Genomic DNA, 57,671 nt, shown 5'->3' with positions numbered 1-57,671 from the left:
TTGAGAAAGGCCTGCCGAGCGTTACGTACATTGCTGAAAACCTCAACATTTCACCAGGTTACCTGAGCAGTTTACTTAAATCGCTGACCGGCCAGAATACGCAACAGCATCTTCACAACAAACTGATCGAACTGGCGAAGCAGAAGCTTTCCACTACTAATCTGTCTGTCAGTGAGATCGCTTACGAGTTGGGGTTTGAACATCTTCAATCTTTCAGCAAACTCTTCAAAACAAAAACCAATTTTTCTCCAATGGAATTCCGGCAGTCTTTTAACTGACACGTTATCAGGAATTGAATGTCGGTGATGAGTGTCCTTGGTCTATAATGTGCAAAGTAGCCGCTGGCGAACAGGGCTTTTGTCGCGATTTGCCCTTTTATTTGTCGTGATTAGCCCTTCGTGGTCATACATGGATAGGTAAATTTGTAGGGTAAACAAACGATAGAAACCATCATGCTTTCAGAACCTACCATTCAGCGCCGTGGTGAACTGCATTACCTGGCCATTGCAGAAACCATTCAAATGCAGCAGATCCCGGATGTGCTGCCGCCGTTGATTCCCGTGGTCAAGCAATACATGGAGGATCGCGGCATTAAAGCCGCCGGGCCGGATTTTTTTCTTTATAAATCAATGGCCCGATCCGGCGAGATGGATTGTGAGGCTGGTTTTCCTGTAAACGAGGCTGTAGAGGGCGATGGTTACGTTCGCGCCGGTGTTTTTCCAGCGGGAAATTATGCAAGCATCATTTATACGGGAGACTTTAAAGATATGATGCAGGCGCATGTCGCGCTGGAAAATTACATTAAGGAGCAGGGACTTGTCGAAAAGTCGGCAACAGAGGGCGGCAGAACGGAGTGGGGTGGACGCACGGAATCTTATTTGGTCGATCCGGAGTTGGAACCGAATCCTGAAAAATGGCAGACAGAAATTGTTTTCCTGCTGGAAGACTAAATCATAGAATAGATTTTTCCTATTAATTTATAGAATTAATCGATTGTGATTATCCTTTCCAAAAGCATAACTTGCCAATCACAAGTTAAGATGCGTGAGATTTTTTCAACTATAACCTCATAAAATGGATAAGGACCTGAATAACATTGACAAATGCCCGTTTCTGAACGGCTCTATGGACAGTCATGCGGCCGGCGGTGGCACCAGAAACCGCGACTGGTGGCCTAACCAATTGAAGCTGAGTATACTGCGCCAGCATTCATCCAAGACTAACCCGCTAGAGTCGGACTTTGACTATGCAGAAGCATTCAAAAGTCTTGATCTGCAAGCTGTAAAGGCGGACCTGACAGCGCTTATGACGGATTCACAGGACTGGTGGCCAGCGGATTTCGGACATTACGGGCCGCTTTTTATCCGGATGGCCTGGCACAGTGCAGGAACTTACCGCGTGTTTGATGGCCGCGGAGGCGGTGGTTCTGGACAGCAACGTTTTGCGCCGCTGAACAGCTGGCCGGACAATGTCAGTCTGGATAAAGCGCGTCGTTTGCTTTGGCCTATCAAACAAAAATACGGACAGAAGCTTTCCTGGGCGGATTTGCTCATTCTTACGGGTAATGTTGCCCTGGAATCCATGGGCTTTAAAACATTTGGCTTTGCAGGCGGTCGTGCAGACGTTTGGGAGCCCGATGAAGACGTTTACTGGGGAGCGGAAACAACCTGGCTGGGCAATGATCACCGTTATGCAAAAGGTGTAGCAGGCGTTGCAGGACATGGTGTTGTGTCATCCGACGAGAATCCAGGAGAAGGAATCCACTCGCGTACGCTCGAAAAACCGCTTGGCGCCGCGCATATGGGCCTTATTTATGTAAACCCGGAAGGGCCGGATGGAAATCCTGACCCTATTGCAGCAGCAAAAGATATTCGCGACACATTCGGCCGCATGGCAATGAACGACGAGGAAACGGTTGCACTGATCGCTGGTGGACACAGTTTTGGTAAAACCCACGGCGCCGCGCCCTCGGATCACGTGGGCAACGAGCCTGAGGCGGCGGATGTAGATGCACAGGGATTGGGATGGAGCAACAGCTTCCGTTCGGGCCGTGGCGCGGATACGATTACCAGCGGATTGGAAGTAACCTGGACAACCACACCGACGCAGTGGAGCAACAATTTCTTTGAAAACCTGTTTGCATTCGAATGGGAACTAACAAAAAGCCCCGGAGGTGCGCACCAGTGGGTTGCCAAAAATGCCGGTGATATTATCCCCGATGCTTATGACAGCAGCAAAAAGCACGCTCCGACGATGCTGACCACTGACCTGGCATTAAAGCTGGATCCCGAGTACGAAAAAATATCAAGACATTTCCTGGAAAATCCGGACGCATTTGCAGATGCATTTGCCCGTGCGTGGTTCAAGCTTACGCACCGTGATATGGGTCCGCGTGCGCGTTACCTGGGACCGGAAGTGCCCGAGGAAGTGCTGATCTGGCAAGATCCTATACCGGCGGTGGACCATACATTGGTTGATGCCGGCGACATTTCTGCTCTGAAATCGTATATCCTTGCATCAGGTCTGACGGTTTCTGAGCTTGTTTCCACGACCTGGGCCTCGGCTTCTACATTCCGCGGTTCCGACAAGCGCGGCGGTGCCAATGGTGCACGCGTTCGTTTGGCCCCGCAAAAAGACTGGAGAGTGAACAATCCCGTACAATTGCAGAAAGTGCTTAGCGTTTTGGAAAGCATTCAAGGCGAGTTTAACAGCACGCAGACGGGCGGCAAGAAAGTGTCTTTGGCGGACCTGATCGTTTTGGCCGGATCCGCAGCCGTGGAAAAGGCGGCTCAGGAAGCGGGTCATGCCGTAACGGTTCCTTTCACACCCGGCCGCATGGATGCTTCTCAGGAGCAAACAGACATTGAATCAGTAAGTTATCTTGAACCTGCTGCGGATGGTTTCCGTAATTACCGGGGCACAACTTATGCGGTTTCAACAGAAGAATTGCTGATTGACAAAGCACAATTGCTGACATTGACAGCACCAGAGCTGACCGTTCTGGTGGGTGGATTGCGCGCATTGAGCATCAACTTCGACGGTTCCAAAAATGGTGTGTTTACAGAACGTCCGGGTAAGTTAACCAACGACTTTTTTGCCAACCTCTTGGATATGAACACTTCCTGGAAAGCCATGGGAGAGGATAAGGAAGTGTATCTCGGAAGCGATCGCTCCACAGGGCAGCCTAAATGGACGGCAACCCGCGCGGATCTTGTTTTCGGTTCCAATTCTGAGTTAAGGGCTGTTGCAGAAGTATATGCAAGTGCCGACGCAGGTGCCAAATTCGCAAAGGATTTTGTGGCGGCATGGGCAAAAGTGATGAATCTGGACAGATTTGATCTGGCCAAGTAAGCCAGTCTGGTTATTATCCAGCTAGCTTTTTATAAAGGTAGGGTCGTGCCGGTTAGCCGGGACGACCCTTTTTATTTATTTTATGTTTTGTAAATCAAATTGGCAATTCCACAAAAAACGTAGTTCCCCGCTCTTTCCCGGATTCAAACCAGATCCGGCCATCGTGCGCTTCTACAATTTGCTTGCATATGGAAAGTCCGATTCCATACGATTGCTCACCAGCCGTCCCGGATCTGTTAGCACTGCCCAAAGGCAAAAATACTTCGTCTTTCAGGCTTTCCGGTATGCCTATCCCATTGTCTTCGATGGTTAACAGGACCTTTTCATCCTGTTTTTTAAGATTAATACGGATCGTCCCACCTTTTTGTGAAAATTTGATGGCATTACTAAGAAGATTGCAGAATACGCGCCAGATCTTTTCCCTGTCAACCGGCACCATAACCTGCTCATAATGATAATCCAGCCTTTGCTGTTTTTCAATGGCTTTGTGGCTGAGCATATCAATACAGGACTGGACGATCTCCTGTAATGCAACCTCACTTTTCGCAACCCGTTTGCGATCAGAGCTGGATTGGAGAATCTGACTGATCAGCGTATTGGCCTTACCGGCCGATTGTTGAATGCTAGTGATGAGTTCTGTTTGTTCTTCTGTTGGCTTTTCATCCCAAAACACAAGTTGAGAAGCGGAAGTAATGGCCGCGATCGGGTTGCGCAAATCGTGTGCGACGATCTTCAAAACGTGTTCATTCTCAATTTCAGCTTGTTCCAGGGCATTTACGGTGTCTTGCAATACAATATTGCTTTGCGTGATTACTTTATTTAAATCAGTAACAGCGCGCAAATTATTTAAACTTTTCCGGGCAATGCGCCATATCAGGTAGGCGATCACCGCCAGGGTGACAGATAGCAAAATGCTGAATACGAGCAGCAAAGCCTTACGCGTATCCTGTTCCTCGACGAGCTCTTCTTCGTGTTGATTCTGGATTTGTTGCAGCAGCTGCCCTACATCGCTTCTGTTTTCCACATTCTTCTTCAATTTCATCACCCGGTCGGCTTCCATACCGGCGATGAGCATCTTTCCTGCATCTTCAAATTTTCCTTGTCCAAATAAGATAGAGGCTTCCATTTTTTGATAAAGAATCACATTAGCAGGATGATTCAATGCGCCCGGCAACTTTTTCAGTATTGTAAGCTCCTCTGCGGCTTTGTCAAATTTTTTGGTCTTAATAAAAATTCTGGTAAGCAACTGCCGCGATTCCTGTTCTACTTCTAATGACCAGTCAATTTCCGGGTCATGCATCAGGCATTTTTTGATGAGCTTTTCAGCAGTCTGCATATCGCCTTTTAAGAAATAGGCCTCCGCCTCGTTCCTTACCATCACAATCCGCGCGAACCGGATGTAGTTCTGTTCTTTTGGAAAATCTGACGAGTGTTTATTAATAAAATCACTGGCTTGCTGAAAATATTGCAAGGCAATATCCGGCTCATTAAGGTAAAGATGTGCTATCCCAATATTCCTCAGGCTGCCTTGCATCTCAATAAATTCAAGCTGAAAATTGCCCGACTGCTTACATTCAGCGAGCTCTTTCAGTTCATGTTTCCAATATTCTATGGCTTGGTAATAGTTTTCTTCTTTGAAGGAAATGCTGGCGATCCGGCTGCTGTATCGGGCGCATTCACACGTTTCGCCCAGACTGGTCAAAAAGGATTTGCCGTGATAATAGTTGCGGTAGGCCTGGTAAAATCTTTTCTGTTTTAACAAATCATCCCCTTTCAAAAGTAATGCTTTGGAGTATTCAGCAGGAAATTGCTGGCGGATCTGCGCAGTAGGAAACAGTTGTAGTAAGCTATCCGTGTAACTCAGCGCATTGTCCGTCAATGTTGAATCCCTGTGGCTGAGGACCTTCATGAATTTGTAGTAGCGCATGCGGTCACTTAACGTCTGATCGTCAATTGTGGCCATTAGCGAGTCAAATGTCACGATGCATTTTTTAATCCCAATCTTGCGAGAATCGCGGTCCAGGCTATCAATCCATGTGTCCATAACTTGTTCATGATCCCCTTTTGTTGATGTTTTGCACCCTGTAAAACCAAGAATTAGCAGAAGCCCGGCAAGAATAATGTTGTATTTGTTCAAAAAAGTAAGCTGATAGAAGTAATCCATCATTAATAGAGTGATAGTTTGAGCGACGGAAGCTAACAACAAAGCAGGCTTAAAAAAAATTTAATGAAAAATTTGCGTAGCTAAATGACTACACTTAAATTCGTAGCCAAATAGCTACACAATGAATTTAAGACGAGATGTTTTCCAGGCCATAGCAGATCCGACGAGAAGGGCCATCCTTCTTTTGGTTGCGACGCAGACCATGACAGCTGGCGCCATTGCTGCCAATTTCGATACGGCCAGACCTACGGTTTCCAAACATTTGGCAATTCTTACCGAATGTGAGTTGCTCGAACAGCACCAGAACGGGCGGGAGATTTACTATCAAATTAATGCAAGGAAGATGAAAGAAGTGGCCGATTTCATCGAACCGTTCCGCAATATGTGGGACGACCGGTTTAACAAGCTGGAAGCAATTATGAAAAATTATCAATCAAATAAATGATATGGAACGCAAAACCAAGGTTCACGCCGAAGACGGCAAGCAGGAAATTTTCATCACCAGGGAGTTTGATCTGCCGCTGGATTTACTTTTCAAAGCTTACACGGAGCCGGAGATCGTAGCGCAATGGATGGGAACAAAAGTGGTGAAAATGGAGAACAGGAAACATGGCGCCTACGAGTTCGAGACATCCGATGCGCAGGGCAATGTTGTATTCAGGGCCAATGGTGTGTTTCCGGAATATATTCCCAACCAAAGAATTACCCGGACATTTGAAATGGAAAATACGCCGGGCTCTCCGTTCCAGTTTGCCGTTCAGCTCGAATTCCTGGAATTCGAAAAGATCACACACGAAACCAGCAAGCTGACCATGCATCTGGTCTATAAAACAGTAGCGCTGCGCGACCAAACCTTGAAAATGCCATTCGCACAAGGCATTAATATGGCGCACAACAGATTGCAGGAAGTTGTATATCAGTTAAAATAAGCCTATCATGACAAAGAGAAACAAGATCATTTACTGGATTGCAACTGTATGGCTCTCATTAGGCATGGTATCAAGCGGTGCCGTGCAGATCATCAAACTCAAAGAGGAAGTGGACATGATGACGCATCTGGGTTATCCGCTTTATTTTTTGACGGTCATTGGTGTGTGGAAAATGCTTGGTGTGGTTGTAGTGCTGCTTCCCAGGCTGCCATTGGTCAAAGAATGGGCATATGCAGGCTTCTTCTTCACCATGTCCGGTGCTGTCTTTTCTCACCTGGCGGCTGGCGACGGTGCCAAGGAATTTTTCGGACCCATATTATTGATCGTCCTGACAGTTGTTTCCTGGTATTTCAGGCCAGCGTCGCGGAAGCTGCCGGCAATAAATTAAGACGTATCATCAGCTAAGTTATTTCTCCCAACCGAAATTAGAATACAAATTATTATCACTTTAATATTCAAAATTCGTGTGCATCCGTGGCATTTAAAACTACTATGAAAGATAAAAAACAGTTATCCGAGCAACAGACCAGCGAATTACTGGACACATTAAAAGTCCGTTTTGAAAAGAATAAAAGCCGCCACGAAGGTCTGGACTGGAATAAAATCAAGGCAAAACTGGAAGCTGATCCTGAAAAGCTCTGGGTGCTGGACGAAATGGAAGTGACTGGCGGTGAGCCGGATGTAGTGGGTTACGATAAAAAGTCAGACGAATTCATTTTCTTTGATTGTTCGCCTGAAACCCCCAAAGACCGGAGAAGCCTGTGTTACGACCGGGCAGCCTGGGAGTCCAGAAAAGCCAACAAACCGGAAAACACCGCGATGGATATGGCTTCCGAAATGGGTGTGGAACTGCTGACAGAAGAAGAATATCAGCAATTGCAGGCATTAGGCAAGTTCGATCTGAAAACATCCAGCTGGTTGAAAACGCCTGCTAACGTCAGAAAATTGGGAGGCGCAATCTTCGGTGACCGACGTTTCGACCGCGTTTTTATTTACCATAACGGCGCCGATTCTTATTATGCAGCAAGGGGTTTCCGCGGTTCGCTCAGGGTTTAGAATATTATCCCTGGCTATTCGAGTAATTTCTCCTTAATCATAAAAGCGGCAAGTTCCTGCGCGAAGCGCGTCGCACCAGCTTCGCTCAAATGACAGACATCGCAAAATAACGAAGAGTCAGCGGGCAGGCGCTTTTCCATGTCCATGAGTGTTACAGAGTAAGTTTGGGCTAATTTCCGGAGTATCTGATTGTGCCTGTCCACTCCCTTTCTAACATTTTCAGGACTTCCCCACATGGTAACAGGGGTCGCGAAGTTGCATTTGGCAAAGTGCTTCACATCGCTTGTATCGCCTTTAAGCGGATAGTTGGCGGGAAAATGAGAGGCATAACTCAGGAGAACCAATTTCTCGCCTTTGCTGCGTGCTTTCCCGATAATCCTGTTCAGGTTACGCTCATACACCCGCCCGCTCCGGACCCGGGCCCCAAACTTTGCAAACGCCGGATCCACACCATATTGACTCAGATATATCTTATGGCTGACCTTATCATTTATATAATGTATCACCTTATCACACAAGTAGGGAATAACGGTTACATTGATCTCAGGGTGGGCTAAAAGCAGGTAAATGTCGTCATACCATTTAATGTGCGCGTAATCGTCTTTGAAATTTACAGGCGGAATGTTGTTCGCGTGGGTGTCGTTAATGGCTTCGTAATAAATGACGAGATCAAACTTTTGCTTGTCCAGCAAATCGTACTTGATCCGATTATCCAGTGCGGTGTGGGCAGGAGCTGCTATGTTGTAAAATGCGAATTTTGCATGGCTTCCATATTTTTGTTTCAAAAGTGAGTCAAGCCTGGGTTCCAGATTAAGATATCCCGTGCTTATCACGGATCCCCCGAGAATCAGCACATCTTTGATTGCATCATCATTTCTGATCTTCATGGAATTCAGGACATCCATATTTGTATAGAACTTTTTGTAGAGAAAATCAGAAGGCCTTACAAAAGGATAGCCTAAAAACGCCAGAGCGGATCTCAATATAAGCTCTGTGAAAATGAACAGGATCAGAAAGTAAACAATGTAAAAGGAAGCGCGCCTCATTGACCTTAGCATTTATGATGCCACAACAAGGAATTTAGGCTATCAAAAAGCAAAACGAATGTGTCACCGGCTGGTTTCAATTATTTACCGTGTTACCATAAAACGAACATCCTCCGTCCGAAAGCGTACAGTTTAGCATAGCAAAATATAGCATTAGAAGCTGAAAAAGGCACCTGCTGGCAATGGAACAAATGTTTTGCAAACAAATAACATCCTTGACCTAAACCGATCATATGTTACAGAACTACTTCAAAATTGCGGTAAGAAACATTTGGAAACACCGGCTTTTTTCTTTCATCAATATATTCGGCCTGGCTTCGGGACTGATGGTCTGTTTTCTTGCCATTGCCCATATCAAAGGAGCGCTGGACTACGATCATTTTCATCCGAAAGGCGAACGCATTTACCGGATTATCGCAGATGTGATCAGCAATGAAAACGACAAGACCGCCTTCGCAACAACACCATTGCCGCTGGCAGAAACACTAAAAAAGGATTACGGTTTTGTAGAGAACGCCGCACGCGTTGTCAGGACTTATGCCGAAGTGAAAGGCAACGATAAGCGGCTGGATTTTCTCACTTTCGCTGTTGATGTATCGTTTTTTCAAATGTTTGGCTATCCTGTTTTGAAAGGACAATTCCCAGCTGCGCCGGGTACGGCTGTGATCAGTCAGGCGACGGCGGAAAAGATTTTTGGCACACAGGATCCGGTTGGGCAGGTTTTGGAGCAGGAGGGGATCGCACCATCCGTGATTACGGCCGTAGTTCCCGACACCGCTTTTCGCAGCCATCTCAAATTTGATATCCTCTTTGCGCTGCCGGCAGACAAAATGAGCCTTTTCGATGAGGGAAAAGGCTGGAATGATTTCGGCAAAAGTTACACCTATATCTTGTTAAAAGAGGGCATTGCAGAAGGCCAGCTGGAAGAAACGCTGCCGTCCGTCGGCAAGCGGGAAAGTGCTAAACTGGCCCCCGGTGGCATAAAGTCTCTTGATTTTCGTGCACAACCACTCACCGATATTTCTCCGGCTATGGAGGAGTTAATGAACAGCACTTATGAGCCTCAGATCAGCGGACTGATGCTCGAAATGGCCGTCGGGTTGGTAACATTGCTGATGGCTGCATTCAACTATATTAACCTTACATTAGCCCGGTCCATGAGTCGCGCCCGTGAGGTTGGGATCCGGAAAACTTCCGGCGCGCTTCGCTGGCAGCTTTTGGGCCAGTTCATGGCGGAGTCGGTGATCCTTTCCTTGCTCGCGCTCATGCTTGCTTATATGATGCTCGAACTCGTGAAGCCGATGGCATTTGTACAGCAATGGCTGATCGGAGGCGTGGTCTGGGACTGGAAACTTTGGGCTGCCTTTGTCACTTTCAGCATTGCAGCCGGGTTACTGGCAGGCATGATCCCCGCCAAAGTCCTTTCCAATTTCCAGCCTGCCGAAGTGCTCCGCAGCCGTAACGGCCTGAAAGTGATTCGTGGAATTTCACTCCGTAAGACTTTGATCGTCTTGCAATTCAGTATTTCGTTACTCGCGATGATCGCGCTCGTGACCATGATGCGACAGCAATATTACATGGCAACCGGCGATTACGGATTCCGGACAAGAAACGTGCTGAACATTCCGTTGAACAGCATTTCATATGAAAGATTATCCAACGAAGTAAGCAAGCTGGCCGGCGTGGAACACGTTTCGGGCATATCTGAACCATTCGGCCATCACGGCGCCACGGAGCGTATTAGAATGAAACGTGGAGATGAGCAGACGATCCCGTCGTTTATCTGCGACGTGGCACCCGATTTTATCAAAACACTGCAATTAACATTGGTTGCAGGACAGGATTTATCGAAAAAATCAGCATCCGGCAGGCACATACTGATCAATGAAGAAGCGGTCAGAAAGTTTAATCTTTTAGATAACAGATCGGCCATTGGCAAATCGATCTGGCTCAATGACAGCACAGAAGTTCAGATTGCCGGTGTGGTTAAAGATTTCCGGTCTACAAGCTTCAATTGGCAGATCCGGCCGCTGATCATTCGTCCGCAAATGTCCGGCTTGCGTTACATGCACGTGGCAGTGACACCTGGTTCGAAGGATAGGGTTTTGGAAGAAACAAAACGCATTTTTAAGCAACTGAAACCCTACGAAACTTTCGAGGGAAAATGGTTTGACGACTTCCTGTACGAGCGTCACGCGCACATGGACGACATCAGCTTCATGGCTTTACTGCTCGGCATTTCTTTCTCGATCGCCTGCCTCGGACTTCTCGGAATGGTTACCTATAACACCCAAACCCGCATTAAGGAGGTGGGCATCCGAAAAGTGATGGGCGCAGAAGTCGCACAGATCATCTGGCTTTTGTCCCGCGATTTTATAAAATTGCTCACCATTGCTGGCGCCATTGCATTGCCATTCGGATATCTGGCTGGGTATGCATTTTTATTCAACTTTGCCTACCATGTCAGCATTGGCTTCGAAACATTAGGCCTTTGCTTCGGCGTGCTTTTGTTGCTTGGCGGGCTGATCATCAGCACCAGAACCTACAAGGCGGCAACTGGCAATCCGGTGGAGGCGCTCGGTAATGAGTAAATGTTCACAGGCTCAAAGCAATGTCAGGAGGGATTTGATAGAACGTTTCAAAAGCAGCATTTTGTAAGGTGAGTTCATGGAAGAAGACACATCCAGCAAAAGCACCATGTTATTTGCCGCATAGCCATCCAGAGAGCGGGTAACAACAGGATCCGGTGCTATCGTTTTCGCCGGATTTGTTTTGCAAATGCCGGGCTGAACGCGGGATAGTAAAGCAGCCTGCGTTTGGTTTGGCTGTAAGTGACGAAAGATTTGTGAAATGCCAGCAGGTCCTGATTAAACTGGTTCATCAGCAGCACATAATAGCGATTTCCATGCTCGGCGGATTGCTTTGCCGCAAACGTGTAGTCATCAACTGCCCTGCCTTTTAATGATTGCATCGAAAGGATGGCCGCTTTGAATGCGATTAACATATCATCAGCCGGATACTCGAGCATGTGCAAGGTGCTATAAATGGTTTCGAGAAATTCTTCGTCGGCCAGCATGCTTTGCCGGATCGTTTCTACCGGCCAGTCGGCAGGTGTTTCTTCTTTTAAATGGTAGGGTAATGAATCGAGTAATGCACGTTGACTGAGGATCACTTGCTCCATTGCTTTTTCGGTAACCAAATACGGGTCCGTCGCGGAGGAGGATTGGTGATTTTGATAAATGTGCTGCACTTGCTGGTAAAGGGCATCTTTCTCCTGGGCGAACCGTTCAAACAAAGGCTGGATTTTAGCTACATATTCAGCGGATTGTTTGAGATTATCTTTTTGATAGGCTTTCAGGCGCACATGCGTTTCCAGCTCCTTGAAAGCAACGTCTACCTCATTAACCAAATCCCAGATCTCCTTTGCTTTTTTGTTCAAATCATCCATTTCCGCGGCCGGCAAGCCATTTACGGCCACTGCTTTTTTGAAATAATAATCTTCCAATGGTCCCGAAGAGGATAATCTCAGCTCCGAAACGGGCCTTTTGCTATACCGGTTTACCGCGTCCTGGTAACCGGCCAGCATTTTAAAACGTGCGATGAGCGATTCGGACGATTTGTCCAGGAAGGTCACATAATGGTTCAGCGATTGGATGGGCGCTTCCGTTTGGGCGTGTGCGGCAGTGGATTTCATAACGAGAATGATCAGGAAAACATAGCAGTATCTCATGCTGTATAATGTATGCAGTGTATGGGTTGACAAGGGACGAATGTCGGAAAATTCATGTAAAAATGGCGTCCCGGCTTTTGGATACAACCTTCCCTGATTTGGATACAGCCCGATTTTTAGTTTACGGTAGTTTTGTATTGTACTAAAAGCAAAAAAAGATGAACATTAAAACAGTAAATTTAGGAAGCCAGGGCCTGGTAGTGCCCAATATAGGACTGGGTTGCATGGGCATGACGCAGATTGCGGGCGCTGATATTTACGGAAAAGCAGACGAAGGCGAAGTGATCAGAAGCATTCACCGCTCGCTGGAACTAGGCGGGAATTTCCTGGACACCGCCGATCTTTATGGCCCGCTACTGAACGAAAGGCTCATTGCAAAAGCGATTCATGGCAACCGGGATAGTTACATTATCGCTACGAAATTTGGTTTTGAAATTGATGATAATGAGCAGCTTACCTGGAAATTCAATGGGAAGCCGGATTATGTAAGGAAAGCCGTTGAGCGTTCGTTGAAAAATCTGGGAACGGATTACATTGACCTGTATTACCTGCACCGCCTGGATCCCGAAGTGCCTATCGAAGACACAGTTGGCGCTATGGCAGAGCTGGTTAAGGAAGGAAAAGTAGGTTATCTGGGCCTTTCTGAGGTCTCTTCTCAAACGCTTCGGAAAGCAAATGCTACGCATCCGATCACAGCATTGCAAACAGAATATTCTTTGTTTGAAAGAACGGTGGAAGAAGCCGGAATTTTGGATACTTTGCAGGAGTTAGGCATTGGTTTCGTCGCTTATTCGCCACTGGGACGTGGATTTATTTCTGGTGAAAGGATCAAAAGCCCGGACGATTTCCCTGCCAATGATTTCAGACGTTCGATCCCGCGTTTTCAGGGAGAGCAATTTTACAAAAACCTCGAACTCGCCGATGCGATCGAAAAAATGGCTTTGGAAAAAGGCGTTACCGCGTCGCAGCTTGCCATTGCATGGGTCATTGCAAAAGGGCATCTGCCGATTCCGGGAACGAAGCGCGTGAAATACATTGAAGAGAACATTGCGGCCTCAAACATTGTATTAACACAAGCGGAAGTGACAAACCTGGAAAGCATTGTGCCGCTGGGTGTTACCGGCGCACGTTACGACGAAGCCGGAATGGGCTGGATTGACGAATAATATATGAAAAAGCAAAGGAATAGTCCGCTGGTAATCAGCTCGATTGGTGAAATCCATCGCATGTATGGCATCAAGGAAATAGAGCACCCGATGGTGAGCGTTGTGCGCTTTGACGAGATCTACAATTCTCCCATCGACCTCAGCGACGGTTGTGTGCTCGATTTTTACATGATCGCGGTGAAGAAGGATTTTCAGGGCAAGGTCCGTTACGGGCAGAGTTATTACGATTTTGATGAGGGCGTCTTGTCCTTTATTTCGCCCGGCCAGCTTTGCTGGGAGGAACGGAACGACAGGCCTTGCTCGGGGTTTATGCTGATGTTCCATGCGGATTTCCTCCTGGGTTACCCGCTTGCTAAGGAGATCAAAAATTACAAATACTTCTCCTATGCCGTCAATGAGGCGCTTTATTTATCCAAAAAAGAGGAGAATGTGATTTATAACATTCTGGAAAATATTGAACAGGAATATAAAGCTAACATTGATAATTTTAGCCAGCGCGTTATCATTTCGCAAATAGAAGTGCTGCTTAACTATGCGGATCGTTTCTATCACAGGCAGTTCATCACGCGTAAAGCCGCGCATAACGACATGCTCGTAAAGCTGGAAGAATTGCTGGACGAACATTTCAGCAACAACGCAAACCTGGCATTGCCGACTGTGAAAGATGTAGCCTTAAAACTGAATGTCTCGCCCGATTATCTGAGCGATATGCTGCGCACTTACACAGGACTTAATACGCAGCAACACATTCATAATAAGCTTATTGAGAAGGCAAAAGGCATTTTGAGCACCACCAATCTTTCTATTGCCGAGATCGCCTATCAGCTGGGTTTCGAGCATCCGCAGTCTTTTAACAAAATCTTCAAACGTAAAACGGCGCTTTCCCCGCTGGAATTCAGGCAGTCATTCAACTGATCCTCAATGCAATGCCCGCACAGCCAGACTTTCGCCGGTCGTTGTAAAGCTGTGCGGGCATATATTTATGCCCCTCAACGGTTAACTTATCTCCGCATTCTACTTTATAGATTATAAAATAATAATCCTAAACCCAGAATGCATGAGAAAGACCCGGATAGCCGCTGTATTTGGCTATATTTTATTCCTGTTCAGTACATTACCAATCCCTTCCCTTTACGCCCAGACAAAACCTGCAACAGCCTTTACATTGAAAGACGGCGACCGGGTCGTATTCCTGGGCAGTTCCATTTTTGAAAACGATTTTCAGTATGGTTATCTGGAACTCGCCCTGACCACACGTTTTGCAGATAAGGGCGTGACATTCAGGAACCTGGGCTGGACGGGCGACAATGTTTGGGGAGAGGGAAGAAGCACTTACACCAACCCGCCCACGCCTTACGAACATTTGATGGAGGACATTACCAAGGCCCAGCCAACGGTTGTTTTTCTGGGTTACGGCGGCGTGGAAGCGCAGGACGGACAGGCAGGCTTGCCGCATTTCAAGGAAGGTTTGAACAAGCTTCTGGACAAGATCGAAGCGCTTGGCGCGCAGGCCATTTTGCTATCCACGATCCCGGTCGTTTCCAGCGACACGGCACAACGCATCGGCCAGCGCAATGCAGATCTGGAATTGTATTCCAAAGCCATTTCGGAAGTAGCAGCGCAGCGCAAAAAGCAGTTCATCGACATTTACAACCCGATCCTGAACGCCAGTAAAAAGGATTCTATCATTGAAAATACCGTGCATCTGAATGAGCTGGGTTATTACCATCTGGCCACAACGCTTGAAAAAGCGCTGGGCCTGGATGCTGCAAAAGCCTCAACAGCCGTCAGTATCGCCGATAATAAAGCGGACGTTTCGAATGGTCGATCATTAACCCCAGATAAGGAGGGTGTCTTAGCCAGATTTGCGGTTGACAACAAATATCTGCCATTGCCTTCACCCAAATCCGCTGACTGGATCACAGATAATGCCCGGACAGTCAGGATATCAGGTTTGAAAAAGGGCTATTACGCATTGTTTTCAGAAAACGATCAGGTAGCGTCGGCGTCAGCGAAGGATTGGGAAAAAGGTGTTGAAATAAAGCAAGGCCCTCAATTTGCCAAGGTTGCTGAAATTCGCAATATGATATTGAAAAAGAACGAATTACACTTCTTTCAATATCGTCCTTTGAACCAAACTTACATCATTGGTTTCCGCCGTTACGAGCAGGGCCGTCATGTGAAAGGTCTCGAAGAGCAAAACATCCTGATCAAATGGCTCGAAGGCCAGATCATCCTCAACAGCGAGCCGAAGGAAGTGGTGTATGAGTTGAGAAAAATGGATTAGCCCCCGGCTCCGCTCGGGCTGACAAACTATTAGATATACTTACAAAGATATAGGGTGGTGCTAGCTGCCTACAAAAATATGAAAGCAACCAAGTTACTATACGGAGCGACGCTTATGGCGACGATCCTGTTGACGACCTCTTCCAATAAGGTTCAGAACATTAAAGAAGATCCCGATCCGGATGTTCAGAAAGAACTCGCTTCCTTCAAGGTTGCGGATGGCTTTGAGGTCACATTGTTTGCCTCCGACCCGATGGTGGCCAAGCCTATTCAGATGAACTGGGACGCGGAAGGGCGCCTATGGGTGGTGAGCAGCACAGTTTACCCGCATTTGAAAACGGGCGAGTCTGCTAATGACAAGATTTTTGTGTTGGAAGATACGGACGGCGATGGCAAGGCCGACAAGTCAACCGTTTTTGCCGAAGGACTTATCCAGCCCACTGGAATTTTGCCGGGTGACGGCGGTGTATATGTGGCCAATTCAACCGAGATCCTGCATTTCTCGGATACGGACGGCGATGGCAAAGCAGACAAAAAGCGCCGCGTGCTGAACGGTTTCGGAACGGGTGATACGCACCATTTGATCCACACATTCCGCTGGGGACCGGAAGGAAGAATGTATTTCAACCAGTCGATCTACATTTATAGCCACGTAGAAACGCCTTTTGGCATAAAACGTCTGGAAGGCGGCGGTGTATGGGCACTTAACACACGTAACCTGGACATGGAAGTGTATGCGAGAGGGCTGGTTAACCCCTGGGGACTGCAATTTGACCGTTGGGGACAATCGTTTCTTACGGATGGAGCAGGCGGCGAGGGCATTAACTACGGATTTCCGGGAGCAACATTTGTGACAGCACCGGGCGCAGCACGCATTATGCGGGGCCTTAATCCCGGTCAGCCTAAACACAGTGGTCTGGATGTGGTTTCAGGAAAACATTTGCCCGACGCATGGCAAGGCAGAATGATCACCAACGACTTCCGCGCCAACCGGATCAATAGCTTCAAACTCGAAGAACAAGGCGCAGGTTACGCTTCAAAACAGGCAGACGACCTGATGTGGACAGACAATGTGGCGTTCCGTCCGGTGGATATCAATGTGGGTCCCGATGGCGCGATATACGTGGCCGACTGGTATAACCCGATCATTCAGCATGGAGAAGTAGATTTCCACGACCCGCGCCGCGATCAGCAGCATGGCCGCATCTGGCGGATCGTCGCAAAAAACCGTCCGCTGGTTACCAAGCCGCAATTAACAAAAGCAAGCACCACGGAGCTGCTGGAATCATTAAAATTACCCGAAGAATGGACACGCTTGCAGGCTAAGCAGGTTTTGAAGGCAAAAGGCGCCAAAGAAGTGGTGCCCGCTTTGGAAAAATGGGTGCAAGGTTTGGATAAAAATGATGCGAATTACGAGCACAATCTGCTTGAAGCGCTTTGGGTTTATCAGACGCTCGAAACATTTAACCAGCCGATTTTACTTGAATTGCTGAATGCAAAAAGTCATAACGCGCGTGCAGCAGCATTGCGTGCGTTGGAATTATGGTTTCCGAAGGTGCAGAATGCGCCTGCATTGCTTGCTAAGGCAGTAAAAGATGAACATGCACAGGTGAGAATGGAAGCGGTGATTGCGTTGCGTAAGACCAAAACGGCTGATGCCGCAAAAAATGCATTATCTGTTCTGGACGGGCAAATGGATGAATTCCTGGATTTTGCATTATGGCAAACGGTGAGAGAATTGGAGCCGATGTGGCTTGCTAAAATGAAGACGGAACCGAATTTGTTGGGCGATGCCAGGAAAACGGCTTATGCATTGAAGTCGGCAACAAGTCCTGAGGCAGCGTCGCTGCTTGTGCAGCTTTATCAAAAAGGCCAGGTTCCGGAAGAATATCAGAAAGATGTGCTCACCAGCATTGCAAGGCTGGGGCAGCCATCTGACCTTAATATGCTGCTGGATCTGGCACTGACCAGCAAGGATAAAAACGCTGCTGCCCAGCTGGCCGCATTGGAAGATGCTGCTGGCCAGCGGAATGTGAAACCTGACAAATCACCCGAGCGAATCGCGGATTTTATTGGTAACGACGACGAAGCCGTAAGCCTGAGCGCGATCCGATTGATAGGTCTTTGGAAATTGACGCAACTGAACGAGCGCCTGACGGGCTTGATACAGTCAGGCACGCCAAGTACGAAAAAAGCAGCATTGGCCTCATTAACAGCCATTGATAAGGAAAAGGCGACTAAACTAACGGTGGATATGACTGGTGCAAAGAATGCGCCGGAAGTGCGTATGATCGCCGCGGCGCAATTGGCCAAACTAGATCCCAAAGAGGCAGCACGCATCGGATCAGAACTGATGCGGACATTGCCAGCCGACACCGATATGAGCGATCTTTTCATGGCATTTATCTCAACCAACCCCGGCGCTGCCGCATTAGCTGACGCCATCGCTGCCAAGAAAATCCCGGAAGCCACGGCCAAAGCCGGTCGCCGCCTTGTACAAACGCGCGCCGGATGGACGCGTCAGAACATTGATGAGATGCTTGCACTCAAAAAAGCACTGGAAGCCTCAGGCGGCTCAATGCCGACACAGAAAATGCCGCAGGACCTGAATGATGACCAAATCGCCGGCCTCGCCAAACTTGTAAGGGAAAAGGCAGATCCTGCAAAAGGGGAACAAATTTTCCGCAGGGCTGAGGCAAGCTGCACAACTTGCCACGCCATTGGCGGCGCAGGTGGTCTGATCGGGCCGGATTTGAGCAGCTTGGGAACCAGCTCACCTCCTGAAACCATTATCCGCTCCATTCTTTATCCAAATTTATCGATTAAAGAAGGTTATGACCTGAAACGTGTTGTGAAGAAAGATGGCTCCGAAATGTTGGGTTACCTGGCCAGTGACGGCGCATCGGAGGTGATTATACGTGACGTGACGGGCAAGGAGGTTTCCATTGCAAAGAGCCAGCTGCAAGTGATGGAAAAAGTCCCGGGGTCCCTCATGCCTCCCGGCCTCACTGCCAGCCTCGACCAGACTGAGTTTATCAATTTAGTCGGCTTCTTAACAAAAATGGGAGAATCCGGAGACTTCCGCGTGCCCAACACCAGGTTTGTAAGACGCTGGGAAACTGTTACCGCTGATAAACAAACGGCAAACAGAATGAGCGAAGGCGCATTTACCGTAACAAAGAGCTCAAAAGTCATTTACGCTCCCGTTTACAGCAAAGTCTCAGGTGAGCTGCCCCTCGACGAAGTGCCCGTTGTGGAAACCACGGCCGGCAAATCATTCAGCGTTGTCCGTTTTGAAATTGAGGTCTTAACAAAAGGCAGCGTAACATTAACCTCAAACATTTCAAACGGAATCACCGCCTATATCGCCGGCAAACCCGTAAAAATGTCGGGCGACAACATTACCACCAACCTAACCCCGGGCATCCAGCAAGTTACGCTGGTCATCGACCGGAGCGCGGTAAAAGATGTAGGTTTGAAAATAGCATTAAAGGACGCAGATGCCGGAGCACAGACGCGGTTGCGGATGGGGAAATGATAGGAAAGTGATATTTAGTGTAAAAGTCAAAAGCGACCCTGGATATTCAGGGTCGCTTTTTATGTTACTGCTTCCAGAATTTCAGGCGCTTTTTTAACATTTACTAAGCTCCTGCATACGCCCCGGCAAACTCCTTAGCAAAGTCTTCCAGTTTATAGCTGCCCAGCTGCTCGGGGCGGTTTTTCCAGTATTCTTCCTGCATTTGCCCGCTTCTTAGAGCCTGGCCCATTTCCTTGTAAAGTTTTGCGAAGCTTTCGTTCAGCCCCGCACCGAGCATTCCGTTGTAGGCGTCTTCGTCTGAGAATGTGATCCAGGGTGTGTTTTCTTTACCGACTGCGTTGCCCAGGATTGCAGCAATTTCGCTTGGATGGCGCTCGTCATTGGCGATGTTGGTGACGGTTTTCCCTTCGGCGGGGTTTAGTAGTGCTGCCGTTGCAACCTCAGCAATGTGGTCGGTATGGGTCAGAACCAGCTTTTCATCCGTGTCTCCGAAATTATTTCCTGCAATGCCCGCGTGCTTGATCATGCCTGCGAGGCTGAACAGGTTGGAGAAGAAGTAGGAGGGGCGGAGGAAATTTACATGCAGGCCGGGCAGTGCCAGCAATTTCTCTTCAAGATAACCCAATGCATCGATCGGACCTGCACCTTTCCGCATTTGTGCACCCAGGCTGCTGAGGAGTACGATGTGCTTAATGTTGCTGCCTTTTAGTGCTTCTACATATTTGTCAGCCACTTCTAGCTGGAATTTGGCATAATCAGTAAGGGCGAAATCGCTTGGGATCATCAGGTAAGCCATTTCCGCGTTTTGAAATGTGTCTTTCAAAAATGCTGAGTCGGTTAAAGAACTAATGGCGGCTGTTGCACCGAGGGATTCGATTTCTGATTTTTTGTCTGCGCTGCTGCTGATAACCGTTACGTCGTGTCCGGCTGCAACCAGGTTTTTTGTAACGGGTTTGCTGATATTTCCGAGTGATCCTGTGATGATATATTTCATGTTGTTTTTTTGTTTAATGATGTTGCAAAGCTATATTTGTACTTACTTTTCTACAAGTACTTACCCCAAAGTATGTATCCATGACAAAGGTCAAAGAAAGCTCGACATACAATGCCAACCGGGAGATCGTGATGCAGGAATGCCCGGTCACTTATGTGATGAACAAGATTGGCGGACATTGGAAACCCATTATATTGTATCACTTACTGGCGGGCAGCAAGCGCTATTCGGAGATCAAGAAAGAGATGCCGCACATTACAGAGAAAATGCTTATCCAGCATCTCAAACAGCTCGAAAATGACAAATTACTCATCCGCGAAGCGCGGCCGGTTGTGCCTCCTTTTGTAACTTACACGCTCACGGATTCTGGCCGGGACCTCCAACCCGTGATCCAGGCCATGGCAGAATGGGCTTTTAAGGATATGAAGAGACAAGCGTTTGTTTAAGTTGTTTATTAAAAATAAAAGATGAAAATCCGCCTCCTATTACTGGCATTTGTGTGCTTGTCGGTCAAGCTCAATGCGCAGAACGTGTCCATATTGACCGAAGACGGTGCCTGGTGCTGGTTCAGCGATCCGCGGGCCATTTATACAAATGATAAAAACGGCCAGATTGTCACAGGCTGGGTCACGAAGTCGGGAGATATTGTTGCGGCGTCACTGGATCTGAAATCCGGAAAAACCGCTCAAAAAACGCTTTACACCAAACTGGAAGTAGACGATCACGACAATCCAGCATTCCTGCAACTCCCCGACAACCGCATTTTGACCCAGTACACCTGGCACGGCGGAAGCAAAGACGGCATGGGTGTGATTCAGAACACGACATTGGAGCCGCTGGATATCAGAACATTCTCTGATTCAGTTATTTTCAAACCGCAAACGCCCGAATTACTCGCCAAATTCAAGCGCGAGACTTACACATATGCCAATCCGTTCCTCTTAAGTGCAGAAAACAATAAGATTTATAGTTTTGGCCGTTGGATAGGCTTTAAGCCCAATTTTATCACATCAACTGACTATGGTAAAACCTGGTCTGACCCCAAGGTGGTGATCACTTCCAAGGCTTTGGACACCAACAACCGGCCTTACGTCAAATATTATTCCGATGGCAAATCAAAAATCCATCTGCTTTTCACAGACGGTCATCCTAATGCTGAGCCGCTGAATTCGGTTTACTATTGTTATTACGAAAAAGACGCATTCTGGCGCGCAGACGGCACGAAGATTGCGAACATTGATCAGCTGCCCTTTCATCCGTCTGATGCCACAGTTGTTTACAAAGCCACACCCGAAACGGGTAAAGCCTGGATATTCGACATCGTGATTGATCCAAAAGGAAGGCCCGTAGTCGCTTACACGCGCTATCCTACCAATGAAAATCATCAATATTACTACACCGTTTTTGATGGTAAAAAATGGAACGACCATCATCTGATCGCCTCCGGAAAGTGGTTTCCACAAACGCCCGAAGGCAAAAAGGAGCGCGAAGAAAACTACTCCGGCGGCCTGACAATTGATCCGCTGGATCCTTCAATTGTTTATTTTTCGCACGAGGTCGGTAATGTGTTTGAGATCTCAAAAGGCGAAACACGCGATCTTGGTAAAACCTGGAAAATAACGCCCGTTACCCGAAATTCGGAGCTGGACAATGTTCGTCCTGTTATCCCGCGCTATAAAAAGAAAGGCGACAAAAATGTGCTTTTATGGATGCAAAACCGGAAATATGTGCACTATACGGATTACGACACGCGCATTGTCTGGAAAGATTTGACCGCTCGCTGAAAGTATATTCTGTGCGCTTTTTGTTTTAATAGTAATTACAAATTCCCCGTTTAAACAACGAATCTCAAAACATTATGTTCAAAAAATTACTGCCACTGCTTCTTGTCATCGTGAGCGCGGCATACGCCCAGGCGCAGCAGTTTAAAGTTTTATTATTTACCAAAACCGCTGGTTTTCACCACGTTTCCATCCACGAAGGCGTATCCGGAATCCGCAATCTGGCTTCCCGCCACAATTTTTCTGTCGACTGGCAGGAAAACGCAGATGTTTTCAACGACAAAAGCCTGGCCAACTACGCAGCCGTTATCTTCCTGAACACCACCGGCGACGTGCTTAATGACGCGCAGCAAGCGGCATTTGAAAAATACATTAAAAGCGGAAAAGGCTATGTAGGGATCCACTCCGCAGCTGATACAGAGTATGATTGGGCCTGGTACGGCAAGTTGGTAGGGATGTATTTCAAAACCCACCCTGCACAGCAAACGGCATTTCTGGACGTAAAGGACAGCAATTTCCCAGGCCTGGAACGCTTCCCGAAACGCCTGCTTTGGACCGACGAATGGTATGAATACAAAAAACCATACAACGCCGACGACCTTAAAATCCTGATCACCCTGGACGAAAAATCTTACGATCCAAAAACCAACCAAGGCACCGGCATGGGCGCCGAACACCCTATGTCCTGGTATCACAACTACGACGGCGGCCGCGCCTTCTACACCGGCCTGGGCCACATTGGTTTGGTTTACTCAGATCAATCGTTTCTGGACCACCTATATGGCGGGATTTACTGGGCCGCTACTGGGAAGGGCTTGAAATAGCAATCAGACATTGAAATAAGAAAAGAGCTGGCCAATTCCTACATTAGAATGGTCAGCTCTTTTTTTGTTAATATTGAGAATAAAAAGTCATAAATCTAACCCTATCCTTCATGGAAATCCTCGGCAAAATCCTCGTCGGCCTCGTGGCGCTCGAACATCTTTACATTCTCTACATTGAAATGTTCGCCTGGGAAACCAAAGGCAAGGAAATATTCAAAGGCTCCCTCGCCCCGGAATTGTTTAAACCTACAAAAACATTAGCAGCCAATCAGGGACTGTACAATGGATTCCTCGCAGCGGGCCTGATTTGGACATTCTTCATAGAGGACCGCCAATGGGCCTTTTACATTGCCGTTTTCTTTTTGACTTGTGTAATAGTGGCGGGAATTTATGGAGCTGTAACCGCTAGCAAGAAGATCTTTTTCGTGCAGGCCTTGCCGGCGATTGTGGCTTTGGTGGTGTTGCACATGTGATTGAACGCAGGGAGCGATCATCGGCTGAGGATTTTTTTTATTCTATTCGAAAACCTAATTTTGTTCAAGCAAACACATTATCTTATGAAATTGGCAGGTATAAAAACTGAATACACACCAAAAGGAAAAGTTAAGCGGATTACAATCAATGCCAACGTCAAAACTGACCTTGTTGAAGATTTGATTGACACAATACTTTACGAAGAGCGTAAGGATGGAGAATTTGTGTCACGAACCGAGGCAATGGAGTTTTTACGGAAAAATGGTAAGATTAAATAACTTACACGGTTCAGTATGAGAAACGTGCACTGAAAGAACTTTCCAAATTACCTGCAACTGCAGTTCGGCAAATTCTCGCAAAAATCGATTCCTTAATAAACGATCCCTATCAAGCAGGAATTAAAAAGCTAAAAGGGTCCGAAAACGTTTTTCGTGCGAGAGCAGGAAACTATCGGATTCTTACGAAGTAAATGATGGGAAATTACTAATTATGGTTGTTGCGGTGGGTGACAGAAAAGAGGTCTATGACCAATAAGAATGGGCGTATTGTTACGCCCATTCTTATTATCAGATTGTTATGCAAAAAAGCTAGGCTTCTGCAAGTAACCAGGCTCCCAGCTTGAATCTCTTCTGCGGAGTGAACGTGAAACCGTCATGACTTCTTGCAAACGTTTTTCGGGATCGCTCATCAAATCCTGGCTATGCAAATACTGGCCAATGATCTCCCATTCAAAAGAATCCTCGTGAGCATCATAAATCCCAACCGGAATACGGTTCCCATCCGTCATCAACATCCCCAGCACCTGCTGCGCCTCTTCCTCTGAAGAACATCCAACATGCTGATACCGGCCTTTTAGTGTGTAAAGAACTGAGTAACGGTTTTTTGTCAATCCATTTCCTTTCGCTTGCTTCTTAATGTCTCTGAGGGAATTTTTTAATCTTATCATGATTGCTGTGTTTATATCTCCGTTCGGGTAATTTTAAATGTGTTTGTTGTAAATGTTATATTTGAACGGAGATGTTTCAAGTTTTGAAGCGGCTGTATTGGCCGCTCAAACTTATAAACGCAGGTTGTGTGTCAATAGTTTAGTGAAACTGGTGTGGAGGTGGAAGTTCTTCTGATGTTGAAGGTGTTTGGTGGAATAGTGCAATTAATGAAGGTTGATTGATGTTGTGCGCTCGCGAAGTGGCAATCCACATTTACAAGTGTACCTTGATGGCATTTTGTATTTCATTCCAAACATTTTGATGTGTTTTTGTCTATTTTCATAGAAATTATCCCTTTTCTACAAAAAGACTAAATTCTTATGATGCCAGACCTTAATCAAAAGTCAAAGCCCTCTTTTAAAGACAAAATCTTACGCGAGTTTATACGAATGTCTTGGATGGAAATTGCCGCGTGGATAATAATTGTTATAGGTAATATTGTAATAGTTGGCTATCTAATAGATATGTATGCAGACGGATTCTGGCTTTTTGCCAAAACGGATGTAGAGTATGAAATAACAGGTCAATTCGGAGATTTTATTGGCGGTGTAGTTGGGACGGTTTTTGCGTTGGGAGGAACATTAATGATCATAATGTCTTTTAAAGAACAGACTGAACAAAATAGAACTGACAGATTCGAAGCAACTTTCTTTGAAATGATAAAACTACACAAAGAGAATGTTTCAGAAATGAACTACACAAAGTTTGATCCGAATACTATTTATAAAGATTCTTGTGGAAGACCAAAGCGTGGAGATATGTGGCAGTCAAATCATAAGAAGGTATTCCGAATCCTAATTGATGAATTTAAATTGTGCTACAACGAATGCAAATTGTTTATCGGATCAGATTTAATGAATGAATTTGTAAACCAGACTCATAGAGATTTTTTAATGGGATTGGTAAAGGAAAGAAATGTCAATATTGACGTCAATGAACTTGTTATGATTGATGTTGCCTATTCAATATTTTTTTACGGATTAAATAGCGAGGGTAAAGACTTGTTAGAGTACTCATTTTCAATGAAATATAACGAGCCAAGTTATAAAAAATTGATTGCATTTTTAAGTCAAAAACCAAAGCGTGAGGATGAAGACAATTGGAAAATTTGGATGGAGATTATTGGCAATCAGGGCGAATCTGATGATGATACGTCAAAGACTGAGCTTATCATTAATGTCGCAGTACTGTCATCACGTATCGAAACTAAGACGAAGTTTGCAAAGTATTATGGTGGACAACAACATCGACTGGGGCACTATTTTAGGCACTTATATCAATCATTTTCCTATTTATATGATCAGAATTGGATGGATTGGGATCGTAGATATTTCTACGGTAAAATGTTGCGAGCGCAAATGTCAACATATGAGCAATCGCTTCTATTCTTAAATAGTCTTGCCAGTATTGGAAGAAAATGGGAAATTAATTCGGACTTAATAAGTGGTCAGCAGAAAAGAAGGAATCTGATAACCTCATTCCATTTAATTAAGAATTTACCTGGATTAGGTATAGAAGGGATTACTTACAAGAAGTATTATCCGCTAGTTGCGTATGAGTCAAATGAGAAAGAAGGTGATTTTCCCGCCGCTTGATGTTACTATCCAGAAAAGTTCGTTAGCTACTAAAATTATTTTTTTGGATTATTAGTTCTTTGGATCGCTTCCAAATATCTTGTGTAAGGTTTAATGTCTTTATCGATCTCCAATTTAGCAGCCTCTTTGATTTTTTTCGGCGCGTCAATATTGTTGTTAAATACTCTAATACCAGTGATCATTTCAATGCCGGCGTAACTTGTCTTTCGGTAGCTGATCGAAAAGCCACCAGACTTAATGGTATTGAGCACCTGCTGAAGTGTAGACTGAAAGTCCGACTGAGAGGAAATTGTTATGTCATCCACGAATCGCGAGTATGTAATTTTATTCACCGAGAGTAGATGTATTATCAACTTGTCGGTCGGAAGAAATGCTAGATTGGCAATGTGAGTGCTTACTGGAATTCCCTGAGGTAGATGTCCCTTATAAGTACAAAGCTTGGTAAGGAAATGTGCACAGTGCTGGGAATAGCCTAAGTCAATAAATACTTTATTCACCTGTTTATTGGAGATCCTTGGAAAAAAATCTTTCAGATCCGTAGTGAATTTGTATTTCTTACCTTGATGAAGCTTCGCGTTGGTGATGTTACTCCTGCCTTTTACGCCACCTTGAATATATTCAGGAAAAATAATGGAGTCTAGAATATTCTTTTTAATGAGTTTTTGAAGTTCTTTTAGTTTACCCATCGACGGAGTTATCACTCTGGTTTTTGGAGTTCCATCTGGGTAAGTTTTTATCAAGCCAGTGGTTTTGTCAATTTTCTTCTCAGTCCACTCTTTGTAATATTTATCCAAATTATTACAAATGTAAATTATAGTATTGGATGATGTATTAAGAGTAACGGCTAACTTTTTTAGCTCATTTCTCTGAAACTTTAAAGAATTCATCTACGAAAGCTTTAACGGACGGACTAATCATTTTATATGCCTCGCGTTTCTCTGTTTTAACATCATCCTCTGATAAAGAGAGAAAGAATAAGAATGGAAGTGGCAGATCTAGTTTCTCACTAATAACTTTCAGCGTTGAAAGATTCGGCTCTTTCTGATTGTTTTCAATCTGAGATAAGTAGGTCTGAGTAATATCACAGCTGGCGGCGAACTCTTGTTGAGTAAGGCCTCTGTTTTTTCTTTGGTCTTTTATAGCTGTACCTAAGTCCATGAAAATAAAATTAAAAGCAACTAAGGAGTGTTCGGATCTGAAACTTCGTGATTTTCATAAGGCAGATTTTTAACATTCAATTTGGATAAACACTTTAACGATTCGTTTTACAATTTGTAAAATTTCCTCATTTGTTTTTCCTTTCTTTTTTCTTAAAAATCTTAAATCATCTAACGCTTCCTGAAAGATATTTCTATCTTCCTCCGAAAGAGAACACCGGTCCTTTAATACGGTTTCAATGTCAACAATGAAACCGTCAATGATTCGAATCTGTTTTATTCTTGGCATACTAAAAAGATTTAAGCAAAGGGACAATATTGTCCTTTCCTCACTGCCAATATCGCCTTTGCTAAGAGTGTAAGCGATGTTCTCATTCACTCCTTAATTATTCCTTTCCTCATAAAATAAATTAATTGGAAATCTGGACTAGTCACTGATACTGATAATGACTGTTGCCCAAGGTAGACCCGTACGGGTTGCTCCGAAGAACTATAAAGAATCTCCTCTTAGCTATTGCATTCGAACCATATGTCAAAGAACTTATGCAAGTATAGATATTATTACTGATAGTTAATAATATCCTCCAAAATATTTTTTTGAATATATCACCGTCTATCGGTTATAAATAGGTAACATGCTAATTTTGAGTGAATAATGAATTTTATTTAATTTAAAAAAATCGCAACCCCCTCCCCGGCACTCAATTCTTCACATTGAATCTTCATCGAAAAAATCTGAGTATTATACGGCTTACCATAAAATACCAACACCGTATTCAAATGCCACAATGCACGGGCTTCGTGTTTGGAATGGGTGAGTTCGGCTTTGCCGGTGTCGACTACGCGGTTGTTGGTTACCATTACCAAGTAGCGCGAGCGGCGGGAGAGGTTGTAGAGCATTCTGTAGGCCTTATACGTATCCTCACCGACTTTGCAGGGTGAAAGATGATGCTCGGGATTGATGGCGTCATCGACGTCGTGGTGGGTTTCTTATTGCATCCCGAAACTAGCCAGATGCGCATTAATGAGATGCAAGGCAGCGTAAAAACATGTGGTAACCTGCCAATCCAGTGAATCGGTGACGAGTTGGTTAATGTTTTCGAGAAATTTTAGATTTCGTGTAGCCTGACGGAGGTGATCTTCAAGAAGTGCCAAAAGTGTGTGGTGTTATTTGCCGAACAAAAAGTTATAATGGCTGGGAACGGGAAGCGCGTCGCATTGCTTAACAATGGTCGTCGTCATATCGAAACCATGTTTGTGATACTTTCCATTGATTTTCGCTTCTGCCATAATTAACGCTCCTTCAACATCTTTGGCGTCATCCTGGATTTCTGCCCAAACGAGAAGTTCGGAATTGTGAAAGCTCACAGCCAGTTTCAAAAACGGGGCGTCTTCGAAACTCTTCAAAAGATGAATGTAGTCAACTAGCATGTTTTGAATATAGTATTGCTGAGCCGTTTTCATGCCCGTATCCATCATATCCTGAATGCTTCCATTGATGAGCGTCTCATAGAAATGCTTTTGCTCCTCGCTGGCTACGCCTGTTTCCAATGCAAGTTGATCGACGCGAATGGATGATACAAAATCGTCAAACCAGACGTCTGTTTTATTCTTTTCTTCTGTTAAATTCTGCATGTGTAGTAGTGTTTTTGTTTAGCCTGATGGGTTCGCGAATATAAGAAGATTAGTTTGCAGATTTTACATTGACTCGACTTTACGATGAGCGTAGCAATGTATGTTTCTCAAAAACTTTTTTAAATTTTTTAACACCCTTAATAATCAACACAAAACGATCATTGTTTAGCATCTCGTGTAAAACAATTAGCAAATCACATCAAACTCCTAATCTTCAACCATCTGAAAAACAAAGTATTACAAATCACAAATTTGTAATTGCTAATCGTTTCTGTGTTAATATTGCCTAGCAAAACCTACAAACTATGACACAGGAAATAAAATCTACACCACCCACCGAGCGACACCTAACAGTTTACAGCAAACACGTTCCCCGCGCTTGGCACCAGTACGTGATAATGCCAGAAATCAGGCTTCGTGGGAAGTGGCTGCTGGATGCGGGGTTTGAATGTGGGGATGAGGTTACGGTGCGGTGTTTTGGGAATAAATTGGAGATTACGCTTAATCCTCTGCCGGAGCCGGAACCTGCGCCGGTTCGGAAACGGCGGTTCCGGCGCAGTGAGGTGCTTTCCTAGGCTTCGCTATTTCAGCTTTTTTCGGAGCCAGGGTCTGGTGGGTTATGCATAGCCAATGACGTAGCCGGAGAACAGGAAAAAGAAGTTCACAGCAAGATAGCCGTGGTTGACAACATTTGTTGTCGCATTCGCCCCTCCGAATCGCCGCATTCACACCGCGTTTGTTCCCATACGTTTGCTGAACTTGCACCCGTCAAACAAATCTTCAACATTAACTTTAAACATCATGAGAAGGATCGTCATCAATGAACATTTGAGTTTGGACGGGGTTATTCAGGGGCCTGGTGGGCCGGATGAAGATACGTCGGGTGGTTTTGAGCTGGGTGGCTGGTCTGCGAATTATGCGGATGAGGTTACCAGGGAATCGCTTTTTGCTGTGCTGAATGCGGATTATGATCTGCTTTTGGGGCGGGTTACATTCGATATCTGGGAACCGTATTGGCCGAAGCAGGAAGGGCCGATTGCGGAGAAATTTAATGGGATTAAAAAATATGTTGCTACCAAAACGCTTTCGGAAGCGAGTTGGGAGGGCACTGTTTTGCTTAATGGTGACACGGTTGAGCAGATCAAGGAGCTGAAAGCCAGTGACCGGCCTGATTTGCACATGTGGGGCAGCGCTGATTTTATTCAGACACTGTTTCAAAATGGCCTGGTCGACCAGATGAATGTCTGGATTTATCCGGTGGTGCTGGGCAAGGGAAAGAGACTATTTGCCGGAGGAACATTACCGAGCGGCCTCAAAATGACCAAGCACGCGGTGTCTTCCACGGGTGTGGTCTGCGCCTCGTTTGAATTCAATGGAGAAGTGCCGGTCGGTAATGCTGCGGACGATTGAGCGATTGCTAGAATGCGTAACGGATCTGGCAATAAGGTAACTGTTCTTTCACTGCATTCACCAGCTCACTTACGATCTCGCGCTTAATGTTGTTTTTGTAACGAACATTTTTCTGGCCGGTCTGGCTGTATTTCACCTGCTGGATTTCTGGCTTCCAAAGCACTTCTTCGGCTTTGGGATGCCAGCCCATATTCACTTCGTGAAGCCAGTCGTTGTGGGTCAGGAAAATGATCTCGGTCGCGAGCTGCGCTTTGGTGGCTTCGTCCAGGACGTCGTTCATTTCGTCAAACAGCGCATACCAGTCGTCGAGCCAGCCTTCGTAGTAAATGACGGGTGCAAAACTCACATTTACCTCATAACCAGCCTTCCGGAATTCGTTCATGACCGCAATACGCTCGCTGACGGGCGTCGTACGGACGTCGACCAGCTTGGACATCTGGTGCGGCATCAGGCTGAAACGGATGCGGGTTTTGCGCTGCGGATCGTAACTGAGCATTTCCCGGTTTACAAATTTCGTAGCGAATGTAAGCTTGGCATTGGGAAGATCCTTATACAGGTCGATCAGGTTTTTGACATTGTCACAAATGGCCGCATCGGCAGAGCAATCGCCGTTTTCCCCGATTTCATACACCCAATATTCCGGGTCAATGGCGTCCGGCTCGGTCTTGATTCCTTGTCGCCCTGCGTGACCGCGGAGATATTTCATGATCTGCTCAATGTTAACAAAAATCGAAATCGGATTGGCATAACCCTTGCGCCGCGGCACATAGCAATAGGAGCACGACATGGTGCAGCCGTTGGACTGCGAAGGCGCTACCCAATGCGAGCTGCGCGTATTGGCCCGACAGGTCAGGCCTTTCTTCGTCCCCAGGATCAGAACATTCTTTTTGTTCCAAAGCCAATCATCGACTGAGCCTTCGAAGCCAAAAAGCTCCGGGATTTTCCAATGCGAATCCACTTCAATGCGCTTTGCATCAGGATATTTGGCTAAAATCTCCCGTCCGCGTTCATAGGCAGGAACGTCCGGTTCCATGTAAATTTCATGGATTGTAAGCAGGTCGTCAATGGTTTTCTGATGAAGCATAGTGATGAAGTTTCCGGCCTTTCGACAAAAAGCCTGCCAGCAACGGCTTAGCTTGGAAACGTATGTTACTATGGAAAACCGGTGGGCAACGGTAGGTTATAAGATTTCACTCTCGAACATTAAATTGCTTTTCGACGTCCATGCTGACGTGTAGCACCCGAATAATTTCTATGTTATAATCCGGCGACTTTCGATAAAAAATTTGATGTTTTATGAAAAGACATTTAAAATATCCCTCCCTGATATGCTCGGCAGGCTTACCTTCGATTCGTTTGTCGCCAAGCGCTTGAAAACAGTTTAACAAACCGTCCAGGTATTTTTCAGCTTGATTCGAGGACCATTCGCGTAAGGTGTATTCCCAAATGTTTTCAAGATCATTTTGAGCAGCCTTACTGATTCGGTAATTCAACATTAGATCTTGGTCCTACGTTTTAGACCTGTTTTGAATTTCTCTGGATCGAAATTTTCAACCCAGCCGCTTTGTTCTCCGTCGATCAAAGCCTGTCTTAGCAACAGCAGCTTTTCCTCTTCCTGTTCCAATAACCGCAACCCGGCACGCACGACCTCGCTTGTAGATGCATAGCGACCTGAGTTAACCTGGTTTTGAATAAAAGAATCAAAATGCTGGCCAATTGATATGGATGTGTTTTTCGGCATATTCCTTACCTATCAAAGTGTTAATGAGGTGAAAGTACCAAAAATTGGTATCAGTTGAAAACTTGGTCTTGAAATTGTGGTTGAATAGATGCCATTTTCAAAAACACCTCAGAATTGTAGACAACCTCACCACTTTGTACAATCGAAGGATGGCGTTTCCCCGTATCGGGCTCTGGAAGCCGGATGCGGGGAATGGGTTTAATTACTTTGGCACGGTTTTAGGACTAATCCGTGATGTTAACCAACCTAACATCAAAATGAACAAGTTACCCATTTCGATCATCAGTGCGGCAATTTTCATGGCATCGTGCAACAGCGGCACTAATAAAGAGGCTGCTTTACTGAAAGAAAAACAGTTCGCGATCGATTCTATGAAGCATGTGATGGAGAAAAAAGCGATTGTGGATTCAATGAATACAGTGATGGCCAATCGCGAAGCAGAGAAAAAGGCTGAGGAAGCACGTGTTGCGGAAGCAAAAAATACCGAGGCTGTTGCGACAAGCACAGCAGCGCCAGCAGAACGACGTAAAAAAGGATGGAACCACACGGCAAAAGGAGCCGTAGTAGGGGCGGGAACGGGCGCAATTACAGGAGCACTTGTTAACAAAAAACGTGGTGAAGGTGCATTGGTAGGGACATTGATCGGTGCTGGTGTAGGAGCCGGAACCGGTGCATTGGTAGATAATTCACAAAAGAAGAAAAGAAGAAATAATAACTAATCAAACACATTTAAGGCAAACACACACAAATAGGCAGCGATCTCACTTTATGTGAGATCGCTTTTCTGTTGAATGCCATTTGCACAAATTATTTGGCGCCGGAAGCTGGCACGAACTGCGCTTTCAAATCAGGATCTTTCATATCCTTGTCCAGTGGAAACATAGGTCTTTTAATGCGTTTGTAGCCCAGCGTTTCCAAATTTTGATCCACTCCGCCGGGCGTTAATGCCAATATCCAGTCGGCGCGCATGTTGTAAAGCTCGGGTTCGAGGTAACCGATTTTAACCACCACAATGTCCGCTTTCCTTGGGTTCAGACCTAATCTTGTAAAATCCGCTTCCTTATGGTAGGGTTTGCGTTTAGCGGTTACAATGATTCGCACGCTTCCTACCTTTACAACGACCTCGGTTTCTGCATTGTGGTCACCGTGCTCTATGGCCTCCACAGTGCCTACAAGATGGAGCGGCGGTGCCAGGCGGGAATCCACTTTTGCACCCGCATAGCCATCGACTTTATTGCCCACACCGGCTGCTATGGCTGCTTTGACGAGATCCGGACCAGGAATGGAGGCGTAAATGAGTGCCGGGCCATTGTCCTTTTTAAACTCAGGACGGGCCAAAATTTCCTGCAATGTCCAGGTTACATCTCCTGCGCCGCCAGCCGTCGGGTTATCTCCCGAATCGCTGATAAAGAATGGGTGTTTCTGGCTTTTTACAGCTTTGTCCAGGGCTTCTTTTAATGTGCCCGTCGGTGCAACGAATTCGAATTCTGACCTTACTTTCCAGAAGCTGGCGGCCAGTTCCTCCGCCGTTTTGGATACAACAGCTTTATCATCGCCGGTTACCATCACAACAGCGTGGTTACGAGGCTCGTCTGCCCAGGCATAACCAATCCATATCGCCGCATCGATCACGCCAGGCTGGGCCGCAGCGGGAGCCACTTTGGAATATAATGTTTTACCAGGCTCAATCCGGGTACTCGTTTTTTCACCCGGCAAAAGGATCGGAACCGGGATCCAGGCCTTAAATGCAGGTTTTCCTTTGCCGCTTTCAAGCCGTGAGAGCAGATTGTCAACCGCGCGTTTTTTGGATTGCATGGCATCTTCGTGCGGGGCCATCCGGTAGCAAGTGATAAGGTCTGTATTTTGCGCCAGCCGCCAGGATACATTGCCATGCAAGTCCATGGAAGTTGAGATAACGGTTTTCATGCCGATCACTTCGCGGATCCGCACAATGAAATCACCTTCCGGATCATCCAGTCCCACCACGCTCATAGCGCCGTGAATGTCGAAGAAAAGTCCGTCATAGGGAGCGCCTTTTTTTAGCAATGCCAAGGTTTGCTTTACAAGCGATTCATAGGCCTCACGCGTCACCGCACCGCCAGGAAGCGATTTTCCCATCAAAGCAGGAACCCAGTCGGCACGGCCGCGGTTGGCCGAGTCTTTGGCGAGAAATGGGTATGAAGTAAAAATATCGGCGCCATATTTTGCTTTAAAAGCTTCCTCGGTGGTCAGGGCAGGGGAGAACGTGCTCGACTCTATGCCCAGTCCCGCAATGGCCACGCGGGGAAGCTTTTTGTCGGCATTGCTCTGCGCATTGATTTGGGTGAGGATAAGACAAAAACAAAAAATCAGAAAAGGAGAATGTTTCATATGCGATACGTTACCAAAGTGGGGTTAGGATTGCTTTGGTTTGAAAAATAGGTAAAAAACCGGAGAATTTAAGCTTAACCCCATGTGCTTCTTAGAGTAATTTTTACCTTTCAATGGCCTTTAAATCAAATACAAATCACCGAAAACCTTAATCCCAAAACCATGAGTGTGCATACCAACAGGAGAGATTTTGTTAAAATGGCCGGGCTCGGCGCGCTTGGCTTCACGATTTTGCCATCTCTTTATGGCAAAGCTGCCGCCAGCGACCGGCTGCGTATTGCACACATTGGCGTGGGTGGAATGGGAAATAATCACATGAAATGGTTTGCCGATCTGCCGGAAGTCGAAATTGTGGCGCTTTGCGATGTGGATGAGCTGCATCTGGGTGAAACAAAAACAAAGCTGGAAGCCATGAAGCCTGGCATTAAAGTGGATACTTATGGCGATTTCCGGAGGATACTTGATCGCAAAGACATTGACGCCATCACCGTCGCCACACCGGATCACTGGCATGCGCAGATTGCTACGCTGGCATTTCAGGCCGGGAAGGATGTGTATGGCGAGAAACCGCTCTCTTACTGTCAGCGCGAAGGCAAAATGATGCTGAAACACATGGAAAAGAACAATCGCATTTTCCAGATGGGCAACCAGATCCATGCAGGCGATAACTTTCACAGGGTGGTTGAAATCATCAAATCGGGAGCCATCGGGAATGTGCACACGGTGCGCTTATGGAAGCAGTCGACCACCAAAGAGCTGGGCTCGCCCACTGTTCAGCCCGTGCCAAAAACGCTGAATTGGGATATGTGGCTCGGGCCGGCGCCATTTACGGAATACATACCGGAAAAATGTCATTTTACATATCGCTATTTTCTGGATTACTCGGGAGGGGAATTTGCCGATTTCTGGTGCCACATTGCGGATGTCGTGTATTCCGCCATTCAGCCAAAAGGTTTGAAAAAAATTAATGCAAGAGGGCAAGCCTACACCGGCATTGCCGATGCGCCAAAGACATTAGATGTCGATTATGAATTTGACGGATTGAAAATTTTCTGGACCACATTGCCTCCCAACATTCCCGGTGCGGCAGAGCAGGGGATAGGGGCATTTTTTGATGGGGATAAAGGAACGCTCATGTGCGATTACAACACCCGGAAGATCAACATTAACGGCGAAACAATGACCGATATAGCCACCGTTCCCATCACAAACCCAAGGTCACCGGGTCACCAGCAAAACTTCGTCGACGCAGTTAAAGCCAGAACACAACCCGAATCCAACCTCGCTTACGCCCGCGATCTCACCATCCCCATGCACCTGGGCCTCATTTCCTACCGCCTTAAAAGAGAACTAACCTGGAATGCCGACAAAGAAAAGTTCGTAGGAGACAAAGAAGCAAACAAGCTACTCTCCCGCAAGCCGAGGAAGGAGTGGGATTTGGTGTAGAATAACAGCTAAGCTCATACTGTATTTTAGGTGCTAACATTACTGCACTTTCAACGCATCCGTCGGATTCATCCGTGCGGCTTTTAGGGATTGGAAGCCGATGGTGGTTAGGGTGATTATAAGCATTAAAAGGGTTGTGATAATGAAGATGCCTGCGTTGATATGGATGTGATATGCGAAGTTTTGCAGCCATTGGTTAGTCAGCCACCAGCCCAGCGGGAATGCAATGGTTATGGCTATGATCATCAGGATCATAAAGTCCTTAGTTAACATCGTCACAACATTGCCAGCGGTTGCGCCGAGCACTTTCCGGACGCCGATTTCCCGTCGTCGGCGATTGGCCGTGAATGCTGCGAGGCCGTATAAGCCGAGGCAAGAAATGATGATTGCCAAGGCAGCGAAATATTTGGCCAGTTGTGCTACAAGTTGCTCCGACGCGTACTGGTGCTGAAAATCGTAGTCCAGGAACTGGTAGTTAAAGGCGTAGCCGGGATTGAAACTTTTATGAAATGCCTGGATATTTTGTAATGTTTGTTTTTGATTCCCAGCGGTGATCCTGGCCATTACCAGCATTGTTTCCGCCGGGGAAATGTAGAGGATAAATGGCCGGACCGCTTCGTGTAAGGAGTTGAAATGGAAGTTCTTGGCTACTCCCACAACCTGCATTTTCTGCCCGCTTATCATCACCATTTTACCGATCGGGTCGCGAAGTTCCATGGCCTTTACAGCTGCCTCATTCAGAATGATGTTGGATGCTTCATTACCATAGCGTTTTGAGAAACTGCGTCCTTCCGCTATTTGAATGTTCATTGTTTCGATCAGGTCGTAGTTGACAGGCATGCGGAAGAACCGGATCTTGTCGTCAGCATTTTTCCCTTCCCAACGAACGCCTGCGCCATTGCCCGGCAGCATGGCAGGCAGTATCATCTTTTGCTGGATGCTGGAAGCATTAATCACCCCAGGAACTGATTTCAATTGCGCAAGGAACGATTCCGCTTGTTCCGCAACACGACCATTCATTTCAAAATAAACAACATTATCCTTATCGTAACCGGGACTTTTCTCCTGAACATAATTGATTTGCCGGTAAACGACCATTACAGAAACGATGAAAACAATGGATATGCTGAACTGAAAAACAACCAATCCTTTCCGCACCAAAACCTCTCCCCATGAGCTTGCTAACCCACCTTTCAACGTAAGAGAAGGATTAAAACGGGACAAATGAAACGCTGGATAACTGCCTGCCAATAATCCGGTTCCGACTGCTGCGCCGCACATGATCAGGATGGTCCCTGCATCAAAATGCAGGGAAAGTGCCTTGCCGGTCATGTGACTGAATTGCGGCAGAAGCGCCCAGGTGATGAAAATCGCAATAGATAATGCAAGGAAGCTCATAACCATTGACTCGCTGAGGAACTGCAAGACCAATGTGCCACGCCTTGCGCCCAGCGCTTTCTTAACACCCACTTCCTTCATGCGCATAGAAGCTTTGGCCGTCGAAAGATTCATAAAATTAATGCACGCAACGAGCAGGATAATGATGGCTATGCATGAAAAAAGTCTGACATAGGTGATCTTTCCGCCCGTTTGTACGCCATTCTTATAGTTACCAAAGAGATATGCGTCGGAATATTTGCGGAGGAATAATGTGGAAGTTGAATCGTTGAAGGCGGTTTTTGTCAGGCCAGCCAGCTTTTGGTTGATATGATCTATGTCCGTGCCCTTTTTTAGCACAACAAAATTATCAAACGGGCCGCTGCTTGTGCGTTTATCGCCTTTCGGCACAATCTGATTCCAGGCATCCATGGATAGCAGGAATTCGTGCTGCTGGGATGAGTTTGCGGGGAAATCGGCGAAGACGCCGGTCACCATGCATTTACCTGAAAATGCCTGCCATTTCCATTCCATAATTTTCCCGATGGCCAGTTCGGGCTTCCGAAACAGCTTAAAAGCCAGTGTTTGAGAGATTGCAATGGCGTTTTTATTGTTAAGCACCTCACTCGCCCGTCCTTGTATGAGCGGGACGGAAAATGCATGGAAGAAGTCACCGCTGACAAAGTTTCCTCCCGCGCTGATGGTGTTGCTGCCCGCCGTTAAACTGAATGTTTGAAACCACGAAGCGGGCGTTGTCGTCACAGCCGTTTCCACTTCCGGTAGGTCCCTTAAAAGCGTTTCGCCCATCTGATCACCGGTTGCGTTGGAAGTAGCAATGCGGTTTCCAGCTTTTTCATGGATCATCACCTCATAAAGTTGATCGTCGTTCTCATAAAACCTGTCAAAATTCAGCTCGCTTCTGACCCATAGAGATATGAGTAATGCGCAGGCCAGACCCGTGGACAGCCCAAGCAAATTGAGCAAAGTAAATTGCTTATCCTTCAACAGATAGCGCCAGGAATTTTTGAGATGATTGCGAAGGACGTCGAGGTTTAGCATATGGTTTATAGCTTACATTTAGTGGTTTAGGCACGGAATGTAAGTATGCTAATTTCTATTTAATATAAAAGAAATTTATATCTAAAAAAGTACACCCATCAAAAATTGCCGGCAAAGCTTTTCCCCGTTTTCAAATCTTTCAGCATAACAGAATCGATAGCCCCGATGCCTGAAAATGAAATGCCGAGTCCATAGACCTGTTTCAGCGGCTTTTTATAATTTGTTTCAAAAACTTCTTTTGCATTGATAAACAGGCGGACATGCTTGTCTACAACTTTCAATGTTACGGTGCCGCCTGTGTGGAGGTCCACGCCAAGGAAATTGAGCTGGTTGAGCTCGCCGGGCTTGGTCACTTCGGAAAATTGCAGGTTCGTCCAATGCGTGCAACCGGGCTTCATTACATCGAACACATGCTTGGATGATTCTCCAAAAACGGTCACCCGCACCTGAGAGCAGCGTACGCCGGCGCGGGGGGCGGAAGTGTTGAGTTTGATGAAGAGCTCGAAGTTATCTGCGTCAATGTCTGTAAGTTGCGTATTGATGAAGTCCACAAAAAAGGTGCGGTTTGTGTCAATGCCCGCGCGCGAAACTTCCAGCGCACTTACGCTTTTTTTGTCTCTGGTCAGCAGATTTTGAATGTCGATCGGGTAAACCCTTGTTGTGTCGTACATCATTTTGGCCGTCGCCGTCCAGCCGTTCGTTTTGAGATAAACCGATGCAGTGTCCAAGGTCACGCCATTCCGCTTTAAAATGGCTGAGTACCGGCCCGGAACTTCATAGTAATGCGAATAGAGACTGTCGCCCTCGATCAGCGAAATGCGCCTGCCATCGCCAAAATCAATGGTGTAATGTTCTTTGTTTACATCATAACTTTCGGGAATCCCACGCACAACAAACGCTGCTGAATGCGGATTTTCGCCAACTGGATTCTGGCAAACAAGCGCAGCATCAACCGGTGCGGACGGCGAGAAAAACAGCTCGTAACCTGCAAATGCAACAGCAGCAATGACCGCGGCCAGCATCAAGCCCACATAAGCTGGACCCATTTTCCGCCGCTTTCTGACTGGCGCCAGTTTGGGCTCGTCGGGTAAAATGGCTTCAAAATAAGGCTGCGCTGTTCGTACAGGATCCTTGGTAACAATGGCGTGGCGGGGAGCTGCGGATACAAACTTTTCCCAATCGCCATAGCCGACGTAACCGGCCAGCGCGTCGCGGGTGGCTTTCTGCGGATAGTAACGGACGTCGGTTTTGATTTTCCCAAAGATCCTTTTCAGTGTATTCGGGCTGATCTGGACATTTGTTTTTTTATAAAGAATATACCCCAGCCGCACATAGTCGCTGTTGGTCCAGGAGCCGATATCAGACTTGCCATACATTTCACTCACCAGCCGGCAGCAGTGATCCAGATGATCCAAAGAGCTTGCCCTGGCTTGTCCATTCTCCATATTTTGAAAGCAATAATCTACTAAAAATCAATTGTTTAGGTTGTCCATTCTTTTGATCAAGCAAATGGTCAGGATCGGCTTGGCTTAACCAAATTATCCAAAATTATATTTGCATAATCAAATAACATATCCCTCCGTCTTACCATTGAAAATCAACCCTAAACGCTAACCTATTAAAACTTATGAGACAAAAAATTCTACTGAGTTGCGTTCTCTTATTTGGCTGGCTTGCGCCTTTGCTCGCGCAAACCCGGCAACTGTCCGGCAAGGTCGTTGACGAACAGGCGAAGGAACTTCCCGGCGTCAGCATTGTAATCAAAGGCACGCAGCAGGGGACGGTCACGGATGTAAACGGGCTGTATCAACTAGCCGTTCCGGAATCCGGCTCGCCGATATTGACATTCTCCTTCGTGGGTTACCAGGCACAGGACGTTCCCCTGAACGGACGTACAACCCTTGACGTTACCCTCGCACCCAACGATCAGTCGCTGGCGGAAGTTGTGGTGGTAGGTTACGGAACGCAGAAGAAAAAAGACCTGACGGGTGCCATTTCCACGATCAGTTCCAAAGACGTGGCGGGGCGGCAGACATTGCAGGTTTCGGACGCATTGCAGGGAAGTGTGGCCGGCGTTTCGGTGACGCGTACAGGCGGCGCGCCCGGCTCCGGCTCCAACATTCTGATCCGAGGCATAACCACCATTGGCACGAACAACCCGCTCGTTGTCGTTGACGGTGTGCCCGTGGCCAGCATTGATAATGTTAATCCCGGCGACGTGGAGAGCGTTACGGTTTTAAAAGACGCTTCTTCGGCTGCCATTTATGGTTCCAGGGGTGCAGCCGGGGTTATCCTCGTGACAACTAAACGGGCAAAATCAGGACAGAGCAGTTTGGAATATACCTACGAATACGGCGTCCAGCGCGCTACGGCCAAGCCTTCGTATGCGGGCGTTCAGGATTATATGCGCTACTTCAATGAGCAGGCAACGAATGATGGCGCAAGCCAGGGCCCGTTTGCACAGGCGCTAATTGATTCATATTTAGATAGTAACCGTGTTAATCCGGACCTTTTCCCAAACACCGACTGGCAGAAATCGATCATTAACAGGTCCTCTGCACCCCGGCAACGCCACGACATTGTGTTCACGATGGGCACGGGGAAAATCAGCACAAAAGCTTCGCTGGGATATGCCAGTGCGGGTGCATTTTATGATAACCGCAATTATAACCGCTATTTGTTCCGCATTAACAACGACCTGCAAGTGAGCAAGAAGCTGGGCATTAATCTGGATGTGTTTTATAAAAGAACAGCCAATCAGGGCAATGGTAACGAGCTGCTTACCACCGGCGCGTACAATCCGATATACGAAGCACGCGTAATGCCGCCGATTTATGATGATGTGTATGCCAATGGTAAACTTGCCCTTGGAAAAGACGGCCGTAATCCGCTGGCCCAGCTGCGGGAAGGTGGTTTTACCAAAACTTTGAATAACCAGATCGGCGGGAGAATGTCTTTAAATTACAAACCCATCGACGGACTGACGTTAACGGCGCTGGTTGCGCCGGTTTTTGATTTGGATAAAAATAAATTTTTCTCAAAACAAGTGCGATTCACCAATCCGGACGGCTCCAACAGCACAGTTGTGAACCAGGCCAGGACTGTTTTAACCGAAGGAAGGTCGGAAGGCATTGCGATCAACGGGCAAGTGCTGGCCAATTATGTCAAAGAATTCAAAAGCGGGCATAGCATTGATGTGCTGGGCGGTTTTGAGGAAAATTACCGCTCTCTGGAAAACCTGGGCGCGATCAGAAGTGGTTTTGCATTAACTGATTACCCTTATCTCAATTCAGGCTCAACCGAGCTGCGGGATAACTCCGGAAGCGCAAATGAGTCGGGCCTGCATTCCTTTTTTGGGAGATTGCAATACAGCTATAAAAGCAAATATTCTTTACAAGGAAACCTGCGTTCAGACCTGTCGTCGCGTTTTGCGAATGCTTACCGCAGAGCAGTATATCCCTCGCTTTCAGCTGGATGGACTATTTCGGAGGAGCAATTCATGAAGGATATACGCTGGTTGTCTTTTCTGAAACTGAGAGGTTCGTGGGGAAAGGCGGGCAACGAGCGCTTGCTTAACAAGGACGGCAATCCGGCCTATTATCCTTATCTGGCAACCATTGATTTTTCAACTGCATTGTTTTACCAGAATGGCGGCGTGGTTCCCTTAACAGGCGGCGGGCAGCAGGTTTACGCAGTTGAAAATATCAGCTGGGAGACCAGCCGCACCACGGATATCGGTCTGGATGCTGCGTTTTTGAACGACAGGCTCACCTTGGGAGCAGACTATTATATGAAGAAAACAACGGACATTCTGCTGCCGCTCGACATTCCGCTTTATCTCGGATACGACAAACCGAACCAGAATGCAGGTGTCCTGAAAGTAAAAGGATGGGAACTTGAAATGGCGTGGCGCGACCGGATAGACAAACTGACTTACTCGGTTTCCGCCAATCTTTCGGACGCCAAATCAACAGTCGGCGATCTCAAAGGCACGGAGTTCCGGGAAGACCAGATCATTCGGAACGGGAGCGAGTATAACGAGTGGTTTGGGTATATCTCTAATGGTTTGTTCCAGACGCAGGACGAAATCAATGGCGCGCCTGTGCTGAATGTTACTACCAAGCCCGGCGACGTCCGTTACGTTGACATTAACAAGGATGGCAAGATTACAACGGATGATAAAGTGCTCCTCGGAGGCGCATTACCGCGCTATTTGTACGGCGGAAACCTGCGCGCCGACTATGCCGGATTTGATTTTGGTGTTAGTTTTCAGGGCGTGGCCAAAAAGCTTTCGAGGCTGAACAGCGAGGCTGTGCAGCCATTTGCAGAGGCTTTCGGGAATATGCCTGCGGATATGATCGGAAAGTTCTGGAGCGTGAACAATACTGCTGAACAAAACCAGCAAGCCACATATCCACGCCTTTCGCGGACTTCCAACGCAGCCAATTACGCGCTCTCGGATTACTGGCTGATTAATGGCGGCTATTTCAGGCTGAAAAACGTCACATTGGGATACACCTTGCAGCAACCGGGCGTGAAGAAGGTCGGCATACAGTCGCTGCGGTTTTATGTGTCGGCCAATGATGTTTTTTCGCTTAGCAAATTTCCGAAATACCTGGATCCGGAATCGGCAAGCTATGCTTACCCGATCGTGACAACGCTGATGGCCGGTGCAACAATCCGGTTTTAAGGCTTCCGGTTTTATAAAAAATCAAAATCACTGATCATGAAAAAATTAATATATGTCCTGCTCATGACATCGGTTTCGGCCTGTCATACTCTCGATCTCAACCCGCTGTCGGAGGCGTCCACTGCTACATTCTATTCCAATCAGACCGAGCTGGAACTGGCTGTGAATGACTTGTACAGAATCACATTCTGGGGCAATGATAATGAACTTTTCAGCGATAACGAATGGCACCGCGCCCAGCTGACCAACGCCGTGATCGGCGGAACGATGAACGCTGATGACGTGCCCGTGCAAACTTACTGGCTCAACAGCTACAAAGCCATTGCCCGCGCCAATTCGTTTCTCGCCAACAAAGACAAAGCAGCTGCCAGCACGCCCGCAGCGATCCTTTTAAGACTGGAAGCAGAAATGCGGTTGATCCGGGCCTATCAGTATGCACGCCTGATCACGCATTTCGGGGACGTTCCGCTGATGACCGAGCCTGTTACATTGGCTGAATCTTACGGCATCGCGCGCACAAGTCAGGAGGAAGTGCTGGCATTTGTTTTCGCCGAGCTTGATTTTGCCGCCGCAAATTTGCCTGCAAACTATGGAGCTGCCGAAGTGAAACGGCTGACAAAAGGCGCAGCATTGGCTGTTGAGGCGCGCACGGCTTTGCATTTGGGTAAATGGAAGATTGCGAAAGAAGCTTCCGAAGCGGTTATGAAATTGGCCACTTATTCCTTGCACGATTCCTATTCTCAGCTTTTTGTAAAAGCAGGCGAAAGCAGTAAGGAGCTGATCATCAGCATTCCCAGAGATGAAAAACAGCAGGTTTTTGGCAATACAGCTTATGTCCAGGACAACATTTCGCGCAACGCGGGCGGCTATGGCGCACAATTACCGACGCGTGATTTGATGGACGCCTATGAATGTGTGGACGGAAAGCTGATTGACGAATCGCCGCTCTACGACCCTAAAATGCCCTTCAAAAACCGGGACCCGAGATTGAATGCGACCATCGTAGAGTTTAACACGCAATGGCTGGGTTATAACTACACGCCGCATCCCGACTCGCTGACGATTTTTAGTGTGAAAGAAAACAAAAAAGTCCCAAACAAGGACACACGTGCAGTGGCTGCATTTGCAAGTTTTACGGGTTTTCTTTGGAAAAAAGGGATTGATCAAACCTGGCCGGAGCGGCTCGTTGAAGACAATGATGCCATCATAATCCGCTATGCAGAAATGCTGCTGACCTACGCGGAAGCGAAAATTGAACTGGGCGAAATTGACGAAACGGTCGTGAATGCGATCAACCAGGTGCGGGCGCGGGCCTATGGCGTTGCGGTGGACAAAACAACCGCTTACCCGGCCATTAAGCTCTCCAATGCCGCCACTTTACGGCAGATACTCCGCCGCGAGCGCCGCGTGGAGTTTCCCCGGGAAGGTTTGCGCTACATGGATCTGATCCGGTGGAAGTTGGCAGAAAAAGTGCTTGTCAAACCTGTGATAGGCCTGCCTGATCCGGCTGCACAGAACCGTGCAAAATGGCCGTTTCCAGGAGTGACGCCGATTGATGCGGATGGCATTGCGGATTATAGCGGCTTTGGAACAGATGTAAAAGTCATCGCACAACGCAATTTTGATAAAACAAGACAATATCTCTGGCCGATTCCTGCCGTCGAGCGCCGCGTAAATCCGGGAATTACCCAAAATACAGGTTACTAATCATACCATTTTATATCTCATAATCAGAAACTTGGTGTAATCACACTCGTTTTAAACCAATTTATTTTAATGAAAAAATTTAACCATTGCTTTGCAGCATTGCTGGCATTGCTTAGCCTTTCCGTTATTGCTCAGCCTAAGACCAAACCTAAACCCTCATTCAGCGGCATCTATCCGCATCTGGCCATGTATAACAACGAGGGCGAGTGTGGAACGGGTGCCGTTGTGGGCTGGGCCGGAAAGCTCTGGGCGATCACTTATGCGCCGCATTTGCCCTTTGGCTCTTCGGATAAGCTGTATGAAATCGGTACGGACCTGACGCAAACGGTCCGCCCGGAAAGCATCGGCGGAACGCCCGCCAACCGCATGATCCACCAGGAAAGTAACCAGCTTTTTATCGGTCCTTACGCCATAGACGGCAAGGGGAATGTGAAGACGATTTCGTACACTACAATGCCGGGCCGGCACACCGGCAATGCGCGCCATCTGACCGATCCTGCCAACAAAATTTACTATGGCACCATGGAAGAAGGTTTTTATGAAGTAGACGTCAAAACATTGGCAGTGAATACTTTGTATGAAGATGGTAATGTCAAAAACAATAAAAGAATCACGGATAAGCAGACTTATCAGTACAATGGATTGCTTCCGGGAACACACGGAAAAGGTTACTATTCCGGTCAGGGCGTGACAGTTTACTCCAACAATGGTGAGCCCGGAAAGCTTGCAGAGAAGCAATTTGATATCGAGTCGGGTTCATTGTCGGAATGGGACGGTAAGGATTGGAAAGTGGTTCGCCGCAACCAGTTTGTGGAAGTGACGGGCCCAGGCGGCATTCTGGGCAACAAAAATCCGGCAACCGATCCAATCTGGGCGACAGGCTGGGACCACAAATCGGTGCTGCTGGGCGTGCGGGATAATGGTAAGTGGACGTTTTTCAGGCTGCCCAAAGCAAGCCATAGCTACGACGGCGCCCACGGCTGGAACACAGAATGGCCGCGCATCCGGGATGTAGGAACAGAAACAAAACCGGATTATCTGATGACGATGCACGGCATGTTCTGGGAATTTCCAGGCCATTTTTCATCTAAAAATACGGCGGGAATCCGGCCACGGACTTCATACCTGAAAGTAATCGGCGACTTCACGCGCTGGAAAGATCAGTTGGTTTTTGGTTGTGACGATTCGGCGCAGAGGGAATTTTTGAACAAAAGAAAAGCCAAAGGCAACATTGAGGGCCCGGGTCAATCCAATTCCAACTTGTGGTTCACTTCCCTGAACCAGCCGGATCAGCTAGGCCCGAATACAGCCGAAGGAGCCGTTTGGTTGAATGAGAAAATCGCGGCCAATGCTACTTCCGAGCCGTTTCTGTTCAGCGGATGGGCCAACCGTTCCGCCTGGATCCAGAACAATGGCGACGCTGAGGTGACTTTTACATTCGAAGTGGATAAAAATGGAAATGGATTTTGGACGAATCTCAAAACATTAAAAGTAGGGGCAAAAAAGGCAGCTAACATTCAATTTGCCGCGAATGACGGAGGAGAATGGATTAGGATCAAGGCGGATAAACCTACGAATGCATCGGCGCACTTTTCCTACATTGACAATGACCCGCGTAAGACGGCTCCCGATGCGATTTTTGCAGGTTTAAGCGATGTAACAGCATCGGCCAGCTCGGGCGGGCTGCTATATGGCCTGGGCGATAACCGCCGTGCGCTGGGTGTTGCAGCCATGGATTATTCGGCAGGAAAGACAACATTGTCAGGCTATTACGAGCTGGATGCCGACATGAATCTGGTACGAAAGGAAGATGCCAAAACGCTTTCTTTTATCCAAAATAAATTTGCTATCCCGCAAAAAGTGGTGACTGTTGACGAATCATCCGTCCTGGTTGTGGACGATAAAGGAAGAAGATGGAGGTTGCCGCTTGGCAATAATGCTTTTACGGGCCTTACCAATGATGGCGCGCTGCGCATATGCCGCGAAGTTTCAACGGAGCGGGATCTTTTCAACTGCCATGGTACTTTCTATGAATTGCCGGCTGAGAATGCGGATGGTTATGCCAAAATCCGCCCGGTTTCATCTCATAATCTGCGTATTAATGATTATGCATCTTACCGCGGTTTGCTGGTGATGACCGGCGTAGACGCTAAAAATCTGAAAGGAAACAAGCACATTGTTGCTTCAAGTGATAACAAGGCGGCGGTTTGGGCAGGGGCGATCGATGATCTCTGGAAACTCGGCAAACCCACCGGCCATGGCGGTCCGTGGAAAGATGCTGCTGTGAAAGCAAATGCTGCATCGGATCCTTATCTGATTGGTTTTTATGACAAAAAATCATTGAAGCTTTCTCACAAAGCCAACAATGATGTCACGTTCACGATGGAAGTGGATCCGGTTGGAAACGGACCTTGGATGGAAGCCGGGAAGTTCACGGTGAAGGCAGGTGAAACATTTACATTTGATTTTCCAAAAGACTTCGGAGCCAGATGGATCAGGTTCAAAACCGACAAAGACTGTGTGGCTACAACGTGGTTGGAATACAAATAAAAATGAAAGCGAGACTGTCCCACAGGCAGTCTCGCTTCTTATATCATTTAGTCAATCATTTTACCATTTTAGTCAATCACCTTACCATTCACTTTTACATTGGTCAGCCTGAAATCCTGAACGACGGTTTTGTCATAAGCTCCATTTTTTGCGGAAATATTCAGGTTCTCGAATTTGAATCTGGACAACTTATCATAGTCGCCGGGGCTGACATCAAAAAAGACTTCGCATTTCAGATCAATGTTTTTCAGGCTGATATTGTCGCAGTAGGATAGGGGGACGTCTTTCCGTCCTTTCAAATCAAAAAACTGCTTCCAGGGCTTAACATAGATCAGACTATAAGCGTAACCTGTAATGTTCTCAACGCTCACAAACTCGTATTTCTGCGGTGTGTCCGGTCTCATTTTAAGCCATAGCACACGCATAGCGTTGGTAATGTGACAATTGCGCATCACAATGTTCTTATTATGAATGGCTTCGCTGCCACACGTGAGCGCCGCGTGACAGAACCCAAATTCTGAATCTTCTATAATTACATTCGTGTTCGCACCATTCCCCGCATCCTTGTCGGCATAAGGGCCTTTTCCACCTTTCAATGCGATAGCATCATCATTTACAGCCAGATAGCACTTTGCCAGAATGCCTTCCAATAATTCAGCCCGTTTCCGTCGATAGTGCCCTTTCCTGAGATTGTAAAGCCATTCACACCATACGCATTCACCAATGCCGGGAAATAATCCAGCGTCTGACCTTCCATCCGGGATGGCATCATCGGGTAATCCGCAATCTTATCTGAGCCTTTCAACACCGCGCCTTCGGAAACATACAAATGCGTTTTTGGCTTAAAAAACAGGGCACCGCTCAAAAACGTACCTTTTGGAACAATGATCACGCCGCCGCCTTGCTGATGCGCCAAATCGATTACTTTCTGGATAGCCGCCGTTTGTACTGCATTGCTATCCGCTGACACCCCGTGTTTTGTAATGACAAACTGTTTACCCAAATCCGAAAGCTCAATTTTGGAACTGTCTGAAAACCAATCCGGTATTTTGGTGCCATCGGGGAACGTAGTGGATTTTTTTGTTTGAGCAAATGAAATAAGAGCGCATAGGCATGTAAGGAGCAACAGACAAAATTTTGGCATAACAAAGATTTCTGATTGATAATGCTTAATGGTTTAAATTAACTCATATGTTACCCATATTTTCCGCCAGCTTACCAAAGTTGCTTCTCCTCCTCGAATGTTAATAAAGGATGTAAGTTTTTTGTATCTAATTGCATTTTTCAAGTGATTCCACGACAATCCCGATAATCTCCATTCTTTGCAATTTGCCTGTTATTCGGGTTTGGCTTTAAATGTTTCATTTGATTGCCGTAGAAGAGCCGATTAATATTGTAATAGGCTTACCTATGGTTGTGGAAACTTTTTCTCCGAATGTCGGTACCCTTGTAAGTTCCTTTCGCTGTCAGAAAGGTCCCTGTAATGATGCAATTTCCTGTTGGTTAATAAGAACCTATCCATTGCTGCCCCAAAATGGTAGGCCGAATCATTCAAATCGTCTTCCAAATATACGATGTCGTACATGGCTTTCTTATAATCATCACCTGCCGTATGGAGTTTGATGGCCTTGTCGTAATGTAGTGCAGCTGATTCAAAGTTATAATCCCGGTCAAAAAGTGTGTATGAGCTTTTATCAATGGAATATTTTTTTAGCACTATCTCTTTCGCTTCCTCCACGAGTGTTTTCGGAACATTCAAACGATTATTTCCAAATGAGTCGAAACTAAAAAAATTACCTAAGCGGTAATGGTGGTAAGCCAAGAAACTGTTTCCTACAAGGTAATCATTATCGTAGATCTCCATAATTTGAACAATTGAGATCATTGAATGCAGGTATGAGATGCAGTGTAGGAGAATGTCCTTAGTTTTATTTCCGAATGGAGCAAACTTATCGCTGGATCTCAAATAGACAACTGATTTAATATCGTACTTAATTTTAATTTCATGGAGCTTCGCAGAATATGTTAATTCCAGAAGGCGAAGATACTGGGTACTCATTGAAGTACTGGAAAATACGAGAGGACTTTTGAAGTCGCTGATCTCATTAGGTGGAAGCCGGAGTTTGATGTGTTCCAGTAAAATTAGGGCCTCACGTGTGTCGGCAGAGTTGGATAGATTGTCTTTTATATCAGCCGATTTTATTTCTTGTTTCGTCCTGGATTTTTTATTTAGCACCTGCAATTTCTCTCTAAACTTGTTAAAGTCATGAATGTCAGAAAATTCAGCTGTCTGCGATGAGATATGGAGGACTCTTTTTACAATGCTTTTCTCTATTGCGTCGATAAGGTTGGAAATTACTGAGCGATGGTCCCTATTCTCGGCTATTACTAACCTGACAACGTATAAAATCTTTCTTAATTGGAAACTTTCGCTTCTAGGGCGACTTGCGAGGTCGAAGTAGTAGCTTGATAAGTAGTAAAGGCAAATGATGTTATGAAAAGACACATACTTATGGCCACCTTTTCTAAGTGACCATAATTTTTCAAAATTATCAGAGTCTTTTGTATTATAGATGGTTATCAAAAACGGCAATATGTTCGCAATTATTTGAGGGGTGGGGCACTTAATCTGAATGTCTAACGAAAGCTCATTAAAAGTTTGCATTATCCATTGTCCATTATCACTATCAATTTTTAAGCCACCCGGAAATGTTTTTTCTATTTCAGCCAATCGTAGTCCTTTTGCGAGCCTTGCAAGTGCCCTTGTATTTAGTACGCTGACAATCTTGCAACCATCAAATGACGAATCCTCTAAGGGCAATTGAAGCATGCTTAGTAGGCAGTCGCCTATATGAGATAAATGCGTAGCTATATATTTAAAATGTATCTTGGACAATGAATTCATGTATGGCCGAATTGCATCTGGCCGAAGAATATCGAAGATTGTTATAGGGTTAAGGTTAGAAAGGGACGTCCGGAACTTATCATCAAAAACTCGCCCTTCCAGCACATGTTTCAGGCCGATGAAATAAATTTCGACAGCAATTATTGGTGAACGGTAGGGCCTGGACTCAGATGGACCGTAGTTAGCCAGATTCCTGTCGGACAAACGCCAGTTCAACTCATCATAATGTTTCTGCGGAATAAATTTAAAGTCTTGAGATTTGGGCCACTCAAACGCCTTTACACTGTTCTTGAAATATAATATATTAGCAACATGCAAATAGAAATTCGCGATAATGGTGTTGTTAGTGCCTGTAAAAATAGCCACGGATTCTGTAAGCTGAAGAAATCCTCCCATGGTAATGCCATTTTTTAGAGCTGTTATCCCCTCTACACCCATTTTTTCCTGAACCAACATCTCGGCGAGGAAGGCCTGATTTACAACTTGAAGCACATCGCTTAGGGATGCATTAAGCGAGGTAGGGGTTAAAAATCCTTCTTCATCAATTAGGCTGTGTATTTTGCTTCTATTTAGCTTTTTTTCGTTTGATGTGTCTAAAATACTTAAGATATAGTGCTTCGCGCTCGAAGCAGCACCTGAATACAAGGCAAGTGATTCTTCGAAGCAATTGATCTTTTCATAAGTTAACCCCAGTTTCAGCCTGTATTTTTGTAACAGCAGAAAGGTTTGCATGTCCGAAGCGGCTGCATTGATAGCACCGATAGCTGTAATCGCTTCGGAATAAGCGATAATAGCATCGTCGTATTCCTGGTCAAAGAAATGGAGGTCCCCAAGCATTCCGTTCAGATATGCAATCGATGAGATCTGCGCTGACCCATTTGTAAGTGTTATATCGGATCTATTGGCCTCTTTAAGATCTCGAAGTTTTGAAATTACCTGATGTTTAATAACATATGACTCGTCCAGGGTAAAATTGAATGCTGCCGACTCTTCTTCGAATGTCTTCGATAGATATACAATTTCGTTGACAGTCTTGCTGTAAAATTTGTATTCAAAAAGACCGATTTCAGTTTCCTTGATATGGTTTAAGGTTAAGTATTCGATGATTTTCTTGATATGGTCTCGGAGCGCAGGGGTTCTGTTCGTTGAGAGCACTTCTGGCATTAATTCTAAATGGGAGCGCGAAAATGCAAATGGATGGAATTTAAATATATGATCAAAAAGGAATGAAGTAGAAACTACCAGGTTATCGCTGTATTGCTTGAAGCTATTTCCATATTTGACAAGAAATGGTCTATATAAATAGCTGATGTAGCCAATCCGCTGCTGCTGCCGGTAATCAAAAAATAAATAGCACTTTTCGCCGACCCATTTCTGACGGTAAAGCTTGTATAGTTTGGTGCTGAAAATCCAGTCCAATGCTGGATCGATTGTTTCAAGTATTTCTAAGTATACAAATGCCGATTTTATTAAATATCTAAATGTTTTTTTTCTGATCTGTCGGCGGACGATCCTTTCGCCGGATCTGGGGTCCAATTTATCGACTGTAATGAATTCGTGAATTAATTTTATCAGTTTTTTAGGAGATCCATTGCTTCTGTAAGTTAGGTATACAACAAAATTTTGAAGTAACATATTTACTTTGAGAGCAGAATTCGTTTCAGAAAGTGGCCCTGTGTAGCTTTCGAAGTTAGGGGTGTAAAGTGATCTGGAACCAGTCTTCGAGCCTTTTTCTATGAGCATATACAGATATTCTTCTATTCCGGCGCTAAGAGAAGCTGTGCCATCAATAGGCTCTTTCAATAGGCTTTCAATGTAAAAAACGTAACTGAAAATACTTCCCAGGGAGGATTGCCTGTCAGCAATGTCAGCCAGGGAGGCTTCGTACATCTCCCTGCCTGCGATAAAAATAAATACGGCTTTTGTAGTTGTTAGAAAGCTTTTCAACCCAGCTATTATTTGCTGTATTGCACGTTTTCGAGCTCTAAGTTCGTCGAAGTATGCTTTCTCATAATTTTGCGCATTTAATGAGTTGGTTAGGTCAGAGTCAAAACCTTGCAGACCTGCAAAAATGTCAACCTTATCAAGCTCATCAAATACAAATACCAGGTGGTTCTCCGGATAATCATTAATGATTGATCTGAGCTCGTTTTCTATTTCTTTCGAAGATGCGATTTGATAGACTTCAGTTCGCTTGCCACCTGCATACCCAATTTTGGTACTGAGGGATTCCAAATTGATTTCTTGGCTATCCGCGGATTCTGTCGATGTAGCAGCATAGCATTTTTTGAACAAATCGTCTATCTTAGTCCAGGCAGACGGGGTTCCAAGCCAATCATACGCAAGCAAACAGATTACCGCGAGGCAAAACGCTAATAGCGAGGAGATCATCAGAATTTTAGAATAAATTATAATTTGAGCCCAAACCGTCGACCCATATTCATCGGAGGTAAAGATTGCTTGAACGTCCGCGCGTTTATAAAGAAATAGAAATAGCGTGGCCAGGAATGTTATGCCAAGGTATTTAACCAGACTCGTAATGATCCTTTTGATCATGCTGAGTTCGTCAACAAAGTATTTTTTGCAGTATACTTCCCGCACACCAGAAACCATATGGATTAGAATGTCCGTTTCTTTGGGCTGTCGTTGTGCTATCGTTATTTTAATCTCAGTCAATTTTTCTGCCGGGCTTCGTTTTTTGTTAAAATCTTGCAGCGTGCGATTTACAAAACTCGTCTTGCCCATTCCCCGATAACCAGTTATCAGGTAAACGCCTTTTTTCGAGGTCAACATCTTTTTGAACTTCTTGTGCAGATTTTCTCTTCCGATGTAAGGCTTATTTTTATCCGTAAATTCGTCTTCTCCTGAATGCGGTAAATTATCGAAGTCGAACTTTCTGTGCATCTCAATGGCGACATCAAGAATGTATGTGGGTGGGAGGGTTGAAGGTGCCTCGTCCGGTTTCGCAGGCAAAATTGCCTCCCAAAATTCCCGGCCATACGTAACAATTGAAGAATAGAAAGTTTTCATTGTCGACTCGTCCTACAGGTGTTGAAACAAAGAATACCTTACTCCTGGAAGGCAGAGTTGTAATCTGTCGGAGCATGGTTGGGATAGGGCAATGACATTTTGCCCAAGAATGAAAGTCTTAGGTCTAAGGAGATTTATTAGAGTATAAAATTTTTATGGAGAGGGCCTAGTGGAATGGGAAAAGAATTGAAAAGCGAACGTAAACTGATATCTTGCCATATTTATGATAGTCAGGAGGTTTTGTATGTAAAGTCTCTAAACATTTGGATCTAATTTATATTTTTGTTAAATAATTTACTGTATAAAAATTTAAGGGATTTGTTGCGATTACGGTCCAGGTGAGTAAAACTTCAGATATCGTCCTTGGTGCTGAGATACAAACATATCAATAAAATATTACCACATGAGTACAAATGAAAATGCCGCAGCACCGGCAGTTCCGATTTCAAAAGCTTTGGTTTCCAACGGATTCCTGTTCATTTCCGGTCAGATCGGCTCGGCAGGCGGGCAGCTGGTGACAACATCTTTCCAGGACGAGGTCCGGCAGGTGTTTACGAATATAGAAACCATACTCAAAGAGCACAATTTAACATTCAGCCACATCGTCGGCGTCACCGTATACCTGACCGATATGCGCTATTTCGACGAACTCAACGCCGTATATCAAACTTACTTCACCGACCGTTTCCCAACCCGCACTTGCATAGCCGTAGCAGGTTTGCCGAAACAAGCCAGGGTTGAGTTGACTACTATGGCTAGTTTGGAGTTGCGGTAGAGATGAATTTAATAGGCACGCTGAAATGAATAAGAAACGCCGCTCAGGTAATCCGGAACGGCGTTTTTCTTGCGCTGGTATTACGCGTGATAGCTTGGATCAAATTCCACGATCCATTCTATTCCATATTTGTCTCTGAACATGCCAGCGTATGTGCCCCAGGGACTTTCGTCAATTGGTCCTTCGATAGTTCCGCCTGCTGACAGTCCGTTGAAAATTTGCTCTGCTTCTTCGCGGCTTTCTGCGCTGATGGATATTTTGGACCTGTTTTCACTTTCGCTTACCCGCCCCATAAACTCCGGCACATCATTGGCAATCAATACATTGTGTTTTCCTATGGGTAGAACAATGGTCATTATTTTATTTGCCTCGTTTTCTGGTATCGGAAATTCATCGCTTGCCAGGTCTTTAAAACGGACGATCTTCGTGAAATCACCGCCAAATACGGATTTGTAGAAATTAAATGCTTCTTCCGCATTTCCATTGAAATTGATCCAGGGATTGATTGTTCTCATAATTTGGTTGAATTTTTAGTTGATTCTTGTGCTTACCAGCATTTGTTCTCGTACGGTTGGCAGAGAAGCTGTTTGCTATATTACTGCAATAAAGCAGATATGGGCATCACAAAGGTGAAACTAAGTCCTGGCCCTGACACTGTGCAAATGCGACAATATAGGGGGTAAATAACGCCAAACTTTGACAATGCTTGGCACCTCAGTTAAAGCTCGCCCTGAATTCCAGGGGGAAAAGTTTGTCTTTGATTTAAATAACTTATTGAAAGACTGCGGATGCTCAAAACCAAGCTGGTAGGCGATTTTACCAACTGTCAGATCACTGACTGTCAACACCTTCCGGCAGCCCGCCGATTCGTTGTAGGTGATGTTATAGAAATCCATTGAAAAAGTTTCGGCCAGCATTTCGGCTGTGATCCGCACCTTATTGAAATCGAGCAAGCTGATGAGCGGGTGCAATGGTTGTGGCAGGCCGAATGTGCGCTGCATTTCAGAAATGGAGTGGTACACGCGCGGTTTGAGATGTTCCCTTTTCATAGCCGCTAGTGATAAAAAGTCCCGCTTTCCGCTCGCGGAAATAGGGGAGAAATGCTTGCGTCACCCGCACTACACCGAAGAAATTGGTTTCCATTTGTTGAACCAGCTGCTCGTCGGTCATCGCTTCCAATGCGCCAAACAATCCATAACCTGCATTATTAAATACCACATCAATATCACCCAAAGCCAGCGCCTGCTGCGAGATTTCATGGATTTGCCGCGTGTTGGTCACATCGAGGGGCAACACGGTTACATTATTCAGCGCATGGAGTTCTGTTTCATTTTCAGGCTTGCGCATGGTCGCGATCACCTTCCAGCCTTTGGCCGCAAACAATTTGGCCGTAGCCCTTCCGATACCTGTTGAAGCACCGGTAATAAAAATCGTCTTTGTCATTTGTCTTGCTTGTTTTTTTCGAGAGACAAATTTCCGTGGCTTGCGGCTGGCGCTCGTAGTGGATGTGGAGATTGTTGTAGCCGAAATGGTCTTGCCAATAGCTGGATGCATAAACGGAATGCACCCTCAATTTGGATACAACATTTCCTGTTTCGGCTACAAGCGCTGTGTTACGATCGCCGAATTTTGCCTTATAAAAATTCAAATGATATGCAGACAGAAAAAAAGAAAGTAGCACTGGTTACAGGAGCAAATACAGGCGTGGGATACCAGATCGCTAAATCACTTGCTGATGAAGGCTACACCGTTTACGTCGGTGCCAGAAACAAGGACAAAGGGGACGCTGCCGTTACCAGGATAGGCAAACAGTCAAAAACGATTCAACTGGACATTACCGATTCCCAGTCCATCGACGCAGCAGTAAGGCAAATTCAAAGCGAAGCCGGATACCTGACGCTGCTGGTCAATAACGCAGCAATCTCAAATGCAGGAAAACCGGGACGCACTATGGAAGAGGTCCTTGGAGCCCAGCGCGCCAGTATTGCGCCTATCGATGAAATGAAAAAGGTCTGGGAAACGAATGTGTTTGGTACACTTGCCGTGACACAAGCCTTTTTACCTCTATTAAGGAAAGCAGACTCAGCACGGATTGTCACAGTGTCGAGCGCACTGGGTTCCCTTACTTTGAATGCCAATCCGGCTAACCCCTTCCGCTCTGCGTTCGACGCTGCTTATGGCGCATCCAAAACTGCACTCAATGGTATATTCCTTTCACTGGCGATCGATTTAGAGAGTGCAAATATCAAAGTACACCTGGTAAGTCCGGGGTTTACGGCAACGGCTCTTAATAATTTCCAGGGGACCGATACGGTAGAGGAAGGATCCAGGGAGCCAATAAGGGTAGCCCTGGCAGAAGACCTTCCCACAGGAAGCTTTACAGGACCGGCTGCCTATGCGGGAGCAGATAACATTGTTCCGTGGTGACAGTAAAAAGGTCAAAATCCCGTGGCTGGAAATAGTTACGGGATTTTGATACATTTATATGATGAAAAATAAGGAAGACAAATTGATTCGGTTCATAACCATATCGGAAACGCATGAGGCCTTCGGCTTGCCCAAACCCCAGCATCCGTTGATCAGCCTTGTCCATTTCAACGAGCGCAACCCCTTTAATACAAGCATGGCGCCGATCTACGACTTGCTTAGCTTCTATAAGATCACTTTCATCACCGATAACAACGGAAGGCTAAAGTACGGAAGGGACTATTATGATTACGATGAAGGAAGCATGCTGTTCCTGGCGCCTAACCAATTAGTAGGAAGCACGGATTATAATAGCAGGACCTACTGTTACATTCTGCTCATTCACCCTGATTTTTTATTGGGCCACCCGTTGGCAAGTAAGATCAGGCAATATGGCTATTTCGCATATTCAGCTAATGAAGCACTTCATTTGTCCGACACCGAAAAGGAAAATATCCTTTCAATTTACAGGAATATGGAACAGGAGCTCAATAGCCGTGTAGATGAATTCAGTCAGGAGGTCATGATCGCACATATCGAATTGCTGCTGAGCTATGTTAACCGCTATTACAAGCGGCAGTTTATCACCCGCAAAGTGGTCAACCATGATATTCTGTCGAAAACAGAAGCCATACTGGATAATTATTTGAACAGCCAGCAATCCCTGCATGACGGAGTTCCTACCGTTCAGTTTCTTTCCGAAAAACTGAACCTTTCGCCAGGTTACCTAAGTGATATGCTCCGTTCGCTGATCGGGCAGAATGCCCAGCAGTATATCCATGAGAAACTAATCGAGAAAGCAAAAGAGCGGCTGACCACGACGCAGTTAAGCATGTCCGAAATTGCCTATGAGCTTGGTTTTGAGCATTCGCAAAGTTTCAGCAAGCTATTCAAAAACAAAACCAATCAATCTCCAATGGATTTCAGGGCTTCGTTTACGTGATAACATTTGCTTAGAGAGAGTAAAAGTTGGAATGGTAGGCGTCCAGGTTATTCCCAGATTTAGAACTTGATTCTGGTGAGTAAAATTTGCAGATCTGTAAACTCACCGAATTACTCACCAAAAATGTCTGGGAAATTGAATATTTGGGGTAATCTCGAAAAGAAAAAGTCTGCAAACCTATTGATTAGCAGGCTTTATTATTTCTTCAAGTGATCCCGCTGGGATTCGAAGCCGATCGCGGCACCGCCAGGACCCATACATTAAAAGCGGCCGGCGTTCGGGTGTATTGCTCTTCCAACTGAGCTACGGAATTGCAATTAAACAAAAATAGCGCCCTTTCGAGGCGCCTTTGTGATCCCGCTGGGATTCGAAGCCGATCGCGGCACCGCCAGGACCCATACATTAAAAGCGGCCGGCGTTCCGGTGTATTGCTCTTCCAACTGAGCTACGAAATTGCAATTAAACAAAAATAGCGCCCTTTCGAGGCGCT

47 protein-coding genes and 2 pseudogenes (1 of these 49 running past the window's edge) are annotated in these 57,671 nt (G+C 46.1%); 28 read left to right on the top strand and 21 right to left on the bottom strand.

Annotated features, from left to right (window positions below; translation table 11 throughout):
• From L0660_RS25775 to katG, 3 genes are all read left to right on the top strand, one after another.
• Positions 1–278, top strand: the 3' portion of a protein-coding gene (locus L0660_RS25775; RefSeq protein WP_235161985.1) for an AraC family transcriptional regulator. Its footprint begins 646 nt before the window's first position; the window shows 278 of its 924 coding nt (coding positions 647–924); its start codon lies off the left edge, out of view; it ends in the stop codon at positions 276–278.
• Between the two features lie 174 nt (positions 279–452).
• The gene (locus L0660_RS25770; RefSeq protein WP_235161984.1) at positions 453–950 is read left to right on the top strand and encodes a GyrI-like domain-containing protein; all 498 of its coding nucleotides are present in this window, start codon (positions 453–455) and stop codon (positions 948–950) included.
• A 124-nt stretch (positions 951–1,074) separates the two neighbouring features.
• Positions 1,075–3,351: a catalase/peroxidase HPI gene (gene katG, locus L0660_RS25765; RefSeq protein WP_255712420.1), complete on the top strand. Its 2,277-nt coding sequence runs from the start codon at positions 1,075–1,077 to the stop codon at positions 3,349–3,351.
• Between the two features lie 94 nt (positions 3,352–3,445).
• Here katG and L0660_RS25760 read toward each other — a convergent pair whose 3' ends face one another.
• Complete coding sequence (locus L0660_RS25760) at positions 3,446–5,518, bottom strand: HAMP domain-containing sensor histidine kinase (protein ID WP_235161983.1); 2,073 nt, start codon at positions 5,516–5,518, stop codon at positions 3,446–3,448.
• Between the two features lie 118 nt (positions 5,519–5,636).
• Between L0660_RS25760 and L0660_RS25755 the strand changes: the two genes are divergently transcribed.
• The 4 genes from L0660_RS25755 to L0660_RS25740 all read left to right on the top strand — a co-directional run bounded on the left by L0660_RS25755 (position 5,637) and on the right by L0660_RS25740 (position 7,500).
• On the top strand, positions 5,637–5,960 hold the full coding sequence (locus L0660_RS25755) for a helix-turn-helix transcriptional regulator (protein WP_235161982.1): 324 nt from the start codon (positions 5,637–5,639) through the stop codon (positions 5,958–5,960).
• 1 nt (position 5,961) lies between these two features.
• Positions 5,962–6,444, top strand: a complete 483-nt coding sequence (locus L0660_RS25750) for an SRPBCC domain-containing protein (RefSeq protein ID WP_235161981.1) — start codon at positions 5,962–5,964, stop codon at positions 6,442–6,444.
• Positions 6,445–6,451: 7 nt separating this feature from the next.
• Complete coding sequence (locus L0660_RS25745; protein ID WP_235161980.1) at positions 6,452–6,832, top strand: DoxX family protein; 381 nt, start codon at positions 6,452–6,454, stop codon at positions 6,830–6,832.
• A gap of 104 nt (positions 6,833–6,936) precedes the next feature.
• Positions 6,937–7,500, top strand: a complete 564-nt coding sequence (locus L0660_RS25740; protein WP_235161979.1) for a DUF4256 domain-containing protein — start codon at positions 6,937–6,939, stop codon at positions 7,498–7,500.
• 14 nt (positions 7,501–7,514) lie between these two features.
• Here L0660_RS25740 and L0660_RS25735 read toward each other — a convergent pair whose 3' ends face one another.
• Positions 7,515–8,546: a hypothetical protein gene (locus tag L0660_RS25735; RefSeq protein ID WP_235161978.1), complete on the bottom strand. Its 1,032-nt coding sequence runs from the start codon at positions 8,544–8,546 to the stop codon at positions 7,515–7,517.
• A 233-nt stretch (positions 8,547–8,779) separates the two neighbouring features.
• Here L0660_RS25735 and L0660_RS25730 point away from each other — a divergent pair, with 233 nt between their 5' ends.
• On the top strand, positions 8,780–11,137 hold the full coding sequence (locus L0660_RS25730) for an ABC transporter permease (protein WP_235161977.1): 2,358 nt from the start codon (positions 8,780–8,782) through the stop codon (positions 11,135–11,137).
• A 158-nt stretch (positions 11,138–11,295) separates the two neighbouring features.
• On the opposite strand, the gene L0660_RS25725 is transcribed toward L0660_RS25730, so the two are convergent.
• Positions 11,296–12,276, bottom strand: coding sequence for a hypothetical protein (locus L0660_RS25725; protein WP_235161976.1), 981 nt, complete (start codon positions 12,274–12,276; stop codon positions 11,296–11,298).
• 158 nt (positions 12,277–12,434) lie between these two features.
• Here L0660_RS25725 and L0660_RS25720 point away from each other — a divergent pair, with 158 nt between their 5' ends.
• The 4 genes from L0660_RS25720 (at position 12,435) to L0660_RS25705 (ending at position 19,266) form a co-directional block, all read left to right on the top strand.
• Positions 12,435–13,442 (top strand): aldo/keto reductase, encoded by a 1,008-nt coding sequence (locus tag L0660_RS25720; protein WP_235161975.1) that lies wholly within the window; start codon positions 12,435–12,437, stop codon positions 13,440–13,442.
• A gap of 3 nt (positions 13,443–13,445) precedes the next feature.
• A complete protein-coding gene (locus L0660_RS25715; RefSeq protein ID WP_235161974.1) occupies positions 13,446–14,357 on the top strand; it encodes an AraC family transcriptional regulator in 912 nt (303 codons plus the stop codon).
• A gap of 142 nt (positions 14,358–14,499) precedes the next feature.
• A complete protein-coding gene (locus L0660_RS25710; protein WP_235161973.1) occupies positions 14,500–15,729 on the top strand; it encodes a GDSL-type esterase/lipase family protein in 1,230 nt (409 codons plus the stop codon).
• Between the two features lie 78 nt (positions 15,730–15,807).
• The gene (locus L0660_RS25705) at positions 15,808–19,266 is read left to right on the top strand and encodes a PVC-type heme-binding CxxCH protein (protein ID WP_235161972.1); all 3,459 of its coding nucleotides are present in this window, start codon (positions 15,808–15,810) and stop codon (positions 19,264–19,266) included.
• Positions 19,267–19,369: 103 nt separating this feature from the next.
• Here L0660_RS25705 and L0660_RS25700 read toward each other — a convergent pair whose 3' ends face one another.
• Complete coding sequence (locus tag L0660_RS25700; RefSeq protein WP_235161971.1) at positions 19,370–20,260, bottom strand: NmrA family NAD(P)-binding protein; 891 nt, start codon at positions 20,258–20,260, stop codon at positions 19,370–19,372.
• Positions 20,261–20,340: 80 nt separating this feature from the next.
• On the opposite strand from L0660_RS25700, the gene L0660_RS25695 reads away from it, so the two are divergent.
• The 5 genes from L0660_RS25695 (at position 20,341) to L0660_RS25675 (ending at position 23,617) form a co-directional block, all read left to right on the top strand.
• Positions 20,341–20,706 (top strand): helix-turn-helix domain-containing protein, encoded by a 366-nt coding sequence (locus tag L0660_RS25695; protein WP_275978147.1) that lies wholly within the window; start codon positions 20,341–20,343, stop codon positions 20,704–20,706.
• 21 nt (positions 20,707–20,727) lie between these two features.
• Complete coding sequence (locus tag L0660_RS25690; protein WP_235161970.1) at positions 20,728–22,044, top strand: BNR-4 repeat-containing protein; 1,317 nt, start codon at positions 20,728–20,730, stop codon at positions 22,042–22,044.
• Between the two features lie 74 nt (positions 22,045–22,118).
• A complete protein-coding gene (locus tag L0660_RS25685; protein ID WP_233798161.1) occupies positions 22,119–22,865 on the top strand; it encodes a ThuA domain-containing protein in 747 nt (248 codons plus the stop codon).
• A 110-nt stretch (positions 22,866–22,975) separates the two neighbouring features.
• Positions 22,976–23,338: a DUF1304 domain-containing protein gene (locus L0660_RS25680; protein ID WP_235161969.1), complete on the top strand. Its 363-nt coding sequence runs from the start codon at positions 22,976–22,978 to the stop codon at positions 23,336–23,338.
• An 84-nt stretch (positions 23,339–23,422) separates the two neighbouring features.
• Complete coding sequence (locus L0660_RS25675) at positions 23,423–23,617, top strand: hypothetical protein (RefSeq protein WP_235161968.1); 195 nt, start codon at positions 23,423–23,425, stop codon at positions 23,615–23,617.
• 296 nt (positions 23,618–23,913) lie between these two features.
• Here L0660_RS25675 and L0660_RS25670 read toward each other — a convergent pair whose 3' ends face one another.
• Positions 23,914–24,285 carry a hypothetical protein gene (locus tag L0660_RS25670; RefSeq protein WP_235161967.1) on the bottom strand — a complete coding sequence of 124 codons (372 nt, stop codon included), beginning with the start codon at positions 24,283–24,285 and terminating at the stop codon, positions 23,914–23,916.
• A 360-nt stretch (positions 24,286–24,645) separates the two neighbouring features.
• Between L0660_RS25670 and L0660_RS25665 the strand changes: the two genes are divergently transcribed.
• Positions 24,646–25,920 (top strand): putative phage abortive infection protein, encoded by a 1,275-nt coding sequence (locus L0660_RS25665; protein WP_235161966.1) that lies wholly within the window; start codon positions 24,646–24,648, stop codon positions 25,918–25,920.
• 35 nt (positions 25,921–25,955) lie between these two features.
• On the opposite strand, the gene L0660_RS25660 is transcribed toward L0660_RS25665, so the two are convergent.
• The 5 genes from L0660_RS25660 to L0660_RS25640 form a co-directional block, all read right to left on the bottom strand.
• Positions 25,956–26,714, bottom strand: a complete 759-nt coding sequence (locus L0660_RS25660; RefSeq protein ID WP_235161965.1) for a reverse transcriptase family protein — start codon at positions 26,712–26,714, stop codon at positions 25,956–25,958.
• Positions 26,715–26,778: 64 nt separating this feature from the next.
• On the bottom strand, positions 26,779–27,078 hold the full coding sequence (locus tag L0660_RS25655) for a helix-turn-helix domain-containing protein (protein ID WP_138480631.1): 300 nt from the start codon (positions 27,076–27,078) through the stop codon (positions 26,779–26,781).
• A gap of 69 nt (positions 27,079–27,147) precedes the next feature.
• Positions 27,148–27,456, bottom strand: coding sequence for a hypothetical protein (locus L0660_RS25650; protein ID WP_235161964.1), 309 nt, complete (start codon positions 27,454–27,456; stop codon positions 27,148–27,150).
• A 287-nt stretch (positions 27,457–27,743) separates the two neighbouring features.
• Entirely contained in the window at positions 27,744–27,977 is a 234-nt protein-coding gene (locus L0660_RS25645; protein WP_235161963.1) for a hypothetical protein, read from the bottom strand.
• Between the two features lie 267 nt (positions 27,978–28,244).
• Complete coding sequence (locus L0660_RS25640; RefSeq protein WP_235161962.1) at positions 28,245–28,712, bottom strand: hypothetical protein; 468 nt, start codon at positions 28,710–28,712, stop codon at positions 28,245–28,247.
• A 305-nt stretch (positions 28,713–29,017) separates the two neighbouring features.
• Between L0660_RS25640 and L0660_RS25635 the strand changes: the two genes are divergently transcribed.
• Both L0660_RS25635 and L0660_RS25630 read left to right on the top strand, forming a co-directional pair.
• A complete protein-coding gene (locus tag L0660_RS25635; protein WP_235161961.1) occupies positions 29,018–29,287 on the top strand; it encodes a SymE family type I addiction module toxin in 270 nt (89 codons plus the stop codon).
• A gap of 226 nt (positions 29,288–29,513) precedes the next feature.
• Positions 29,514–30,122, top strand: coding sequence for a dihydrofolate reductase family protein (locus L0660_RS25630; protein ID WP_235161960.1), 609 nt, complete (start codon positions 29,514–29,516; stop codon positions 30,120–30,122).
• Positions 30,123–30,129: 7 nt separating this feature from the next.
• Here L0660_RS25630 and L0660_RS25625 read toward each other — a convergent pair whose 3' ends face one another.
• From L0660_RS25625 to L0660_RS25620, 3 genes are all read right to left on the bottom strand, one after another.
• Positions 30,130–31,206: a spore photoproduct lyase family protein gene (locus tag L0660_RS25625; RefSeq protein ID WP_235161959.1), complete on the bottom strand. Its 1,077-nt coding sequence runs from the start codon at positions 31,204–31,206 to the stop codon at positions 30,130–30,132.
• A gap of 106 nt (positions 31,207–31,312) precedes the next feature.
• Positions 31,313–31,618: a type II toxin-antitoxin system RelE/ParE family toxin gene (locus tag L0660_RS26435; RefSeq protein ID WP_409013487.1), complete on the bottom strand. Its 306-nt coding sequence runs from the start codon at positions 31,616–31,618 to the stop codon at positions 31,313–31,315.
• Complete coding sequence (locus tag L0660_RS25620; protein WP_235161958.1) at positions 31,618–31,863, bottom strand: type II toxin-antitoxin system ParD family antitoxin; 246 nt, start codon at positions 31,861–31,863, stop codon at positions 31,618–31,620. Before L0660_RS25620 ends, L0660_RS26435 begins: the two co-directional genes overlap by 1 nt.
• Positions 31,864–32,120: 257 nt before the next feature.
• Between L0660_RS25620 and L0660_RS25615 the strand changes: the two genes are divergently transcribed.
• Entirely contained in the window at positions 32,121–32,582 is a 462-nt protein-coding gene (locus L0660_RS25615; RefSeq protein ID WP_235161957.1) for a glycine zipper domain-containing protein, read from the top strand.
• 88 nt (positions 32,583–32,670) lie between these two features.
• Here the strand turns inward: L0660_RS25615 and L0660_RS25610 are convergent, their stop codons facing one another.
• The gene (locus tag L0660_RS25610) at positions 32,671–34,233 is read right to left on the bottom strand and encodes a M81 family metallopeptidase (protein ID WP_235161956.1); all 1,563 of its coding nucleotides are present in this window, start codon (positions 34,231–34,233) and stop codon (positions 32,671–32,673) included.
• Positions 34,234–34,395: 162 nt separating this feature from the next.
• On the opposite strand from L0660_RS25610, the gene L0660_RS25605 reads away from it, so the two are divergent.
• Complete coding sequence (locus L0660_RS25605) at positions 34,396–35,679, top strand: Gfo/Idh/MocA family protein (RefSeq protein ID WP_235161955.1); 1,284 nt, start codon at positions 34,396–34,398, stop codon at positions 35,677–35,679.
• 39 nt (positions 35,680–35,718) lie between these two features.
• Here L0660_RS25605 and L0660_RS25600 read toward each other — a convergent pair whose 3' ends face one another.
• Together L0660_RS25600 and L0660_RS25595 are read right to left on the bottom strand one after the other, a co-directional pair.
• Positions 35,719–38,115, bottom strand: a complete 2,397-nt coding sequence (locus L0660_RS25600; protein WP_235161954.1) for an ABC transporter permease — start codon at positions 38,113–38,115, stop codon at positions 35,719–35,721.
• A gap of 98 nt (positions 38,116–38,213) precedes the next feature.
• Positions 38,214–39,560 (bottom strand): hypothetical protein, encoded by a 1,347-nt coding sequence (locus L0660_RS25595; protein WP_235161953.1) that lies wholly within the window; start codon positions 39,558–39,560, stop codon positions 38,214–38,216.
• A gap of 182 nt (positions 39,561–39,742) precedes the next feature.
• Here L0660_RS25595 and L0660_RS25590 point away from each other — a divergent pair, with 182 nt between their 5' ends.
• The 3 genes from L0660_RS25590 (at position 39,743) to L0660_RS25580 (ending at position 47,062) form a co-directional block, all read left to right on the top strand.
• A complete protein-coding gene (locus L0660_RS25590) occupies positions 39,743–42,805 on the top strand; it encodes a TonB-dependent receptor (RefSeq protein ID WP_235161952.1) in 3,063 nt (1,020 codons plus the stop codon).
• A gap of 36 nt (positions 42,806–42,841) precedes the next feature.
• Positions 42,842–44,512: a RagB/SusD family nutrient uptake outer membrane protein gene (locus tag L0660_RS25585; protein WP_235161951.1), complete on the top strand. Its 1,671-nt coding sequence runs from the start codon at positions 42,842–42,844 to the stop codon at positions 44,510–44,512.
• A 69-nt stretch (positions 44,513–44,581) separates the two neighbouring features.
• On the top strand, positions 44,582–47,062 hold the full coding sequence (locus tag L0660_RS25580) for a hypothetical protein (protein WP_235161950.1): 2,481 nt from the start codon (positions 44,582–44,584) through the stop codon (positions 47,060–47,062).
• Positions 47,063–47,130: 68 nt separating this feature from the next.
• Here the strand turns inward: L0660_RS25580 and L0660_RS26430 are convergent.
• Together L0660_RS26430 and L0660_RS25570 are read right to left on the bottom strand one after the other, a co-directional pair.
• Positions 47,131–48,206 (bottom strand): annotated as a pseudogene (locus tag L0660_RS26430) (glycoside hydrolase family 28 protein).
• A gap of 264 nt (positions 48,207–48,470) precedes the next feature.
• The gene (locus tag L0660_RS25570; protein ID WP_235161949.1) at positions 48,471–52,997 is read right to left on the bottom strand and encodes a hypothetical protein; all 4,527 of its coding nucleotides are present in this window, start codon (positions 52,995–52,997) and stop codon (positions 48,471–48,473) included.
• Between the two features lie 403 nt (positions 52,998–53,400).
• Between L0660_RS25570 and L0660_RS25565 the strand changes: the two genes are divergently transcribed.
• Complete coding sequence (locus L0660_RS25565; RefSeq protein ID WP_235161948.1) at positions 53,401–53,772, top strand: Rid family detoxifying hydrolase; 372 nt, start codon at positions 53,401–53,403, stop codon at positions 53,770–53,772.
• 80 nt (positions 53,773–53,852) lie between these two features.
• Here L0660_RS25565 and L0660_RS25560 read toward each other — a convergent pair whose 3' ends face one another.
• The 3 genes and pseudogenes from L0660_RS25560 to L0660_RS25550 all read right to left on the bottom strand — a co-directional run bounded on the left by L0660_RS25560 (position 53,853) and on the right by L0660_RS25550 (position 55,215).
• Positions 53,853–54,287: a VOC family protein gene (locus L0660_RS25560; protein ID WP_235161947.1), complete on the bottom strand. Its 435-nt coding sequence runs from the start codon at positions 54,285–54,287 to the stop codon at positions 53,853–53,855.
• Between the two features lie 199 nt (positions 54,288–54,486).
• Positions 54,487–54,596: pseudogene (locus L0660_RS26425) on the bottom strand (AraC family transcriptional regulator); the annotation flags it as partial.
• Between the two features lie 178 nt (positions 54,597–54,774).
• A complete protein-coding gene (locus L0660_RS25550) occupies positions 54,775–55,215 on the bottom strand; it encodes an SDR family NAD(P)-dependent oxidoreductase (protein ID WP_235161946.1) in 441 nt (146 codons plus the stop codon).
• A 210-nt stretch (positions 55,216–55,425) separates the two neighbouring features.
• On the opposite strand from L0660_RS25550, the gene L0660_RS25545 reads away from it, so the two are divergent.
• Both L0660_RS25545 and L0660_RS25540 read left to right on the top strand, forming a co-directional pair.
• Complete coding sequence (locus L0660_RS25545) at positions 55,426–56,199, top strand: SDR family NAD(P)-dependent oxidoreductase (RefSeq protein WP_235161945.1); 774 nt, start codon at positions 55,426–55,428, stop codon at positions 56,197–56,199.
• 61 nt (positions 56,200–56,260) lie between these two features.
• Complete coding sequence (locus tag L0660_RS25540; RefSeq protein WP_235161989.1) at positions 56,261–57,181, top strand: AraC family transcriptional regulator; 921 nt, start codon at positions 56,261–56,263, stop codon at positions 57,179–57,181.
• Positions 57,182–57,671 lie beyond the last annotated feature (490 nt).

It is taken from the genome of Dyadobacter sp. CY351 (genome assembly GCF_021502625.1).
Taxonomy (GTDB): domain Bacteria; phylum Bacteroidota; class Bacteroidia; order Cytophagales; family Spirosomataceae; genus Dyadobacter; species Dyadobacter chenhuakuii.
The sequence above is the reverse complement of the archived record's forward strand: the minus strand, read 5'-3'. Positions and strand labels throughout refer to the sequence as shown.

What these genes read in the sequence shown, in the direction of transcription:
- L0660_RS25710 (WP_235161973.1), top strand. Translation starts at nt 14,500, where the DNA reads ATGAGAAAGACCCGGATAGCCGCTGTATTTGGCTATATTTTATTCCTG.
- L0660_RS25550 (WP_235161946.1), bottom strand. Translation starts at nt 55,215, where the DNA reads ATGACAAAGACGATTTTTATTACCGGTGCTTCAACAGGTATCGGAAGG.
- L0660_RS25725 (WP_235161976.1), bottom strand. Translation starts at nt 12,276, where the DNA reads ATGAGATACTGCTATGTTTTCCTGATCATTCTCGTTATGAAATCCACT.
- L0660_RS25655 (WP_138480631.1), bottom strand. Translation starts at nt 27,078, where the DNA reads ATGGACTTAGGTACAGCTATAAAAGACCAAAGAAAAAACAGAGGCCTT.
- L0660_RS25630 (WP_235161960.1), top strand. Translation starts at nt 29,514, where the DNA reads ATGAGAAGGATCGTCATCAATGAACATTTGAGTTTGGACGGGGTTATT.
- L0660_RS25750 (WP_235161981.1), top strand. Translation starts at nt 5,962, where the DNA reads ATGGAACGCAAAACCAAGGTTCACGCCGAAGACGGCAAGCAGGAAATT.
- L0660_RS25605 (WP_235161955.1), top strand. Translation starts at nt 34,396, where the DNA reads ATGAGTGTGCATACCAACAGGAGAGATTTTGTTAAAATGGCCGGGCTC.
- L0660_RS25745 (WP_235161980.1), top strand. Translation starts at nt 6,452, where the DNA reads ATGACAAAGAGAAACAAGATCATTTACTGGATTGCAACTGTATGGCTC.
- L0660_RS25590 (WP_235161952.1), top strand. Translation starts at nt 39,743, where the DNA reads ATGAGACAAAAAATTCTACTGAGTTGCGTTCTCTTATTTGGCTGGCTT.
- L0660_RS25715 (WP_235161974.1), top strand. Translation starts at nt 13,446, where the DNA reads ATGAAAAAGCAAAGGAATAGTCCGCTGGTAATCAGCTCGATTGGTGAA.
- L0660_RS25675 (WP_235161968.1), top strand. Translation starts at nt 23,423, where the DNA reads ATGAAATTGGCAGGTATAAAAACTGAATACACACCAAAAGGAAAAGTT.
- L0660_RS25700 (WP_235161971.1), bottom strand. Translation starts at nt 20,260, where the DNA reads ATGAAATATATCATCACAGGATCACTCGGAAATATCAGCAAACCCGTT.
- L0660_RS25570 (WP_235161949.1), bottom strand. Translation starts at nt 52,997, where the DNA reads ATGAAAACTTTCTATTCTTCAATTGTTACGTATGGCCGGGAATTTTGG.
- L0660_RS25540 (WP_235161989.1), top strand. Translation starts at nt 56,261, where the DNA reads ATGAAAAATAAGGAAGACAAATTGATTCGGTTCATAACCATATCGGAA.
- katG (WP_255712420.1), top strand. Translation starts at nt 1,075, where the DNA reads ATGGATAAGGACCTGAATAACATTGACAAATGCCCGTTTCTGAACGGC.
- L0660_RS25665 (WP_235161966.1), top strand. Translation starts at nt 24,646, where the DNA reads ATGATGCCAGACCTTAATCAAAAGTCAAAGCCCTCTTTTAAAGACAAA.
- L0660_RS25585 (WP_235161951.1), top strand. Translation starts at nt 42,842, where the DNA reads ATGAAAAAATTAATATATGTCCTGCTCATGACATCGGTTTCGGCCTGT.
- L0660_RS25760 (WP_235161983.1), bottom strand. Translation starts at nt 5,518, where the DNA reads ATGATGGATTACTTCTATCAGCTTACTTTTTTGAACAAATACAACATT.
- L0660_RS25705 (WP_235161972.1), top strand. Translation starts at nt 15,808, where the DNA reads ATGAAAGCAACCAAGTTACTATACGGAGCGACGCTTATGGCGACGATC.
- L0660_RS25625 (WP_235161959.1), bottom strand. Translation starts at nt 31,206, where the DNA reads ATGCTTCATCAGAAAACCATTGACGACCTGCTTACAATCCATGAAATT.
- L0660_RS25690 (WP_235161970.1), top strand. Translation starts at nt 20,728, where the DNA reads ATGAAAATCCGCCTCCTATTACTGGCATTTGTGTGCTTGTCGGTCAAG.
- L0660_RS25735 (WP_235161978.1), bottom strand. Translation starts at nt 8,546, where the DNA reads ATGAGGCGCGCTTCCTTTTACATTGTTTACTTTCTGATCCTGTTCATT.
- L0660_RS25720 (WP_235161975.1), top strand. Translation starts at nt 12,435, where the DNA reads ATGAACATTAAAACAGTAAATTTAGGAAGCCAGGGCCTGGTAGTGCCC.
- L0660_RS25635 (WP_235161961.1), top strand. Translation starts at nt 29,018, where the DNA reads ATGACACAGGAAATAAAATCTACACCACCCACCGAGCGACACCTAACA.
- L0660_RS25565 (WP_235161948.1), top strand. Translation starts at nt 53,401, where the DNA reads ATGAGTACAAATGAAAATGCCGCAGCACCGGCAGTTCCGATTTCAAAA.
- L0660_RS25595 (WP_235161953.1), bottom strand. Translation starts at nt 39,560, where the DNA reads ATGGAGAATGGACAAGCCAGGGCAAGCTCTTTGGATCATCTGGATCAC.
- L0660_RS26435 (WP_409013487.1), bottom strand. Translation starts at nt 31,618, where the DNA reads ATGTTGAATTACCGAATCAGTAAGGCTGCTCAAAATGATCTTGAAAAC.
- L0660_RS25680 (WP_235161969.1), top strand. Translation starts at nt 22,976, where the DNA reads ATGGAAATCCTCGGCAAAATCCTCGTCGGCCTCGTGGCGCTCGAACAT.
- L0660_RS25755 (WP_235161982.1), top strand. Translation starts at nt 5,637, where the DNA reads ATGAATTTAAGACGAGATGTTTTCCAGGCCATAGCAGATCCGACGAGA.
- L0660_RS25545 (WP_235161945.1), top strand. Translation starts at nt 55,426, where the DNA reads ATGCAGACAGAAAAAAAGAAAGTAGCACTGGTTACAGGAGCAAATACA.
- L0660_RS25560 (WP_235161947.1), bottom strand. Translation starts at nt 54,287, where the DNA reads ATGAGAACAATCAATCCCTGGATCAATTTCAATGGAAATGCGGAAGAA.
- L0660_RS25770 (WP_235161984.1), top strand. Translation starts at nt 453, where the DNA reads ATGCTTTCAGAACCTACCATTCAGCGCCGTGGTGAACTGCATTACCTG.
- L0660_RS25730 (WP_235161977.1), top strand. Translation starts at nt 8,780, where the DNA reads ATGTTACAGAACTACTTCAAAATTGCGGTAAGAAACATTTGGAAACAC.
- L0660_RS25640 (WP_235161962.1), bottom strand. Translation starts at nt 28,712, where the DNA reads ATGCAGAATTTAACAGAAGAAAAGAATAAAACAGACGTCTGGTTTGAC.
- L0660_RS25620 (WP_235161958.1), bottom strand. Translation starts at nt 31,863, where the DNA reads ATGCCGAAAAACACATCCATATCAATTGGCCAGCATTTTGATTCTTTT.
- L0660_RS25670 (WP_235161967.1), bottom strand. Translation starts at nt 24,285, where the DNA reads ATGATAAGATTAAAAAATTCCCTCAGAGACATTAAGAAGCAAGCGAAA.
- L0660_RS25740 (WP_235161979.1), top strand. Translation starts at nt 6,937, where the DNA reads ATGAAAGATAAAAAACAGTTATCCGAGCAACAGACCAGCGAATTACTG.
- L0660_RS25685 (WP_233798161.1), top strand. Translation starts at nt 22,119, where the DNA reads ATGTTCAAAAAATTACTGCCACTGCTTCTTGTCATCGTGAGCGCGGCA.
- L0660_RS25580 (WP_235161950.1), top strand. Translation starts at nt 44,582, where the DNA reads ATGAAAAAATTTAACCATTGCTTTGCAGCATTGCTGGCATTGCTTAGC.
- L0660_RS25695 (WP_275978147.1), top strand. Translation starts at nt 20,341, where the DNA reads ATGACAAAGGTCAAAGAAAGCTCGACATACAATGCCAACCGGGAGATC.
- L0660_RS25610 (WP_235161956.1), bottom strand. Translation starts at nt 34,233, where the DNA reads ATGAAACATTCTCCTTTTCTGATTTTTTGTTTTTGTCTTATCCTCACC.
- L0660_RS25600 (WP_235161954.1), bottom strand. Translation starts at nt 38,115, where the DNA reads ATGCTAAACCTCGACGTCCTTCGCAATCATCTCAAAAATTCCTGGCGC.
- L0660_RS25645 (WP_235161963.1), bottom strand. Translation starts at nt 27,977, where the DNA reads ATGCTCTACAACCTCTCCCGCCGCTCGCGCTACTTGGTAATGGTAACC.
- L0660_RS25615 (WP_235161957.1), top strand. Translation starts at nt 32,121, where the DNA reads ATGAACAAGTTACCCATTTCGATCATCAGTGCGGCAATTTTCATGGCA.